Origin of the sequence: Paracoccus sediminilitoris (assembly GCF_003259195.1) — a bacterium.
Lineage (GTDB): Bacteria > Pseudomonadota > Alphaproteobacteria > Rhodobacterales > Rhodobacteraceae > Paracoccus > Paracoccus sediminilitoris.
The window spans coordinates 1-56,372 of the sequence record NZ_QJPK01000003.1; the positions used below are offsets into that span (position 1 = coordinate 1).

The window sequence follows — 56,372 nt, forward strand, 5'->3', positions numbered from 1 at the left end:
CGTAGTCGGCGTGGCCGGGGCAGTCCACGTGCGCATAGTGGCGCGACTCGGACTCGTATTCCACGTGCGCGGTCGAGATCGTGATCCCGCGGGCCTTCTCTTCGGGCGCGCCGTCGATCTGGTCATAGGCGCGAAAATCGCCGAAATACTTCGTGATCGCAGCGGTCAGCGTCGTCTTGCCGTGGTCAACGTGACCAATGGTCCCGATGTTGACGTGCGGCTTGTTCCGTTCAAACTTTGCCTTTGCCATGGAATGGCTCCTTGTTCTTCAATTCAGGTCAGGAGCGGGGCCGTAGCCCCGCTGCAAAATCAGGCGTATTTCTTCTGGATCTCGTCCGAGATGTTCTGCGGCACAGCTTCGTAGTGGCTGAACTGCATCGAGAACACCGCACGGCCCGAAGACATCGAACGCAGGTTGTTGATGTAGCCGAACATGTTGGCCAGCGGCACTGCGGCGTCGATGACGTTCGCGTTGCCGCGGCTGTCCTGTCCGCGCACCATGCCGCGACGGCTGGTCAGGTCGCCGATGATCGAACCGGTATATTCTTCCGGCGTCACGACTTCGACCTTCATGATCGGTTCCAGCAGCTTCGCACCGGCCTTGCGCAGACCTTCGCGCATCGCGGCACGGGCCGCGATCTCGAACGCCAGGACCGAGGAGTCGACGTCGTGGAACGCACCATCCGTCAGGGCGACCTTGAAGTCGATGACCGGGAAGCCTGCCAGCGGACCGGAATCCATGACCGACTTGATGCCCTTCTCGACGCCCGGGATGTATTCCTTGGGCACCGCGCCACCGACGATCTTGCTTTCGAACGAATAGCCTTCGCCCGGCTCGGTCGGGGTGATGGTCATCTTGACGCGTGCGAACTGGCCGGTACCACCGGTCTGCTTCTTGTGCGTGTAGTCGATATCGGCCGAGGTCGAGATCGTTTCGCGATAGGCCACCTGGGGGGCACCGATATTCGCCTCGACCTTGAACTCGCGCTTCATGCGGTCGACCAGGATGTCGAGGTGAAGTTCGCCCATGCCCTTCATGATCGTCTGACCCGATTCCAGATCGGTTTCGACGCGGAAGGACGGATCTTCGGCTGCCAGGCGCTGAAGGGCGATGCCCATCTTTTCCTGGTCGGCCTTCGATTTGGGCTCGACGGCGATCTCGATGACCGGCTCGGGGAAGGTCATCGTTTCCAGAACCACCGGGCTGGACGGATCACACAGCGTGTCGCCCGTGGTGGTTTCCTTCAGGCCTGCCAGCGCGATGATGTCGCCTGCGAAGGCTTCCTCGATTTCCTCGCGGTTGATCGAGTGCATCATCATCATGCGGCCGACGCGTTCGCGCTTGCCCTTGGTGGCGTTCAGCATCTGATCGCCTTTCTTCATCACGCCCGAATAGATGCGCGTGAAGGTCAGCGAGCCGACGAAGGGGTCGTTCATGATCTTGAAAGCCAGACCCGAGAAGGGCTGGGAATCATCTGCACGACGTTCGATGTTGCGCGTCTCGGTCTCATCGTCGGGCGCGAAGCCCATGTAGGCCGGGACGTCAAGCGGGGTCGGCAGGAAGTCGATGACCGAGTTCAGCAGGGGCTGGACGCCCTTGTTCTTGAACGCGGAACCGGCAGTGACCGGGAAGAAGGACAGCGACAGCGTACCTTTGCGGATCAGACCGCGCAGGGTGGCCTCGTCGGGCTCCTCGCCTTCCAGATAGGCTTCCATGGCGGCATCGTCCTGCTCGACGGCAAGCTCGATCATGTTGGCGCGCCATTCGTCGGCCAGATCCTTCAGCTCGTCACGGATCGGCTGACGAACCCAGCTTGCGCCAAGATCTTCGCCCATCCAGACCCATTCTTCCATCTTGATCAGGTCGACGATGCCTTCCAGCTTGTCCTCGGCGCCGATCGGCAACGCGATCGGGCACGGGGTGCCGCCGGTGCGGTCCTTGATCATCTTCACGCAGTTGAAGAAATCGGCGCCGATCTTGTCCATCTTGTTGACGAAAACGATCCGCGGAACCTTGTAGCGGTCGGCCTGGCGCCAGACGGTTTCCGTCTGGGGCTCGACACCGGCGTTGGCGTCCAGAAGGCAGATCGCGCCGTCCAGAACAGCCAGCGAACGCTCGACTTCGATGGTGAAGTCGACGTGGCCAGGGGTGTCGATGATGTTGAAGCGGTACTTGGTGTCGGACGTCCCTTCGGTGGTCGGGTCTTCCTGACGCTGCCAGAACGTGGTGGTCGCGGCAGACGTGATCGTGATGCCGCGCTCCTGCTCCTGCTCCATCCAGTCCATGGTCGCGGCGCCGTCATGCACTTCGCCGATCTTGTGCGACTTGCCGGTGTAGAACAGAATACGCTCGGTCGTCGTGGTCTTGCCGGCATCGATGTGGGCCATGATGCCGAAGTTGCGGTAACGCTGCAGCGGATAATCGCGTGCCATGGTCGGGATCCTTTCGCCTTACCAGCGGTAGTGGCTGAACGCTTTGTTGGCGTCGGCCATCTTGTGCGTGTCTTCGCGCTTCTTCACGGCGGTGCCGCGGCCGTTGACGGCGTCGGCCAGCTCGCCTGCAAGGCGCTCTTCCATCGTGTTTTCGTTGCGCTTGGCAGCGGCAGTGATCAGCCAGCGGATGGCCAGGGCCTCGCGGCGGATCGGGCGGACTTCGACGGGAACCTGGTAGGTGGCACCACCGACGCGGCGCGAACGCACTTCGACGGACGGCTTCACGTTGTCCAGGGCCTCGTGGAAGACTTCGATCGGTTCGCGCTTGAGGCGGGTCTCGACGCGCTCCAGCGCGTTGTAGACGATCCGTTCGGCGACCGACTTCTTGCCGTCAACCATCAGGTTGTTCATGAATTTGGTCAGCACACGATCGCCAAACTTGGCGTCGGGCAGGACATCGCGCTTTACAGCGGCGTGACGACGGGACATTGATGCCTCTCCTTATTTCGGACGCTTGGCGCCGTATTTCGAACGACGCTGACGACGGTCTTTGACGCCTTGGGTATCCAGAACACCGCGCAGGATGTGGTAACGGACACCCGGAAGGTCTTTGACGCGGCCGCCGCGGATCAGCACGACGCTGTGTTCCTGCAGGTTGTGCTTTTCGCCCGGAATATAGGAGATGACCTCGAAGCCATTCGTCAGGCGGACCTTGGCCACCTTACGCATAGCGGAGTTCGGTTTCTTCGGCGTCGTGGTATAGACGCGCGTGCAGACGCCGCGCTTCTGCGGGCAGCCCTGAAGGTGCTGCGACTTGCTGCGCTGCACTTTCGGCTGCCGCGGTTTGCGGATCAGCTGTTGGATCGTAGGCATTCGGTTCCCCGTCTTGCTCTGTCAATACTCGCAACCAAACCGGTTGCGCCTCTTCTCGACGGTAAGTTGCGCGAATCGCAAAATACCAAGCCCGCCGCGCCGGAAACCGGGTGACGGGCATGATTTCAGAGGATCGGGGCGTATTTCGGCCCGGATCGTGACCTCATATGTTCATGTGCCCAAGACGGTTTCCCGCCGGGTAGCGGGGCTATAGGCGGATTCCGCCCTCCTGTCAACATGGCCCCCCTGCCCGTCATCCGGGCGTCATCCCCCAAGGCGGGCCAGTTCGTCCATGACCTTGCGTCCGAAACCGAAACGGCGCGGGATCAGCCGGGCCAGCGGCTCGTCCTGGGGCTGCCAGGCGGTGCCCTGCCCCATCGCCCCTGAATCGCTGTCGCGATGGATCGAGCGGATGAACATCACCGGCGTGTTGACCGACACGCCCGGCATCCATTTGCCCAAGGCGGCATGGTTGAAACTGAGCGCGCTCAGCCCCGCATCGGGCCGCAGGAAGATGGTCAGCGCGACGCCCATGTTGTGACACAACCACGGCGTGATCGACACCCGCCCCTGCGCGGCCTTCACCATCAATCCGCGGCCATAATCCAGCGACAGCCGTTCCTCGACCCGCCACAGATCCTGGACGCGGGCGAAATCGGCGCGGCTGCGTTCGACGTAATCCAATGCGACGGCGTCGTCATCGTCGTGGCGGAAATGGCCGACCACATCAGCCGTACCGTCCACATGGGGGGCCACGGCTTGCAGGCAGGCCTCGCGGTGCTTGGCCATCGGCGGGACCAGCGCCAGACGCAGCTGTGGCACGCGGTCGCAAAGGGCCGCCAACCGCGTCAGATAAGGTTCGGGAAGATCGGGGCCGGCCATGATGACCAGCGTGAAGTCGGGATCGGTCTGCGCCATCCAGCCCGGCATCGCCACCTGAATGAACCACTGCCAGCGCCGCTCCAGCCGGTCGGGATCGTAAAGATAGGCCCGCCGCGATTGGTAATCCGCGTGCTCGACCTGAAAGCCGCGAAGCCCGACATAGGAAAACCGGCAGAGCCCCAGCATCTGAACCTTCATTCCCGCCCTCCGATGGTCGCCCCACAAGGGATATCCCGCGCACCGCCCCGTCGCAAGTTCGCGGCGTCGAAACGACAAGGGCCCGGCGTGATGCCGGGCCCCTGCCTTGTCATGATGCCGGCATCAATCCTCGGGATTGGTCGCAGGCGCCTCGGCGCTCGGGCTTGCCTCGGCGGCAGGCTCGGGTGCGGCCAGGGCGGCTGCGGCCTCTGCCTCGGCGCGGCGTGCCTCGATCACTTCCGAGTCACGCTCGGAGGCGATGCGCCGCACGCGGGCGGTCGCGCCACCGGTACCGGCCGGGATCAGACGGCCGACGATGACGTTTTCCTTCAAGCCGACCAGCTTGTCGCGCTTGCCCTGAACGGCAGCCTCGGTCAGCACGCGCGTCGTTTCCTGGAAGGACGCGGCCGAGATGAAGCTGCGGGTCTGCAGCGACGCCTTGGTGATGCCCAACAGGACCGGTTCGCCCGTGGCCGGACGTCCGCCGCGTGCCTCGATCTTCGCGTTCTCGGCGTCAAAATCGTCACGCTCGACATGCTCACCCTTCAGCAGCGTGGTTTCGCCGCTGTCGATGATCTCGATCTTCTGCAGCATCTGGCGAACGATCACCTCGATGTGCTTGTCGTTGATCTTCACGCCCTGCAGTCGATAGACGTCCTGCACCTCGTCGATCAGGTAGTCGGCCAAGGCCTCGATACCCATGATGCGCAGGATGTCGTGCGGCGCCGGGTTGCCGTCCATGATGTAGTCGCCACGCTGCACGAAGTCGCCTTCCTGCACCGGGATGTGCTTGCCTTTCGGCACCATGTACTCGACCGGAGCCACGCCTTCCTCGGCCGCTTCGATGCTGATGCGACGCTTGTTCTTGTAGTCCTTGCCAAAGCGCACATAGCCGTCGATTTCCGCGATGATCGCGTGATCCTTGGGACGACGGGCCTCGAACAGTTCCGCCACGCGGGGAAGACCCCCGGTGATGTCCTTGGTCCGTGCACCTTCGCGCGGGATACGCGCCACGACGTCACCGGGACGGATCTCCTGGCCGTCCTCGATCGACAGGATGGCGTCAACGGACATCGGATAGCTGACCGGGTTGCCCTGGTCGTTGCGCACCGGTTCGCCATCGGCGTCCATGATGATGATCTCGGGCTTCAGGTCGTTGCCTTTCGGCGCCGACCGCCAGTCGGTCACGATTTTCTGGGTCATGCCGGTCGCATCGTCGGTCTCGTCGCGGACCGAGATCCCCGACATCAGGTCGACGAACTTGGCCACGCCGCCCTTTTCCGCGATGATCGGCAGGGTATAGGGGTCCCATTCGAACAGCTTGGCACCGCGGATGACCCGGTCGCCTTCCTTCACGAACAGCTTCGAACCGTAGAACAGCTTGTGGCTGGCGCGTTCCTGCCCCTGCTCGTCCAGGACGATCAGCTGCATGTTGCGCGACATGACGACCTGTTCGCCATTGGCATTTTCCAGGATGCTCTCGTTGCGGAACTGGATCGTGCCCTCGTGCGAGGCCGCCTGGAAGGACTGCTGTCCACCTTGGGCAATACCGCCGATGTGGAAGGTCCGCATCGTCAGCTGGGTGCCCGGTTCGCCGATCGACTGCGCGGCGATGATGCCGACAGCCTCGCCGATGTTGACCAGCGTGCCGCGGGCCAGGTCGCGGCCATAGCAGAGCGCACAGATCCCGTCCTCGGATTCGCAGGTCAGCGCCGAACGGATGCGGATCTGCTGGACAGCCGCCTTCTCGATGGCATCGGCCTTGCGTTCGTCGACCACTTCACCCGTGCGGATGATGATCTCGTCGGTGCCCGGAACCAGCACGTCCTCGGCCACCGTCCGGCCCAGCACGCGCTCGCTCAGCGGCGAGATGACCTCACCATCGTTGATCGCGGCCGAGGCCGTGATCGAATGCTCGGTTCCGCAGTCATGTTCGCGGATGATGCAGTCCTGGGCGACGTCGACCAGACGACGGGTCAGGTAACCCGAGTTCGCCGTCTTCAACGCGGTGTCCGACAGACCCTTCCGGGCGCCGTGGGTCGAGTTGAAGTATTCAAGAACGGTCAGACCTTCCTTGAAGTTCGAGATGATCGGCGTCTCGATGATCTCGCCCGACGGCTTGGCCATCAGGCCGCGCATGCCACCCAGCTGCTTCATCTGGTTGACCGAACCACGCGCACCCGAGTGGGCCATCATGTAGACCGAGTTCGGCTCCATCTCGGCACCGTTCTCGTCGATCTTCGTTGCCGAGATCGTCGACATCATGGCTTCGGTCACGCGGTCGTTGCACTTGGACCAGGCATCGACAACCTTGTTGTACTTTTCGCCCTGGGTGATCAGGCCGTCCAGATACTGCTGTTCGAATTCCTTGACCTGCTCCTGGACTTCCTCGACGATCGTCCACTTGTTGTCGGGAACGACCATGTCATCCTTGCCGAAGCTGATGCCGGCACGGAAAGCCTCGCGGAAGCCCAGACCCATGATCTGGTCACAGAAGATCACCGATTCCTTCTGACCGCAGTAGCGGTAGACGGTGTCGATGACGACCTGCACGTCCTTCTTGCGCAGCAGACGGTTCACCAGCTCGAACGGAGCCTTGGCGTTCATCGGCAGCAGCGCGCCAAGACGCATGCGGCCCGGCGTGGTTTCGAAGCGCTGAAGAACCTCGTTGCCGTTCTCGTCGATCTGACGGATCCGGGCGGTGATCTTCGAGTGCAGATGCACTTCGCCTGCGGCCAGGGCGTGCTCGACCTCCTCGATATTGGCGAAGGACATGCCCTCGCCCTTCATGCCTTCGCGGCTCATCGAGACGTAGTAGAGGCCAAGGATCATGTCCTGCGAGGGAACGATGATCGGTGCGCCGTTGGCGGGCGACAGGACGTTGTTCGTCGACATCATCAGGACGCGCGCTTCCAGCTGCGCTTCCAGCGACAGCGGGACGTGCACGGCCATCTGGTCGCCGTCGAAGTCGGCGTTGAAGGCCGAACAGACCAGCGGGTGCAGCTGGATGGCCTTGCCTTCGATCAGGATCGGTTCAAAGGCCTGGATGCCCAGACGGTGCAGCGTGGGCGCACGGTTCAGCAGAACCGGGTGCTCGCGGATCACCTCTTCCAGGATGTCCCAGACCTCGGGACGCTCCTTCTCGACCAGCTTCTTGGCCTGCTTGACGGTGCTGGACAGACCCTTCGCTTCAAGACGCGAATAGATGAAGGGCTTGAACAGCTCCAACGCCATCTTCTTGGGCAGACCGCACTGGTGCAGCTTCAGTTCGGGGCCGGTCACGATGACCGAACGACCCGAGAAGTCGACCCGCTTGCCCAGAAGGTTCTGGCGGAAGCGGCCCTGCTTGCCTTTCAGCATGTCCGACAGCGACTTCAGCGGGCGACGATTGTTCCCGGTGATGACGCGGCCGCGACGGCCGTTGTCGAACAGCGCATCGACCGATTCCTGCAGCATGCGCTTTTCGTTGCGCACGATGATGTCGGGCGCGCGCAGTTCGATCAGCCGCTTCAGACGGTTGTTGCGGTTGATCACGCGACGATAAAGGTCGTTCAGGTCCGAAGTTGCAAAGCGGCCGCCATCCAGCGGAACCAGCGGACGCAGTTCCGGCGGAATGACCGGGATGACGGTCATGATCATCCATTCGGGGCGGTTGCCCGATTCCAGGAAGCTCTCGACGATCTTCAGGCGCTTGATGATCTTCTTGGGCTTCAGCTCGCCGGTGGCGGCCTTTAGGTCCTCGCGCAGCTGTTCAGCGGTCGCGGCCAGATCGATATTGGCCAGCATCGCGCGGATGGCTTCGGCACCGATATCGGCCTGGAAAGCATCCGCACCATAATTGTCCTGCGCGTCGAGGAATTCCTCCTCGCCCAGCAGCTGGCCATAGGTCAGGTCGGTCAGACCCGGCTCGATGACGACATAGTTCTCGAAGTAGAGAATGCGTTCCAGATCGCGCAGCGTCATGTCCAGCATCAGGCCGATGCGGCTCGGCAGCGACTTCAGGAACCAGATATGGGCGACGGGCGCTGCCAGTTCGATATGGCCCATCCGCTCGCGGCGGACCTTCTGCAGCGTGACTTCCACGCCGCATTTCTCGCAGACCAGGCCGCGATACTTCATGCGCTTGTATTTGCCGCAGAGGCATTCGTAGTCCTTGATCGGACCGAAGATGCGCGCGCAGAACAGACCATCGCGTTCCGGCTTGAACGTGCGATAGTTGATCGTCTCGGGCTTCTTCACCTCGCCGAAGGACCAGGCCAGAATTTCTTCCGGCGAGGCCAGCGAGATCTTGATCTCATCGAACTGCCGCGTGGGGGCCAGCGGGTTCAGAGGGTTGGTGGCAAGTTCCTGGTTCATTTCCAATTCCTAATGAAGGGCACGGTGGAAGGGTGAGTGGGGGCTTGCGCCCTCACTCTTCTTCTTCCGCATCCAGGAGTTCCATGTTGAGGCCCAGACCCCGGACCTCCTTGACCAGAACGTTGAACGATTCCGGCACGCCTGCTTCAAAGTTGTCCTCGCCCTTGACGATGGACTCGTAAACCTTGGTGCGGCCTGCGACGTCATCCGACTTCACGGTCAGCATTTCCTGCAAGGTATAGGCGGCGCCATAGGCCTCCAGTGCCCAGACCTCCATCTCACCAAGACGCTGGCCACCGAACTGGGCCTTACCGCCCAGGGGCTGCTGCGTGACAAGGCTGTACGGACCCGTCGAACGGGCGTGCATCTTGTCATCGACCAGGTGGTGCAGCTTCAGGATGTACTTCATCCCGACGGTGACCTTGCGGGCGAACTGTTCGCCCGTGCGGCCATCGAACACCACCGACTGCCCCGAGGTATCGAACCCGGCACGCGTCAGCGCATCGTTGATGTCGGCTTCCTTGGCACCGTCGAAGACGGGGGTGGCGATCGGAACACCGGTGCGAACCGTATCGGCGTGTTCGCGCAGCTGCTCGTCCTCCATGCCGTCGAAGGTCGAGGCATAGAGATCGTCACCGTAACCGTTCTTCATCGCGTCGCGGACCGGGGTCATGTCGCCATCGCGGCGATAGGACTCCAGCGCCTCGTCGATCTTGATGCCAAGACCGCGCGATGCCCAACCCATGTGGGTTTCCAGGATCTGACCCACGTTCATGCGCGACGGCACGCCCAGGGGGTTCATCACCAGGTCGACGGGGGTGCCGTCCGCCAGGAACGGCATGTCTTCCATGGCCACGACCTTGGACACGACGCCCTTGTTGCCGTGACGGCCGGCCATCTTGTCGCCAGCCTGCAGCTTGCGCTTCACGGCGACGAAGACCTTGACCATCTTCATCACGCCGGGGGGCAGGTCGTCACCCTGACGGACCTTCTCGACCTTGTCCTCGAAGCGGGCTTCCAGCAGCTTCTTCTGGGTGTCGTACTGGCCGTTCAGCGCCTCGACTTCCTTGGCGATGTCTTCCTCGCCCACGGCAAGCTGCCACCACTGACCACGGCTCAGCGTGCCCAGCAGTTCCTCGGTGACCTCGGTATTGGCCTTGACGCCTTTCGGCCCCTTGACGGCAACCTTACCCAGGATCAGCGACTTCAGACGCGCATAGATGTTGCGGTCCAGGATGCCCTGTTCGTCGTCGCGGTCGCGCGCCAGACGCTCGACTTCCTCGCGCTCGATCTGCAGGGCACGTTCGTCCTTGTCGACGCCGTGGCGGTTGAAGACGCGAACCTCGACGATCGTGCCATAGGCTCCGGGCGGCAGACGCAGCGAGGTATCGCGGACGTCGGACGCCTTTTCACCGAAAATGGCGCGCAGCAGCTTTTCTTCCGGCGTCATCGGGCTTTCGCCCTTGGGGGTGATCTTGCCCACCAGGATGTCGCCCGGACCGCATTCGGCGCCGATATAGACGATGCCGGCTTCATCCAGGTTGCGCAACGCTTCTTCACCCACGTTGGGGATGTCGCGGGTGATCTCTTCCGGCCCCAGCTTGGTGTCGCGGGCCGCCACTTCGTATTCGTCGATATGGATCGAGGTGAACACGTCGTCGCGGTGGATCCGCTCGGAGATCAGGATCGAGTCCTCATAGTTGTAGCCGTTCCACGGCATGAACGCGACGACCACGTTCCGACCGATGGCCAGTTCGCCCTGGTCGGTCGAGGGACCGTCCGCGATGACCTGGTTGGCCACGACCTTTTCGCCCACCTTCACCAGCGGACGCTGGTTGATGGTCGAGGACTGGTTCGAACGCTTGAACTTGCGCAGACGATAGATGTCCACGCCGGCATCGCCCGCACCCAGGTTCTCGGTCGCACGCACGACGATACGCTGCGCATCGACCTGGTCGATGACGCCGCCGCGACGCGCCATGATGGCGGCGCCGGAATCGCGGGCCACGGTCGCTTCCATGCCGGTGCCCACGAAGGGGGCCTCGGCGCGCAGAAGCGGCACGGCCTGACGCTGCATGTTCGAACCCATCAGGGCGCGGTTGGCGTCGTCGTTTTCCAGGAACGGGATCAGCGCCGCAGCAACCGAGACCAGCTGCTTGGGCGACACGTCGATCAGGTCGATGGCATCGACCGGGTTCAACATGAAGTCGCCCGACTGGCGGGTGCTGATCAGCTCGTCGACGAAGCCGCCTTCGGCATCCAGCGTCGCGTTGGCCTGGGCCACGGTGTGACGCATTTCCTCGGTCGCGGACATATAGACCACGTCGTCGGTCACCTTGCCCTCGATCACCTTGCGATAGGGGGTTTCGATGAAGCCGTACTTGTTCACCCGCGCAAAGGTCGCGAGGCTGTTGATCAGACCGATGTTCTGACCTTCTGGCGTTTCAATGGGGCACATCCGGCCATAATGGGTCGGGTGAACGTCGCGGACCTCGAAGCCTGCGCGTTCGCGCGTCAGACCGCCCGGCCCAAGGGCCGACAGGCGACGCTTGTGTGTCACTTCGGACAGCGGGTTGGTCTGGTCCATGAACTGCGACAGCTGGCTCGAGCCGAAGAATTCACGCACCGCGGCCGCTGCGGGTTTCGCGTTGATCAGGTCCTGCGGCATGACGGTATCGATCTCGACACCGGACATACGCTCGCGGATGGCACGTTCCATGCGCAGCAGGCCGACGCGATACTGGTTTTCCATCAATTCGCCGACGGAACGGACGCGACGGTTGCCCAAATGGTCGATGTCGTCGATCTCGCCCTTGCCGTCGCGCAGTTCCACCAGGCCGTGGACGCAGGCGACGATGTCCTCGTGGCGCAGCGTGCGCTGCGTGTCGGGGGCATCCAGGTCAAGACGCATGTTCATCTTGACGCGACCGACCGCGGACAGGTCGTAACGCTCGCTGTCGAAGAACAGGCTGTTGAACAGGTTCGACGCGGCCTCGACGGTGGGAGGCTCGCCCGGGCGCATGACGCGATAGATGTCCATCAGCGCCTGGTCGCGGTTCATGTTCTTGTCGGCCGCCATGGTGTTGCGGATATAGGGGCCCACATTGACATGGTCGATGTCCAGAACCGGCACGTCGTCGATGCCGTTGTCCAGCAGAACCTTCAGCAGGCCGCCGTTCAGTTCGCCGTCCTTGCTGTATTCCGCGGTGATCTCGTCGCCGGCCTCGGCATAGATGAAGCCGGTGGTGTCGTTGACGATGTCCTTGGCGACGAAACGGCCGACGATACGCTCGAACGGCACCAGCAGGTTCAGCTGCTCGCCGGTTTCCTGCAGTTTCTTGACCAGACGCGGCGTGACCTTTTCACCGGCCTTGGTGATGATCTCGCCGGTATCGGCATTGACCAGGTCGAAGGCCGGACGGGTGCCGCGCACGCGTTCGGGGAAGAAGCGGGTGACCCAGCCCTGTTCGCGACCGTCGCGACGCAGGGTATAGTTCACCGTCTCATAGAAGCTGTCCATGATCGCTTCCTGATCCATGCCCAGGGCATAGAGAAGCGTCGTCACCGGCAGCTTGCGGCGACGGTCGATGCGCGCAAAGACCAGGTCCTTGGCGTCGAATTCAAAGTCCAGCCAGCTGCCGCGATAGGGAATGATGCGGCATGCGAACAGCAGCTTGCCCGAGGAATGGGTCTTGCCGCGGTCGTGGTCGAAGAAGACGCCGGGGCTGCGGTGCATCTGGCTGACGACGACACGCTCGGTGCCGTTGACGACGAAGGTGCCGTTCTGGGTCATCAGGGGCATGTCGCCCATGAAGACGTCCTGTTCCTTGATGTCCTTGACCGATTTGGCCCCGGTATTCTCGTCGACATCGAAAACGATCAGACGCAGGGTGACCTTCAGCGGCGCGGCATAGGTCATGTCGCGTTGCTGGCACTCGTCCACGTCGTATTTGGGGTGCTCAAGCTCGTATTTCACGAATTCCAGCGTTGCGGTCTCGTTGAAGTCCTTGATCGGGAACACCGATTGGAACACGCCCTGGATCCCGTCGCCATCATTGTGGCCGGTGCCTTCGCCCGAATTCAGGAACAGGTCATAGGAGGATTTCTGAACCTCGATCAGGTTCGGCATCTCCAGAACTTCACGGATGTTGCCATAATAGCGCCGGATACGCTTTTGGCCGACATAAGCTTGCGCCATGGGGTCTTGTCACCTTTCGTCTTCGCGCGCGTTCCGGGTCGGGGCCCCCGGAATACGGCCTACGAATGCAGGGGTGAGGTTCCATTCATGCCGCCCGTCCCACCGCGCGGCTCCCGAACCTCGAACATGCCCTGAAGGAATGTCCGCCAACCGGACCGCCCTTCAAGACAGGTTCGGCAGGGACCGGGAAAACCCGGACCCTGCCTGTCTCTAACCGATCTTGCGACCGATTACTTGAGTTCGATCTTGGCGCCAGCTGCTTCCAGCTTTGCCTTGATTTCTTCGGCTTCGGCTTTCGAAGCGCCTTCCTTGACCTTGCCGCCAGCTTCGACCAGGTCCTTGGCTTCTTTCAGGCCCAGACCGGTGATGCCGCGAACCTCTTTGATCACGTTGATCTTGCTTGCGCCGGCGTCGGTCAGGACGACGTCGAATTCGGTCTTTTCTTCTGCGGCTTCGCCAGCAGCAGCAGGACCAGCCATCATGACGGCGCCACCGGCAGCCGGCTCGATGCCGTACTCATCCTTCAGGATGGTCTTCAGTTCCTGGGCTTCCAGCAGGGTCAGGCCCACGATTTCTTCGGCAAGTTTCTTCAGATCAGCCATTTTTCCGTTCTTTCCAGTTAGTGTTCCAACGTCGGGTTTCAAACCACCAGTTGGGGATAAGTTGCTTACGCAGCCTCACGCTCTTCCAAGGTCGTGAGGATGCTCGCGATGTTCGAAGCAGGCGCGCCAATGGCACCGGCGATGTTCGAACCAGGCGCACCGATGCACGATGCGATCTGAGCGATGAGCTCTTCACGCGACGGCATCGAGGCGACGGCTTTCACACCGGCCGGATCCAGGGCCGAGTCACCCATCGCACCACCCAGGATGACGAAACGTTCGTTATCCTTGGCGTACTTGTCGGCGATCCGGGCAGCAGCCACGGGATCTTCCGAATAGGTGATCACGGTCATGCCCGTCAGGTAGTCGGCGATGCTTGCGCAAGGCTTACCTTCCAGGGCGATCTTGGCGAGCTTGTTCTTGGCAACGCGAACGGAACCACCGGCTTCGCGCATGCGCGAACGGAGATCCTGCATATGTGCAACCGTCATCCCCTCGTAGTGGGCAACCACCACGACGCCAGAGCTTTCAAAGATCTGGCCGAGCTCGTCGACCACCTGTTCTTTTTGTGCTCTATCCACGGTTTCACTCCAAGTTGGGGGTTTCCCCCCGGCTCTCACTTTCCTGCGCCCGGAACCGGGCAACAGGTCGGGTCCGCATCGGGGCAAGATCGCCCGAAGGACTGGCCTTCGGAAAAATGCTTCCCCGTCTCAGGAAGGACATTAAGCAGGCGGCTGCCTGCACCCTCCGTCTCGGACAGGACGGGGCAACCTTGGCAGCCCCGCCATTCCCGGCCCAGGGGCCAGGAAACTTGTCGGATGCGCCGAAACGCACCCGGAAAACTCAGTTGGCGGCTGCCGAGGCGACATCCACCGAAACGCCCGGACCCATGGTCGAGCTGATCGAGACTTTCTGCATGTAAGTCCCTTTCGCGCCCGTGGGCTTCGCCTTGCTGACGGCGTCGACGAAGGCACGCAGGTTCTGGGCCAGCTTGTCCTCGTCGAACGAGACCTTGCCGATGCCTGCGTGAACCACGCCGGCCTTTTCAGCCTTGAACTGCACTTCGCCGCCCTTGGCAGCTTCGACGGCCGATTTGACGTCCATCGTCACCGTGCCGACCTTGGGGTTCGGCATCAGGTTGCGCGGGCCCAGGATCTTGCCCAGACGCCCGACCAGCGGCATCATGTCCGGCGTCGCGATGCAACGGTCGAAATCGATCTTGCCGGCCTGGATGGATTCCATCAGGTCTTCGGCACCCACGATCTCGGCGCCGGCTGCTTTGGCTTCGTCGGCCTTGGGGCCGCGGGCGAAGACGGCGACGCGGACGTCCTTGCCGGTGCCTGCGGGCAGCGTGACCACGCCGCGGACCATCTGGTCTGCGTGGCGGGGATCGACGCCCAGGTTCAGCGCGATCTCGACGGTTTCGTCGAATTTCGCAGAGGCGGCCGACTTGACCAGCTTGACGGCCTCTTCAACGGTCAGGTTGGACTTGCCGTCAAAGGCAGCGCGGGCTGCGACTTTCTTTTTTGAAAACTTTGCCATGACTTAGCCTTTCACCTCGATACCGATCGAACGGGCCGAGCCGACGATGATCTTCATGGCCTGATCGATGTCGTTTGCCGACAGATCAGCCATCTTGGTTTCGGCGATCTCGCGGACCTGCTTGACCGTGACGGAACCGGCATTCATGCGGCCGGGCTTTTCCGAACCGCGTGCGCGGTTGCGCTTGCCGACCGGCTTCAGACCAGCGGCGCGCTTCAGCAGGAAGGATGCCGGGGGCGTCTTGGTTTCGAAGGTGAACGACTTGTCAGCGTAATAGGTGATCACGACCGGAACGGGGGCACCCTGCTCCATTTCCTGCGTCTTGGCGTTGAACGCCTTGCAGAATTCCATGATGTTGATACCACGCTGGCCCAGTGCAGGACCGACGGGGGGCGACGGGTTCGCTTGGCCCGCCTTGATTTGCAGCTTCAGGCTGCCGACAACTTTCTTGGCCATGTGGCCTCTCCTTCATCATCATGCCCGCATGTGCAGGCCTTGACTTAGCGGTGCGGCTCACGCCTCCCGCGGCTGATCACGAGGTCTTGGAGACCTGCGTGAATTCCAGTTCGACCGGCGTGGGCCGGCCAAAGATCGACACGGTGACTTTCACGCGCGACGAGATCTCGTCCACTTCCTCGACCATCCCCGAGAAGCCCTCGAAGGGACCGTCGGTGACGCTCACCTGCTCGCCCACGTCGAAGCGGATCAGGTTGCGCGGCGCGGCGGCCTCGCCGTCGCTGGTGCGGTTCATCATCGCGTTCACTTCATCGTCCCGCATCGGCATCGGCTTGCCCTGGGCACCCAGGAAGCCGGTGACGCGGTTGATCGAATTGACCAGATGATAGGTCCGATCCATCATGTCCATGTGGACCAGAACGTAACCCGGCATGAAGCGGCGCTCGGACGTGACCTTCTTGCCGCGCCGGATCTCGATCACTTCCTCGGTCGGGACCAGCACCTCGTCGATCTGTTCTTCCAGACCCTTCTCGGCGACAGCCTGACGAATCGCCTCGGCGACTTTCTTCTCGAAGTTCGAGAGGACACTGACCGAATACCAACGCTTTGCCATGTCTCGATCGACCCCTGCTCATCTCGGGGGAATCACACGGAACCGCGCAACCCCTTGAATTCCAATTGTATCCGAAAAATTGAAATCGGCGCGCATGGAATTCCTATGCACGCCGCCTTCCGGACAGTCGTGGGCAGATACCGCCCTTGGCCGCGAATTGCAAGCCCTGATCAGCCGCTGATCAGTCGCAGCCCTTCGGTCAGACCCGTGCGAACAGCCAGATCGACCAGAAAGAAGAACAGGCTGGTGATCGAGGCGAAGATCATGACCATGATCGTCGTCGTAATGACCTCGCGGCGCGTGGGCCACGTGATCTTGGCGGCCTCGGCACGGACCTGGTTGATGAACTGGACTGGATTGGTGGCCACGACAGGCTCCTTCGCAAGTGCAGGCGCTGATGTAACGAAGCCGTCCGGTCGTGACAACCCTGCATGACGCCCATCCGGGCGGTGGCTGTCTTGAACGGAAGGACCTGGCAGGGGCAGAGGGACTCGAACCCACGACCCTCGGTTTTGGAGACCGATGCTCTACCAACTGAGCTATACCCCTGAGGTCGGGCCTGATTAGAATTTGCCCGCGTCCCCGTCAAGCAGATAACCGGCGGTTTCGTGGCCGATCACTATCGGGCCAGCCCAGATTACAAAAATTCCGGGAATTCGATCTTGGGACAGCGGTCCTGCACGACCATGATCCCTGCCCGACTGGCCTTTCTGGCGGCCGTATCGTCACGCACGCCCAGCTGGGTCCAGATCACCTTCAGGTCGGGCAGCTGCTCCAGCGCCTCGTCGACGATCCCCGCCACCGCCGAAGATTGCCGGAAGATGTCGACCATCTGCACGCCCGCATCTTTTGGGATGTCGGCCAGACTTGCATAGACCTTGCAGCCCAGGATGTTGTGACCCGCATGGCCGGGGTTGACCGGGACGATCGTCTTGCCCTTGGCCTGCAAATATCGCGCGACACCCCAGCTAGGGCGGGATTCGTTGGGCGACAGACCCACCACCGCGATCACCGAGACATTTTGCGCGACCCATTCAATATCGCGGTCTTCAACCTGCTGAACGTCCATTCCGACCTCCCTGCCCTGCACCCTGAAGTTGAGCGAGCCTCTCATAGAAAAGGCGCCCGGACCACAAAGTGGCCGAGCGCAAGTCACGGAACGAGGGACAGTGATCTGAACATGACCGTTCCGGGGCCATGTTCCATGAGGTAAATGGGCATCACCCCCAAATGGTTCCACCCGCATCACGAATTCGTGACTACACCGGCGAATCGTCAGTCGCCGCGCCAGGCGGTCCGGGCATGCTTCAGCACTGTTTCGCTATTCTGCCGAAGCTTGCGTTCTGCCGCGCCTGATCGCAGCAGATAGAGATGCCCCTTGATGATCGCAAAATGCCGGGGATCACCGCGCTGCGGCTGCCCCTCGGACAGAGAGACCGGGCAGATGCCGTCGAAATCGGGCGCAAAGCTGCGGGGATCGGATTCGAACCGGGCGCGATTTTCCTCGGACGCGAAATGCCACAGCTTGCCCTGCCACATGGTCGCGATGTCGCTGCGCCCCGGCACGGCGCGACCCGCATCGGCATAGCCGACCGGATCGAAGCCACCCAAGGCCCAGTCCTGAGCCTGGACCGGCAGGGACGACAGCATCGTCAAGGCAAGGCTGAAAACAAGGTGGCGCATGGAAACCCGGGTCCTGTCAGAGGGAGCCTCTATGTGACAGCGCCCGGGCCGATTCTCAACGCGCGTGACATAAACGTCGCAGGGTTGTGATAATCAGGCACCGCTTGCGGCGTAAAGGCCGATGGCGGCCGCATTGGACACGTTCAGCGAACCGAAATCGGCGGCAAAGGGGATGCGGGCGACGTGATCGCAGGTCTTCAGCGTCAGTTCGCGCATTCCCGGACCTTCGGCGCCCATCACCAGGCAGACGGCGCGACCCTTCAGGTCATCCATCAGCTTGGGCAGCGATTCGGTCCCGGTGCCGTCCAGACCCACCAGGATGAAGCCCATGCCCTTCAGCTGGCTCAGGGCCTCGGCCAGGTTGGGCACCCGCAGATAGGGCTGGCGCTCCAGCGCCCCGGACGCGGTTTTCGCCAAGGCACCCGTTTCAGGGGCCGAATGGCGATGCGGCGCGATGACCGCCCGCGCGCCGAACACCTCGGCCGATCGCAGGATCGCACCGATGTTGTGGGGATCCGTCACCCGGTCCAGTGCCACCAGCAGCGGCCTGCGTTCGCCCGGCGCCTCGCGCAGCGCGACCTCCGACAGGCTGCCCCATTTCAAGGGCTTCACCTCAAGCGCGGCCCCCTGATGCACGCTTTCCGCCGAAAGCGGCACGGCCTTGTCGAAGACGCGCGAATCCGTGACTTCGGGTTCCATCCCGTGCAGGTCGCCAAGCCGCGCCAGAGCGTTCTGCGTGACCACCAGCCGCAGCTTGACCCGCTCGGGATTGGCCAGCGCGTCGCGCACCGCGTGCAGACCGAACAGCCAGACGGTTTCGGCTGCGGCCGCGCGGCGGGCGCGTTCCTTGTCGATGACCCAGGTGGGCTTTTTCGAATTTCCGGTCTTCTCGGCCATTTTCAGTGTCCTTTCATGCCCACCCTCTCTGCGCGGGACGACGCAATCGCGCAAGCCCCGGAAATCTGCTTGACGCCCCCAGACGGGGAAGTTAATCACCCCCCACGCCGAAAGCGATCGGCGGGCGACGTGCTGCAAGGTGCGGCAGCGGACTGTAACTCCGCCGGGGAGACCCACGCCTGGTTCGATTCCAGGGTCGCCCACCACTTTCGATCTTCCACCCCGGAATCGAAAGTCGGTGACCGACAAGCCTGTCTGACAGGCATTCCCCGATCAAGAAAATCTTCCATGGGTTCCGCGGGCTTGTGCGATCACCCGGGCTTTTGATTCGCGGGATCTGCGGCTAACATTCGATGCAGTGGAAAAGCGGCCGGGGTCATTGTGTCAGCACGCAGGAAGAAGCAGCCGAATCTGTTGATCATCGCGCAGGCCGGGCGTCTGCAATACGAGGCGATCATCTTCCTTGCCAGCCTGCGCGCCTCGGCCCCCGGATGGACGGGTCGCGTCATTGTCGCCGAACCGCGTGCCGAAGGGGCCTGGGCCGGCCATGACACGGTGATCGCGGATGGCTGCCGCGACCTGATCACCGGTTTCGGCGCCCAGATCGTGTCCTTCACCGCGACGCATTTCGGCGCCTCCTATCCGCAGGGCAACAAGATCGAGGCCTTGCAGGTCTTGCCGGCCGGGGAGCCTTTCGTTTTCTTCGACACCGACACGCTGGTGACCGGTGCGCTGGATCAGGTCGCCTTCGATGCCCGCCGCCCCTCCGCCTCCATGCGGCGCGAAGGGACTTGGCCCCTGCCCCCGCTTTACGGTCCGGGCTATGCCGGGATCTGGAAGTCGCTCTATGAACGGTTCGGCCTGGAATTCGCTGGCACGCTGGACCTGACCCAGCCCGATGAACATTGGGAGCGGTTTCTTTATTTCAACGCCGGCTGGTTCTTCGGGGCCGATCCCGCCGAATTCGGCAGACGCTATCTGGAGTGGGCACTGGCCCTGCGCGATGATCCCAATGACGAACTGGCCTGTCAGGCGATGGACCCGTGGCTGGACCAGATCGTGCTTCCGCTGGTCATCCACAGCCTGGGGGGTGGGCGTCCGGGGCCGGAGCTGGATGGCTTGGACGGGGGCATCACCAACCATTACCGCAAGCTGCCGCTGCTTTACGCGCAGTTCGATCACCACGCTATCGACGTCCTTGAGGACGCCGTCGCCCCCAAGCCGATCAAGCGCGTGCTGCGGGATTGGGAACCGGCCCGCAAGCTGGTCTATCAGCAAAAGGGGCGGACCAAGGTCCAGCCCATCTTTGCCGACCGACCCCATCCGGTGAAGGAAAAGGTGATTCGCAACCAGCTGAAAAGCCGCGGCTGGTGGCTGATCTGATCGTCCCGCCGCCGGGTTGCCCCGGCGGCGGGACGATCACTGGCCGGCGCCCTCGGACGATCGCGCCCAGATATTGACGTCGCCCTTGGCCGACAGCGTGTCGATCCTGGCGATCTCATCCTCGGAAAAACTTGTGTTGCCAAGCGCACCCACGCAATCGCGCACCTGTTCGGGCCGCGAAGCGCCGATCAACGCGCTGGTCACGCGCCCGCCGCGCAGCACCCAGGCCACGGCCATCTGCGCCAGCGACTGACCGCGCGCCTGCGCGATGTCGTTCAGCCCGTTCAGCCGGGTGATCATGTCGTCGCTCAGCCAGTCCGGCGACAAGGACTTGCCCTGCGCCGCGCGGCTGTCTTGCGGAATGCCGTTCAGGTATTTGCCCGTCAACATCCCTTGCGCCAGAGGCGTGAAGACGATGCTGCCGATGCCCATATCGTCCAGCGTGTCCAGCAACCCGTCGTTTTCGACCCACCGGTTCAGCATGTTGTAGCTGGGCTGGTGGATCACGCAGGGCGTGCCCAGATCCTTCAGGATCGCCGCCGCTTCCCGGGTCCGCGCGCTGTTATAGCTGCTGATGCCGACATAGAGCGCCCTGCCCGACCGCACGATGTGATCCAGCGCGCTCATGGTTTCCTCCAGGGGCGTGTCAGGATCGAAGCGGTGCGAATAGAAGATGTCGACGTAATCCAGCCCCATCCGCTTCAGCGACTGATCGCAGCTGGCGATCAGGTATTTCCGGCTGCCCATCTCGCCATAGGGACCGGGCCACATGTCATAGCCGGCCTTGCTGCTGACGATCAGCTGATCGCGATATCCGGCGAAATCCTGGCGCAGAATGTCGCCGAAGGCCTCTTCGGCGCTGCTTGGGGGCGGGCCGTAATTGTTGGCCAGGTCGAAATGGGTGATCCCCAGGTCAAAGGCCGTGCGGCAGATGTCGCGCTTGGTCTGATGGGGCGTGTCATGGCCGAAATTGTGCCACAGCCCAAGGCTGATCGCGGGCAGCTTCAACCCGGAGCGACCGCAGCGGCGATACTCCATCGCTTCATAGCGGTCGGCCGCGGGCTGCCAGCGGTTCTCAGTGACCATGGGACAGCACCTCGTCGCAGCGGGCGCAGACGCCGGGGTGCGAATGCTTGCCGACATCGGGCAGGATCTTCCAGCAGCGCTGGCATTTCTCGCCCTCGGCGGTTTCGAAGACGACGCCGATGCCCGGAACCTCGGACAGGCGGAAGGCTTCGGACGGCACCGGGTCGCGGGTCAGCGACAGATCCGAGGTGATGCAGATATCCGCGAACGCCACCGATTGCAGCGCCGCCAGCGTGTCCGCATCCTCGACATGGATGACCGGGGCTGCTTCCAGGCTGGCGCCGATGGTCTTGTCGCTGCGCTTGACCTCCAGCGCAGCGGTGACGACGCGGCGGGCGCGGCGGACCTTGTCCCACTTGGCGGCCAAGGGCTCGTTCAGCCAGTCGGCGGGCGTGACGGCAAAATCATGCAGGTGGATGCTGTCATCGTCCGAAGGGAAGCGCGACAGCCAGACATCCTCCATCGTGAAGGGCAGGATCGGCGCCAGCCAGGTCACCAGGCGATGATATAGCAGGTCCAGAACCGTCCGCGCCGCGCGACGGCGCGGGCTGTCGGCTGCATCGCAATAGAGCGCGTCCTTGCGGATGTCGAAATAGAAAGCCGACATTTCCAGCGTGCAGAACTGGAACAGCGTCTGGAAGACACCCTGGAAGTCGAACTGGTCATAGCCGCTGCGGACCTGATGATCCAGCTGCGCCAGACGGTGCAGGACCCATTGCTCCAGCTCGGGCATCTGCGCGGGTTCGACGCGTTCGGATTCGTCGAATTCCGACAGCGCCCCCAACAGGAAGCGCAGCGTGTTGCGCAACCGGCGATAGCTGTCGGCCGTGCCCTTCAGGATCTCCGGCCCGATCCGCTGGTCGGCGGTGTAATCGGCCTGCGCCACCCACAGGCGCAGGATATCGGCGCCATATTGTTCGATCACCTTGGCAGGTACGATGGTGTTGCCAAGCGATTTGGACATCTTCATGCCCTTTTCGTCCAGCGTGAAGCCATGCGTGACCACGTTGCGATAGGGCGCGCGGCCCTTGGTGGCCGATGCCTGCAACAGCGAGGACTGGAACCAGCCGCGATGCTGATCGGTGCCCTCCATATAGACATCCGCAATGCCATCCGGCACGCCGTCCTGGCGGTCGCGCAGCACGAAGGCATGGGTCGATCCGCTGTCGAACCACACGTCCAGCACGTCCATGACCTGATCGTAATCGTCGGGATCGGCGATGCCCTCAAGCATCTGCGCCTTGAAGCCGTCGCGGTACCAGACGTCGGCACCCTCTGCCTCGAAGGCGGCGATGATGCGGTCGTTCAGACGCGCGTCGCGCAGCAGGAAATCGTCCGCCGTCGGCTGGACGCCTTTTTTCATGAAGCAGGTCAGCGGCACGCCCCAGGCACGCTGGCGCGACAGCACCCAATCCGGACGGTTCGAGACCATGGAATGGATGCGGTTGCGCCCCGATTGCGGCCACCATTTCACCAGCTTGTCGATGCTGGTCAGGGCGCGGGCGCGGATGCTGTCGCCATGCTGGCCCATGCCGTCGTTCAGCGGCTTGTCGATGGCGGCGAACCATTGCGCGGTGTTGCGATAGATCAGCGGCGCCTTGGACCGCCAGCTGTGGGGATAGCTGTGCTTGACCTTGCCCTTGGCCAGCAGCGCGCCTGCCCAGGCCAGCTGCTTGATGACGCTGACATTGGCGGGGCCGTCCTTGCCGTCGGGCGCGATGATCGCCTGTCCGCCAAAGATCGGCAGATCGGCGCGATAGCTGCCGTCGGGTTCGACGTTATAGGTCATCGGCAGCTTGAAGCGCAGGCCCAGCTGATAGTCGTCATCGCCGTGGCTGGGCGCGGTATGGACAAAGCCCGTGCCCGCGTCATCGGTCACGTGATCGCCCGGCAGCAGCGGCACGTCGTAGTCCCATTCGCCCTGCCCGCCTTCGACGCCGCGCAGTGGGTGGGCCAGCATGACCCCCTCCAGATCGGCGGCGGAAACGTCGGCCACCCGGGTCCAGTCCTGAACCTTGGCCGAGGCCATCACGCCCTCGGCCAGCGCATCGGCCAGAACCAGCATCTCACCCGTCGCGGCGGTGGCATTCTCGGCGACCTCACCGACCTTATAGAGGCCATAGGCGATGTCGGGATTAAAGGCGACGGCGCGGTTCTGCGGGATCGTCCAGGGCGTCGTGGTCCAGATGACCACCGAGGCGCCCTGCAGCGCATCGCCCACAGGCTTGAACCGCACCCAGATCGTGTGGCTGGTGTGGTCGTGATATTCGACCTCGGCCTCGGCCAGCGCGGTCTTTTCCACGGGCGACCACATCACGGGCTTGGACCCCTGATAGAGCGACCCGTTCATCAACAGCTTCATGAATTCGCCGGCGATGACGGCCTCGGCGTGGTAATCCATGGTCAGATAGGGGTCGTCCCACTTGCCGGTGATGCCGAGACGCTTGAATTCGTCGCGCTGGATCGACACCCAGTCATCGGCGAAACGGCGGCATTCCTGGCGGAACTCGACCACGTCGACGGCGTCCTTGTCGCGGCCCTCGTTGCGGTATTTTTCCTCGATCTTCCATTCGATGGGCAGACCGTGGCAATCCCAGCCCGGAACATAGCGCGCATCGCGGCCCATCATCTGATGGCTGCGCACGATGATGTCCTTGATGGTCTTGTTCAGCGCGTGGCCGATATGCAGGTGGCCGTTGGCATAGGGGGGGCCGTCATGCAGCACGAAGGGCGCACGACCTTCCGCCCGTTCGCGCAGCCGGTCATAGATGCCGATGCGGGCCCAACGGTCCAGCCATTCGGGTTCGCGCTGCGGCAGACCGGCCCGCATGGGGAAATCGGTCTGGGGCAGAAAGACGGTATCGCGGTAATCAGGGGTATCGGCGCTGTTTTCGGCGGCCATCGGGGCGTTCCTTTGAAAGATGTTCGGACAAGGCTGACCCGGCAGCGTGAAGGGTCACGCCACCGGGCTGCTAATTCGAGATCCGAACGCCGGAAATTCCATGGCACCCTCTATAGGAAGCGCGGCAAGGCGCTGCAAGCGGGGAACCTTGGCCGTGGCGGTCGCGCCTCCCGCAGGCTAAGCTGAGCCCATTCACCCACGAGCGTCCCATGCATCCCGCCCCCCTGCGATCCCGCCTGTCCCGTCGCGACGCGCAGCTGCGCCGCTTCGTGGCGCGCCGCTATGGCATTCGCGGAACGCTGGCGCTGCACCGCCACGCCTTCGGCGCCGATCTGCTGCGCGCGCCGGTGAACGTGATGCTGGCCCCCGTGGCGCTGATCGCACAGATCACGGCGGCACTGCTAAGGCGTCTTGGGGCCGTGCGGGCGGGCGCGCGGATCGGCGGCTGGCGGATCTTTCTGGCCTCGGACATGTCGCGCCACATCCACTGCGACCTGATCACCCTGATCGCCGATCTGCAGGCCCAGGGCCTAGGCCCCGATGCCCCGCCCGCGCTGATCGACCGCGCCCTGCGGACCCATGTCGAAACCCGCAATGCCGTGGCCGAGATCACGACATCGCTGATCGTGCTGCTGTCGGGGTTCCTGCTGTTCCAGCGCGCGACACCGGGGCTGATTTCGCTGGCGGGTCCCTTGGCGCAGATGCGGGCGCATGAGGCCGCCCTGCGCGACTTCGCCTTGGGCGAAACGCTTGGTGCCGCTTGGTATTGGGCCTTTCCGATGGAACTGTCGCCGCTTTACGTCGTGGCGACCGGGGTCGGGCTGGCGCTGATCGGGTCGGTCGTGACCACATTCGCAGGCATCATCGCCGATCCAGTGCAGACCTGGACCGGCATCCACCGCCGTCGTCTGTCCCGCCTGATGGCCCGGATCGAGGCGCAGGCCGACAGCGCCGCCCCCGCCCCCGAACAGCTGATGGCACGGATGGGCGATCTGGCCGACACGCTGTCGGTGATCTGGCGGTCCTGGCGCGGCTGAGGCGCGGGGTCAGCCGCGCCCGCGATAGGTCGGCACGCCCTGATCAGGCAGCCACAGCCCCTGCGGCACCGCCCCCGTCTGCCAGAAGACGTCGATTGGCATGCCACCCCGCGGATACCAGTACCCGCCAATGCGCAGCCATTGCGGGTCCAGCAGTTCGGCGATGCGCTTGCCGATGCCGACGGTGCAATCCTCGTGGAAGGCGCCGTGGTTGCGGAAGCTGCCCAGGAACAGCTTCAGCGATTTTGATTCGACCAGCCAATCGCCGGGGACGTAATCGATGACCAGATGCGCGAAATCCGGCTGGCCGGTGATCGGGCAGAGGCTGGTGAATTCGGGCTGGGTGAAGCGCACCGTGTAAAGCGTACCGGGCTGCGGGTTCGGGACCCGCTCCAGCACGGCCTCCTCGGGGCTTTGCGGCAACGTGGTATTCGCGCCAAGCTGGGTCAGCGCGTCGGTGTAATGGCTCATGTCGATGGCTCCTGTTTTGACCGGGTGGGCTGCGACCGGAGCGGACCCGATACCAGCCCCGCGCTCCCGCGCCAAGAGGGTCCTAGCCGCGCGTCCGAGGGGGACGGGGCTTATAGACCGGCAGCTGCCATCCCCGGTGCAGGCTGCCCGCGCGCAGCACCCAGACCACGACCGAACAGGCGACCAGCGCCTGCCCCTGCGGCAGGCCGGCCCACAGCATCGCAACGGCCGTGACCGCCCCGCCGAATGCCGCGGTCAGGTACAGCTGGCCCTGTTTCAGGACCAGCGGCACCTCGTTTCCGACCACGTCGCGCATCAGACCGCCGAAGGTGCCGGTCACGACGCCCATGATGATGATGATGACAGGCCCGAAGCCGCCCTCGATGGCCACACCCACGCCCGCAGCCACCGCCACGGCCAGCGCGACGCTGTCCAGCCAGATCAGCCATTTGTAGCGGCTCTCGAAGAGATGCGCCGTCCAGAAGACGACCAGCGCCGCCACTGCCGCGATGACGACATAGGCAGGCTGTGCCACCCAGAAGACCATGTCGCGCCCCAGGATCAGGTCGCGCAGCGTGCCGCCGCCCACGGCGGTCAGCGCCGCCATGAAAATGAAGCCCACCGGGTCCAGCTGGGCGCGGCTGGCCACCAGCGCGCCGGTGATCGCGAAGATCAGGACCGACCCGTAATCCAGCATGGCGACGAAGGCCTCGGGCGTCATTTGAAGGGGGCCATGCCACCGCGGGCCAATTCATCGGCGCGTTCGTTTTCGGCGTGACCGGCGTGGCCCTTGATCCAGCGCCATTCGACCTTGTGGGTCTTCTGCGCCTCGTCCAGACGCTGCCACAATTCGACATTCTTGACGGGCTTGCGGTCGGCGGTCTTCCAGCCGTTGCGCTTCCAGCCGTGGATCCACTGGGTGACGCCGTTCTTCACATAGGCGCTGTCGGTGACGATCACGATCTGGCTGGGACGGGTCAGGGTCTCCAACGCGCTGATGGCGGCCATCAGCTCCATCCGGTTGTTGGTGGTGGCGGCCTCGCCGCCGGCCAGTTCGCGTTCCTTGATGACGGTTTCGCCGTCCATGGCACGCATCAGCACGCCCCAGCCACCGGGGCCGGGATTGCCGCTGCAGGCGCCATCGGTCCATGCGAACAGGTCAGGCATCCAGCACCCCCGGCATGGCCGCGATCCGGTCCAGCCAGCGACATACTGCGGGGAAGCGGTCCATGTCGAAACCGCCCCGCGATCCGGCGGTGCAGGTGTAACCATAAAGGCAGATGTCGGCCAAGCTGACCATATCGCCCGCCAGCCAGTCGTGATGGGCCAGACGGTCCTCCATCACCTGCAGCAGGGCGTGGCCACGGTCCAGCAGGTCGGCCAGACGTTCGGGCGTCGCATCGGCCACACGGTGGGGATAGCTGACCAAGGCCTGTCGCACGGCGATGACGGGTTCGTGGTTGTATTGTTCCCAGAACATCCAGCCCAGCATCTGCGCGCGGGTCACGGCATCGGCGGGGACAAAGGCGCTGTCCTCGCCCAGATACCACAGGATGGCGTTCGATTCGGCCAGCAACTGCCCATCATCTAGCACCAGCGCCGGCACCTTGCCATAAGGCAGCACCCCATCCGCCTTGGCCTGCGCCAGCGCCGCCGATCCATAGTCGCAATCGATGATCTGGACGGGCTTGCCGGTCAGGGCCAGCAGGATCCGGACCTTCAGGCTGTTGCCCGAAGAGGGCATGGAATAAAGCTGCATCTGATCCTCGTGTGGCCTTTGGGGCGCGTCAGGCGGGTTCGCGCAAGACGCGCGGCACCTTGAATTCCACGTTCTCGACCGCAGTCTCGACCACTTCCAGCGTCACGTCGAAACGCGCGCGGAAGGCATCGACGACCTCGTTGACCAGCACCTCGGGGGCGCTGGCACCGGCGGTGACGCCCACGGCCCGCGCACCGTCGATGGCGCGCCAGTCGATCTGATCGGCCCGCATCACCAGCTGGGAATAGGCGCATCCCTCGGCGCGCCCGACCTCGACCAGCCGCTTGGAGTTGCTGGAGTTTTCCGCCCCGATCACCAGCAGCGCATCGATCTTGGGCGCGACCGCCTTGACCGCCGCCTGGCGGTTGGTGGTGGCATAGCAGATGTCTTCCTTGGCCGGGCCCACGATGGCGGGGAACCGTGCCTTCAGCGCCGCGACGATGGCGGCGGTGTCATCGACCGACAGGGTGGTCTGGGTGATGAAGGCCAGCCGGTCGGCATCGCGCGGCGCGATGGTCCCCACATCGGCCTCGGTCTCGACCAAGATCACCTCGCCCTCGGGCAGCTGACCCATGGTGCCCAGCACCTCGGGGTGGCCGGCATGGCCGATCATCACCATCTGCAGGCCGTCGGCATGGTGACGCTCGGCCTCGACATGGACCTTGCTGACCAGCGGGCAGGTCGCGTCGACATAGACCATCTGGCGGCGCTGCGCCTCGGCGGGGACGGATTTCGGGACGCCATGGGCGGAAAAGATCACCGGCCGGTCGGTCGGGCAATCGTCCAGCTCCTCGACGAAGACGGCGCCCTTGGCCTTCAGCGAATCGACCACGAACTTGTTGTGCACGATCTCGTGCCGGACAAAGACCGGGGCGCCCCATTTCTGCAGCGCCATTTCAACGATCTTGATGGCCCGGTCCACGCCCGCGCAGAAACCGCGCGGCGCAGCCAGGTAAAGGGTCAACGGGGGCTTTTGATGTTCCATGCCCATCAGGTAGCGCGCGGCAGGCGCTTCGTCCAGCACCCGCGCGGTCACATCTGCCATGCGTCAGCGCGCCACCGCCAGCAGGCCGCCCACATCCATATGGGTTTCCAGGTGATCGGCCAGATCGTCCAGCGCCTGATCGACGCCCGCCTCGTATCCCGGTGCCGAGGTCGCGCCCAACCGCGCCAGAAAGGCCGCCCGGAACCCGTCATCGGAAAACAGCCCGTGCAGATAGCTGCCCATCACCCGCCCATCCGCGCTGATCGCGCCGTCGGGGTCGGGCATCATCCCGAAGGGACGCGCGCAATCGGGACCGGTGGTGCGCCCCATGTGGATTTCGTATCCCCGGACCGGCTGACCAAGCGCCTGACCGGCGACCTGCACCACGCGCTTGTCCGGCGCCATCACGGTCCGCACGTCCAGCAGACCCAACCCCGGCACCTGCCCCGCCGTGCCGTCGGCCCCTGCCGGATCGTCGATCACCTGCCCCAGCATCTGGAAGCCACCGCAGATGCCCAGCACATGCCCAGCCCGCCGCAGATGCGCGGCCAGGTCGATATCCCAGCTCTGCGCACGCAGGAAGGCCAGGTCGCCAATGGTGGATTTCGTACCCGGAATGACCACCAGGTCGGCATCGCCCGGAATGGCCCGCCCCGGTCCCAGCATGGTCAGCCGCACGCCCGGTTCGGCGGCCAGCGGGTCCAGATCGTCGAAATTGGCGATCCGCGACAGGGTCAGGCAGACGACGTGCAGCCCCTGCCCGCCACCGGCGCGCAGATCGACCGCATCCTCGGCCGGCAGGCGGTGGGCGCCCGCGAACCACGGGATGACGCCAAAGCCGGGCCAGCCGGTGCGGTCCGCGATCATCGCGTAACCATCATCGAACAGACGCGGATCACCGCGGAACTTGTTGATCAGGAAACCGCGCACCATCGCCGCGTCCTCCGCATCGATAACCGCCTGCGTTCCCACGATCTGGGCGATGACACCGCCCCGGTCGATATCGCCCGCCAGCACGACGGGCACCCCTGCAGCGCGGGCAAAGCCCATGTTGGCGATGTCGCGGGGACGCAGGTTCACCTCGGCGGGGCTGCCCGCGCCTTCGACGATCACCAGGTCATGGGCGGCACTCAGGCGGCGAAAGCTGTCCAACACGCCCTCCAGCAGGCGCGGCTTCAGGGCCGCATAATCGCGGGCCAGCGCCCGTGCGATGGGGCGTCCGTGCAACAGGACCTGCGCCCCGGTATCGGTTTCGGGCTTCAGCAGCACGGGGTTCATGTCGGTCACAGGCTCCAGCCCGCAGGCACGGGCATGCAGCGCCTGCGCGCGCCCGATCTCGCCCCCATCGGCGGTCACGGCGGCATTGTTGGACATGTTCTGCGGCTTGAAGGGGGCGACGGACAGGCCCCGCCGCCGTGCCGCCCGGCACAACCCCGCGACCAGCAACGACTTTCCGACATTCGAGCCGGTGCCCTGAATCATCACCGCAACCATGGGACACTCTTGCTTGCCATCATCCCCTGAGGTGACTAGATAGGCCCGTCCGCAAATGAAAGGCCGAAAGCCGTGGAAAACGTCATTCTGACCGTCCATCTGATCCTGGCAGTCCTGTTGGCCGGGGTTGTCCTGCTGCAACGTTCCGAAGGGGGCGGGCTGGGCATGGGCGGTGGCGGCGGTGGCGGCGTCATGACCGGACGCCAGGCTGCGAACGCGATGACGCGCCTGACCTGGATCTTTGGCGTGGCCCTGTTCTGCACCTCGATCGCGCTGACCATCCTTGCGGCACGCCAGGCCACGAACGGGTCGATCATGGACCAGTTCGGCGGCGCGGAAAGCCAGGAACAGTCCGAGGGCAACCTGCCCACGCTGCCGGCATACACCCCGCCACCCGCGACCAGCGGCAATCCGCTGACGCCCCCGGCACCCGAAACCGAAGCGCCGGCAAGCCAAGCCCCCGCGACGGCAGCCCCCGAAGTGGAAGCGCCAGCCGCCGCCCCGACCGAGGCACCGGCAGAACCCGCCGCAGAAGCGCCTGCCGCAGCGCCCGCCGAGGCACCTGCTGCGGAACCGGCGCCTGTGGCACCGCCGGCGGCCGAAGCAGAAGCCGAGCCAGCGACCGACGACCAGCCCGCCAACTGAGGCTGTCACGACAATCCATGGGCGGGGTCACCTGCCCGACACCAACTTGCGGTCCGTTGCGACCACGGGGCGAATCAGTTATTCCTCTGATCCCGTGATGCTGGTCGACGAACGGCCCGCAGCCGATCCGAACTTGCACATCACGGGGGCCATCCATGGCGCGTTACATCTTCATCACCGGCGGCGTGGTTTCGTCCCTTGGCAAGGGTCTGGCCTCGGCGGCGTTGGGCGCCCTGCTGCAGGCCCGCGGCTTCACGGTCCGCCTGCGCAAGCTGGACCCCTATCTCAACGTCGATCCCGGCACGATGTCGCCCTTCGAACATGGCGAGGTCTTCGTGACCGATGACGGTGCGGAAACCGATCTGGACCTGGGCCATTACGAACGGTTCACCGGCGTCAGCGCACGCCGCACCGACAGCGTCAGTTCCGGCCGGATCTATTCCAACGTGCTGGAAAAGGAACGCCGCGGCGAATATCTGGGCAAGACCATCCAAGTCATCCCGCACGTCACCAATGAAATCAAGGACTTCCTGGCGGTCGGCGCCGATGAGGTCGATTTCATGCTGTGCGAGATCGGCGGCACCGTCGGCGATATCGAGGGCCTGCCCTTCTTCGAGGCCATCCGCCAGTTCATCCATGAACGCCCCCGCGGCGAATGCATCCTGATGCACCTGACGCTGCTGCCCTATCTGGCCGCATCCGGCGAGTTGAAGACCAAGCCGACCCAGCACAGCGTCAAGGAACTGCAATCCATCGGCCTGGCCCCCGACGTGCTGGTCTGCCGGTCCGAACACCCGATCCCGGAAAAGGAACGTGCCAAGATCGCGCTGTTCTGCAACGTGCGTCCCGACGCCGTCATCCCGGCCTACGACCTGAAATCCATCTACGAGGCGCCCCTGGCCTATCACCGCGCGGGGCTTGACCGCGCCGTGCTGGACGCCTTCCAGATCAGCCCCGCGCCCCGTCCCGACCTGACCCGTTGGGAAGACGTCATGGACCGCCTGGACCATGCCGAGGGCGAGGTCCGCGTCGCCATCGTCGGCAAATACACGCAGCTTGAAGACGCCTATAAATCCATCGCCGAGGCGCTGACCCATGGCGGGATGGCCAACCGTGTCCGGGTCAAGGCGAACTGGGTGGACAGCGAAAAGCTGGAAGGCGACGGCGCGCATCTGCTGGACGGCTATCACGGCATCATCGTGCCGGGCGGCTTTGGCGAACGCGGCACCGAAGGGATGCTGGCCGCGGCCCGCTATGCCCGTGAAAAGAAGGTTCCCTATCTGGGGATCTGCCTTGGGATGCAGATGGCCGTGATCGAGGCCGCGCGCAACCTGGCCGACATGCCAGACGCAGGCTCCGAGGAATTCGACCACGAGGCCGGCAAGACCCGCTTCACGCCCGTCGTTTATCACCTCAAGGAATGGGTGCAGGGCAATTACACCGTCCAGCGCAAGATCGGCGACGACAAGGGCGGCACCATGCGCCTTGGTGCCTATACCGCCATCCTGAACGAAGGCTCGCGCATCTCGTCGATCTATGGCGGTGCCACGCAGATTGAGGATCGCCACCGGCACCGCTATGAGGTCGATGCCACCTATCGCGAACAGCTGGAAAAGGTCGGGCTGGTCTTTTCGGGCATGTCGCCCGACGGCAAGCTGCCCGAGGTCGTGGAATATCCCGACCATCCGTGGTTCATCGGCGTGCAGTCCCACCCCGAGCTGAAATCCAAGCCCTTCGAACCCGCGCCCCTGTTCGCAGGTTTTGTCCGCGCCGCGATGGAGGAAGGGCGGCTGGTCTGAGCACCGCCCCCGACGATCAGGCAGGGCTGGCAACGGCCCTGTCGCTGACGGCGCGACGCTTCGTCCACGAACGTCAGCGCCCCTATGCGGGCAGCCCCTTCGCCCGCTTCTTTCGCCAGGATGTCGCCCGCATGGGCCGCGATCTGGTCGCCCCCCGCCCCGAACCTCTGATGGTCCGTGCCAGCGTCGGCGCACAGGGCTGGGCCAGCATCCCATGGCTGGCCTTCTTTGCGCCCCATGTGACGCGCAGCATGCGTCAGGGGCTCTATGTCGTCTTTCTGATCAACGCCCATGACGAACGGGTCATCCTGTCGCTGCAACACGGCGCAGGTGCCGCCCTGACGCAACTGGGCCCCGATCAGGCCAACCGCCATCTGCGCCATATGGCGTCGGCGACGCGACGCGCCGTGACGGTCCAGCATGATTTCGACGAAGGCCCCATCGATCTGGGGTCCACTGCCGCGCTGCCGCTCGCCTATCAGGCGGGCTGCGCCCTGTCGCGCAGCTGGGCGGCGGATGACCTGACCAACGACGCCCTGTCGACCGACTTGACACTGATGCTGGACATATATCGCGGGCTGGTGCCGCCCGCCTGACCGGACATGCCTGCGCCTGAACGCAAAAGGCCGCCCCGGAAGGGCGGCCTTTTCGCTGTCAAGCCACTTGGATCAAGTGGTGCCGGTGAAGGGACTCGAACCCCCGACCCCATCATTACGAATGATGTGCTCTACCAGCTGAGCTACACCGGCATCAGACTGTGAGGCGGCGGATAGCACTTTCCCACGGCAGGGGGAAGAGGCCCCAGGGCTTTTTTTGCATCCGCCGCCCGACATCTCACTTGGACGGTTTCGACCAATCCTCCTCGTCGGCAGGCTGGGCGTCAGGGCGGACCATTTCCGGCTCTGCCTCGGGCTCGGAGGGGCTTGCAGCGGCAGCCTTCGGCGGGTCCGTCCGGATCTTTTCGGGGTCCGCGTCAGGCGCCGGCTTCGGCTCCGGAACAAGTGCCGGTTCCGGCGTGGTCACGGTGGCCGATGGCTCTGCGTCCAGATAATCGCTCTCGCGCGGCACCATGCCAGGGGCGATGTCAGGCTGCCGCTTTTCACGGGGCTTCGGGACACTGACCTCCGGCTCGGCCGGGCCGGGCGGGTGCGGCTGCACGGGTGCGGACAGGTCGGGGACCTCGTCCTCCGGATCGACATCCGCATGCTCGTCGCGCGGCGATCCAACCAGCAGCGGCAGCATCTCGGCGCCCGTGGGCGAGGTGCTGGCCGTACTGCGCGCGCCCTCCGGCTCGCGCCAGGTCAGCGTATCGAAACCGCCGCAATTGTCACAGACAGGGGCCCAGTCATGCATCACGTTGTGGCAGGTGTCGCAGACCCATTGCGGGCCGCGCGACGCGGTCAGCGCCCGCGTCAGCCAGCCGCGCACGACGCTGTCATCGGCGCCCTCGCCCCGTTCGATGGCGGCCATGATCGACAGCGTGCGGACGGTCGGATGCTTTTCGGCCAGATCGCCAAGCGCGCGGCGGGCACCGGGGAAGTCTTCGGCCGCCAGCAGCAATTCGGCCTTCAGCAGACGCGTTTCCTCGTGGTCCGGGTTCTTGCGCATCAGCGCGTCGAAGCGGCGCAGACGGGCCGAAGGCGATTCGTCCGGTACGATTTCGGCATAGGTCTTCGCCAAGTCGGGATGCGGACGCACCGACCATGTCTTTTCCAGAATGCGCGAGGCATTGCGGAAATCTTTCTGAGAGGTATAGGTCCGCGCCGCCAGAACCGCTGCCGGGATCAGGTCGGGCGATGCCTTGGCCGCCGAGATCGCCGCTTCGCGCGCGCTGATCGAATTGCCTTCGGCCAAAACGTCGCTGGCCTGCTGCAATGCCAGCACGGCATCGCGGCGCAGCGCCACGTCCTTGGGCAGATCGCCCTGGTTACGCTTGTCCTTCAGGGTCTGGCGCGCGCCCTTCCAGTCATGTTCGCGGGTCTGCAGCTCCAGCAGCGTGTCCTGAGTCTCCTTGTGGCGCGGTTTCAACGCATAGGCCTTTTGCGCCAGCAGCAGCGCCTTGTGGGTGTCGCCTTGGGCCAGTTTCTGCCGCATCAGGCCGCGGATACCCACGAAGCGGGTTCGGTCATCCTCCAGCAGCTGCTTGTAGACCGCCTCCGCACGGCGCGAATCGCCTGCGGTTTCAGCGGCCTGTGCGGCCAGCAGGTTCGTCATATGGGGCTGGTCCAGGTATTTGGCAGCCCTTGCCGCCTTGTCCTGCGCCAGCTTTCCCTCGCCCGAGGCGACAGCCAGCATGCCTTCGGTGAAGGCGGCATAGCCCTTGCGCTGTCGCGAGCGGGCGAAATAGCGGTTCACCGCCGTTTCGTCACCCGCCAGAAAACGTAGCGTGGCCAGCAGCAGGCCCAGCAATTTGAAGACCAACCAGGCCAGCACCATCAGCACGATCAGCGCGACGACCGCCTTTACCGGCGTCAGGGCGATCTCGGTGCCACCATATTGGATGCGCAGCATCTGCCCGATTTCCGACAGGTGCATCGCGCCCAGCGCAAGCGCCAGGACCACGGCAAAGAAGAACAGGATTTTCAGCAGGGACAACAGCATCTTGCGGACCTCAATTCTGGCCGGAGGACAGATCGGTCAGGGCCGTCTGTGCCTGCGTATAGGCGTTTGCGCGGGCCAGCCAGTCGGCCATCGCCGGGGCGTTTCGGCCCGCTTCGGGCAGGGCATCGATCTCGCTCAGCGCCGGGGCGATGCGACCGGCCTCGACCTCGGCATTGGCCCGCGACAGGACGGCGTCGGGGTCGTCGCCCTCGCGTGCCTCGATCGAACGGGCACCGGTCTGAGCGCGCAGGAAATTCGTCAGCATGTTGCCCTGCCCGTTGGCGCTGCTGTCGCGCAGCGATGCGCGCAGGGCGGCCCGGGCGGCCTCGGCGAAATCGGCCTGCAGGCTGGTCAGGCTGGGAACCTCAGCAGCCAACGCCTCGGGGGTTTCCAAACCGGCGCTTTCCAGCGTGCTGCGCGCGTCTTCCGGCGTCACGCCGCGATCAAGCGCGGCCTGCAGCGATGCGATGGCCGCGACCGCTTCGGCGCGGCGGGTGCTTTCCTCGGCGGCCTGCTGCAACTCTTCGGCCTCGGCACGGGCTGCTTCCAGACGGGCCTCGGCATCAGCAGCGGCGGATTCGATCTGCTGCTGCAGGGCACCGGCGGCTTCGGGGTCGAAACTGCCCGAACTGGCCAGCTGTTCCAGCCGCGACTGCTGTTCATCCAAGCGTTGCGTCAGGGCCTGCAGCTGATCCGAAAGCTCCTGTCCGCCCGACTGGTCGGTAGGCGCGGGGCGGTCTTCAAGCTCGGTCAGGCGCGCTTCCAGATCATCCGGAACGCCGGCCGGCGCGGGCATGGCGGCCAGTTCTTCGGCCACTGCGCTGCGTGCGGCCTGTTGCGCCAAGGCCGCGACGTCACCCTGATCGGCAGGAACCGCCTGTCCCGCAGGCTGCCATTCCGGGGGCAGATGCGGCAGGGCATAGATCGTGGCCGCAGCGCCCAGACCGGCGGCCACGACACCGCCGAGGGCGACCGGCCAGAAGCCGGTCTTCTTGACGGGTCGGGCAGAAGCCGCAGCAGGTTGGGACGGGGAGGACGGAGGCGTGCTGGCCGTGGTCTTCGAACCAGTGCGGTCAATGACCGGTTCGGGATCACCTGATTTGGTCGCGCTCGACGTTGGGACACCGGTCGTCGTCGTATCGGTGGCCTTGGCGCCCGTACCGGCTGCACCGGCCTTGGCGGCATCCGGCTTGGCCGCAGCTGCGGGCAGTCCACCCTTGGCATCACCCACAAGGGTCGATTCCGCCGGGCTGATCATGCCGGGCTGTCCGGCCTGGGCGGGCTTGCCTGCTTCGATCTGGCTGTTCGGCAGCGTTCCCGATGCGGCGGGCTGCTTTTTCGATGCGGCATCTGCCGGTTTCGGGCTTGCAGTGCTGGTGGCCGGTTGCTTGGTCTTTGTCTTGTCTGGCTGTTTCACGTCTTGTCCCCGTCTGGTGCCATGCCGGCATGGCCGCCTGTAAGCGCATGATACGCAGCCTAAACAGCGATGGCTCCGCGCTCAACCCGCCGTATTCAGCTTTGTTCCGCCTCCGGCAACCGCAGAATGGCATCCCGCATCGCATGGGCATCCGGCCTTTCGGCCACGATCGCATGCCGCGCGGGGCCGTACCAGTTCCGCAATGCCGCTTCGCTGATGGCAACGACCGTGATGGCGGCCCGCGCATCTGCAACCTGGGCCGACAGCACGGTGGCGGTTCTTGGTGAAAAGATGGGCAAGATAACAGGCCCCGGGGCCGCCAGCAGCGCCTTGGCCTTGGCGGACAGACCAACCGGCTGCTGGTCATAGACCACCACACCCGGCACGGGCAGCATCTTGGCCAGATGCCGGCCATGCGCGTGGATCAGTGGAACAGGGGCCCGGGCGATCAGCGGCAGCAGGCTGTCGGCGGTGCCCGTGCCCTCGGTCACGTCGAACCCCGCTGCCCGGGCCTCGCGCGCGGTATGCGCCCCTACGCAAAGGGCCGGTCGCCCGCGTCCTGACCCCGCCCAGGGCACCGCATGGGCGGATGTGAAGACCAGCCCCTGCGCCTCCCCAAGGATCGACGCGTCATGGTCGACCGGGACGATCCGCAGGACCGGAGAGATCACGCAGCGCCAGCCTCGCATCAGCGCGGCGAAACGCTTGGCCCCCGGCTGGGGGCGGGTCAGCAGAAGCGTGGGTCGCGGGTCCGCTGGCATTGGCATATCCTTGCACCGGTGCTAGGGCGTTCAGGGGTAAGCCTCCGCATCCTTCAGGACAAGAGCATGGATGATCTGATCTTTCTGGGCATCGAAAGCAGTTGCGACGACACGGCCGCCGCCGTCGTCACCGGCGACCGCCGCATCCTGTCCAGCGTCGTCAGCAGCCAGACCGATCTGCATGCCGATTTCGGCGGCGTCGTCCCTGAAATCGCCGCCCGCGCCCATGCCGAGCGTCTGGACCTGGCCGTCGAACAGGCGCTGGAGCAGGCGGGGCTGACCCTTTCGGACCTGTCGGGGATCGCCGTGACGGCGGGGCCGGGGCTGATCGGCGGCGTGATGTCGGGCGTCATGTGCGCCAAGGGGCTGGCCGCCGGTTCGGGGCTGCCGCTGGTGGGGGTGAACCATCTGGCGGGACATGCCCTGACGCCGCGGCTGACGGATGGCATCGATTTTCCCTATCTGATGCTGCTGGTGTCGGGCGGACATTGCCAGTTCCTGCGCGTGGACGGGCCGGATGATTTCACGCGAATGGGTGGCACGATCGACGATGCCCCGGGCGAGGCGTTCGACAAGATCGCCAAGCTGCTGGCCCTGCCGCAGCCCGGCGGCCCCGCCGTCCAGGCCGAGGCCGCAATGGGTGATGCGAAACGCATCACCCTGCCCCGCCCGCTGCTGGATCGGCCCGGCTGCGACATGTCGTTTTCGGGGCTCAAGACTGCCGTCCTGCGTCAGCGCGATGCCCTGATCGCGGATCATGGCGGGCTGCGGCAGGCCGATCGGCGCGATCTCTGCGCCGCCTTCCAATCCGCCGTGTCGGATGTGCTGGCCGAGAAATCGCGCCGTGCCCTGACCGACAGCCCGGTGCCCGTGCTGGCCGTCGCGGGCGGCGTGGCCGCCAACACCCAGATCCGCGCCGCCCTGGAACAGGTCGCAGCCGAGGCCAGAGCCCGCTTTCTGGCTCCGCCGCTGGCGCTCTGCACCGATAACGGCGCGATGATCGCCTGGGCCGGGATCGAACGGTTCCGCCAGGGCCATCGCGACGACATGACGCTGGCCGCCCGCCCCCGCTGGCCCCTGGACCGGCATGCGCAACCCATGCTGGGCAGCGGCAAGAAGGGGGCCAAGGCATGAGCGTTTCGGTCCTGGGCGCAGGTGCCTTCGGCACCGCATTGGCCGTGGCGCTGACCGCGAACGGACTCGTGACCCTCTGGGGTCGCCGCATCGACTGGACGGGCGAAAACCCGCGGCTGCCCGGCGTCGCCATGCCGGACCGCCTGACGGTCACCCAAGACCTGGACGCGGCGCTGCGGGCCGACCTGATCCTGCTGGCCCTGCCCGCGCAGGCGCTTGGCGGGTTCCTGTCGCAGCATGGCGCCAAGCTGCAGGGCAAGCGCCTGGTCAGCACGGCCAAGGGCATCGACCTGGAACGCCTGACCGGCCCCTCGGTCATGATCACCGAATCCTGCTCCGATGCGGTGGTCGCCGTGCTGACCGGTCCGTCCTTTGCCGCCGACATCGCGCGGGGCCTGCCCACCGCGCTGACGCTGGCCTGCACCGACGACGATGCGGGCCGCGCCATGCAGCAGGCGCTGTCCACGCCCGTCCTGCGCCTTTACAGCAGCACCGATGTGACCGGCGCCGAATTGGGCGGCGCGCTGAAGAACGTCATGGCCATCGCGGCGGGCACGGTCATCGGCGCGGGCCTGGGCGACAGCGCCCGCGCCGCCATCATCACCCGCGGCTTCGCCGAGATGACGCGTCTGGCTACTCATCTGGGCGCCCGCCCCGAAACGCTGACCGGCCTGTCGGGCCTGGGCGATCTGACGCTGACCTGCACATCGGCGGGGTCGCGCAACTTCCGCTTTGGCGCGGCCCTGGGGGCGGGCGACGAATTCGACCCCGCCACTACAGTCGAAGGTGCGGCCACGGCCCGCGCCCTTGTTCGTCTGGCCGCGCGCGACGATCTGGACCTACCCATCGCCACCATGGTCGCCCGCCTTGCCGAAGGCGCGGTTTCGGTTGAAAAGGCGATGGACCACCTGTTGAGCCGCCCCCTGAAGGAGGAATGATGCCCCTGTTCGCCGTGATCTGCCGGGACAAGCCCGGTGCCCTCGATATCCGCATGGCCACCCGCGATGCCCATCTGGCCCATATCCGCGACAGCGGCATCGTCACATATGCCGGTCCCTTCCTGCAGGACGGCCAGATGTGCGGTTCGCTGGTCGTGCTGGACACTACCGACCTGGCCGCCGCGCAGGCCTGGGCCGATGCCGATCCCTATAAGGCGGCCAATCTGTTCGCCTCGGTCGAGGTGATCGAATGGAAGAAGGTGGTCGGCTGATGGCCTATTGGCTTTTCAAATCCGAACCCGACGTCTTTGGCTGGGACGACCTGGTCGCCAAGGGCGAGGAGGGCGAGGAATGGGACGGTGTCCGCAACTATCAGGCGCGCAACATGATGCGGTCGATGGCGGTGGGCGATCTGGGCCTGTTCTATCATTCCAATGTCGGCAAGGAGGCCGTCGGCATCTGCCAGGTCATCGCCACTGCCCATCCCGACAGCACCGCGGCCGATCCCAAATGGGAATGCGTCGACATCAAGGCGGTGCGCAAGCTGCCCCGCGCCGTCAGCCTGGAGGAAGCCAAGGCCGAACCGCGCCTTGCCGAGATGGTGCTGGTCAACAACACCCGCCTCTCCGTCCAGCCCGTGTCTGAGGCCGAATGGTCCGTCATCATGGAACTCTCCGGCGATCAGGGCTGATCCTTCCTGTATTCCCCCCTCCAACCATCAGAGGTCAACATGACACAACGTCTGCATTTCGTCTTTGGCGGCGAGCTGGTCGACCCGCAGGGCACCCAGTTCCGCAACCCTGACCAGATCCACATGGTCGGCATCTTCCCCGACTACAAATCCGCCTTCGCCGCCTGGAAGGCCGAGGCGCAGCGCACCGTCGACAGTGCCCATACCCGCTATTTCATCGCGCATCTTCACCGCCTGCGCGACGAGGAACGCGAAGTCAGCCCGACCGAGGAACTGGGCAACTGATGCCAGGGGCGGGGCTGGGCCGACTTGCGCTGTGGTGGCATCTGCGCACCCGGCACGGGCTTGACCCCGCCCTGCCCGTCATCCCGGCCGGCCAGACGCCGGGGCTGGTACTGCATGTGTCCCCGGACGCCATCCGCGCCGAGGCGCAGATCCTGCGCCGCCTGTCCCAAGCCGATCCCGGCCTGCGCATCATCCGCATTCCCGGCCCCGATGGCGACGATGTGGGCCTTGATGCCCAAGGGGCGGCCCAGGTGCTGGACCGTGCCCATGCGGCGGCGGTGCTGCTAATCGGATCCTCCCTGCCGCCGGCGCTGATCGCCGCCGCCAATGTCCGCCACCTGCCGGTGATCCTGGCCGAATGCCGCCTGCAGCCGCGCGACCTGGGCTGGGCCATGCCTGCCGCCATGCGCCGCCAGTTGTTGTCGCGGATGGATGCGATCATGCTGACCGACGGCGCCAGCCTGCAGATCGCGCACCGCATCTCGCTGGACCGGTCGCGCATCGCCATGACGGGCCCGGTGTCGGAAATCCGCGAGCCGCTGCATTGTTCGGAGACCGAGCGCGTCTCGATGGCCCAGCAGATGAACGGCCGCCACGCCTGGTTCGCCGCCAGCCTGCCCCGCCCCGAAGAAGCCGCCGTTCTGGCCGCCCATCAGGCGGCCTTGCGCCATTCCCACCGTGCGCTGCTGATCCTTGCCCCCCGCGACAGCGCCCGCATCGACGATCTGGCGCTGGATATCGAGGCCGCCGGAATGACTGTCGCCCGCCGGTCCGAGGACGAAGACCTGACCGACGAGGTTCAGGTCCTTCTGACCGACGGCCCGACCGAGATGGGGCTGTGGTACCGCCTTGCCCCCGTCAGCTTCATGGGCGGCACCCTGTCGGGCGAAGACACCGCCATGCGCCATCCGTTCGAACCCGCCGCCCTTGGATCGGCTATCGTGCACGGGCCGCAGGCGGGTCCCTTTGCCACCGAATGGCAGCAGCTGGACGGTGCGAACGCCGCCCGCCATGTCCGCACCCCCGAGGATCTGGCCGTCACCATCACCGAACTGACCCAACCCGAGATGATTGCCACCCTGGCCAGCAATGCCTGGACCGTCAGCACCGGCGGCGCCGATGTCGCCGTGACCATCGCCCGCGCCGTCCAGACCGCCCTGTCCCGATCCGAAAGGACCGCCCCATGAAAAAGGCCCCCGCCTTCTGGTTCATCCGCCCGCCCACGACCAAGGCCCGGCTGCTGGCGCCCCTCGGGGCGGCCTATGCGGCGGCGACGGCGCGGCGGCTGGCAAAGGGTTCGCGTACGCGGGTCGGCGTGCCGGTCATCTGCGTGGGCAACCTGAACGCGGGCGGCACCGGCAAGACGCCGACCGTGATCCACCTGCAGATGCTGCTGGCGGCGCGGGGCATTGCGGCGCATGTCGTCTCGCGCGGTTATGGCGGCAGCGCCAAGGGACCGCTGCGGGTGATCGAATCGACCCATGACGCCGCGCTGACCGGGGATGAGCCGCTGCTGATGGCGGCCTTCGGGCCGGTCTGGGTCAGCGACGACCGGCTGGCGGGGGCGCGTGCGGCGGTCGCGGCGGGCGCGCAGGCGATCATTCTGGATGACGGTTTTCAGGACCCGTCGCTGGCCCATGACCTTCGGCTGGTGGTGGTCGACGCCGCCAAGGGTTTCGGCAACGGGCTGTGCCTGCCCGCGGGTCCCTTGCGCGAACCGGTGGCGAGCGGCTTGGCCCGCGCCGATCTGCTGCTGTCGATCGGGCCGGACGTGGCGCAGGCAGGCTTTGCCACGCCCGAAGGCGCGCCCCCGCATCTGCGCGGCCAACTGGCGCCCTTACAGACCGGCATCAACTGGCAGGGACACCGCGTCCTGGCCTTTGCGGGTATCGGCCATCCGGAAAAATTTTTCGCCACCCTGCGCGATCTGGGCGCCGTCCTGATCCGGTCCGAACCGCTGGAGGATCATCAGCCCTTCACCCAGGCCCTGCTGACGCGGCTGGAAACGGAATCGCGCATGATGGGCGCGCAGCTGGTCACCACCGAAAAGGACGCCGCCCGCCTGCCGCGATCCTTCCGCATGAAGGTGATGGCCCTGCCCGTGCGCCTGTCGCTGGCCGATCCCGCGCCGCTGGACCGGGCGCTGGACGGGTTGTTCCCGCCCCAGGTTTGAAATCCGGCGCAGGATGCCGATATAGAACCTTTGGATCTCGCCCCGAAAGGATACCCATGTCGCGCAATGCCCAAGCCCGGCTCAGCTTCTATCTGCTGGTGATGCTGACGCTCTATGCCTCGGTCGTGGGGGTGGGGTAACGTCATGGCGGAACGTTTCGGCGGGCGCTTTTCGCCCGGGGATCTGCTGCGCAACAACCTGCCCGGCGGACCCGCGCTGCCCCCCACTCCGCGCCACCCCCACGAGGGGCGGCCGAAATGGATCACGCTGGCCGCGACGCCCTTCCTGCTGGGCGCCTTCTTCCAGGGCGCCACGGGGCTGGTCACCGATCTGGCGGCCTTCGGGCTGATCGCCAGCGGCATGTGGATGACCCGCGAAGGGCTGGTGGCCCAGGCCGCCTACGAGGCCCGCCGCGTCGCCCGCCGCCCCGCCATCCCGCGCAAGCTGTTCGGCGGCATCTTGGGCGGCGTCGGCTTGGGGATCGGCGCGGTCGAACCGGGCCTGTGGGGCCAGGCGGCGCTGGTCGGCGGCGCAGGTCTGGTGCTGCACCAGATCGGTTTCGGTATGGACCCGATGCGCGACAAGGGCCGCGAGGGCATCGACAGCTTTCAGCAGGACCGCGCCCAACGCATGATCGATGAAGGCGAGGGCTATCTCTCCCAGATGACCGACGCCATCGCCCGGGCGGGGGACCGCCGGCTGACGGCGCGGGTGGACATGTTCGCGGCGACCGTGCGGCACCTGTTCGACCGGGTGCGCGACAATCCGGGCGGGCTGGCCTCGGCCCGGCGATACTTGGGCGTCTATCTGATGGGTGCGCGGGATGCGACGATCCGCTTTGCCGATCTTTACGCCCAGACGCGGGACAGATCAGCGCGGGCAATGTATCTGGCGTTTCTGGATGATCTGGAAAAAGATTTCATCGCAAGGTCGGATCGGCTGCTGGATGGTGATCGCGACGCGCTGGATATCGAGATGTCGGTCCTGCGCGACCGCTTGGCCCGCGAGGGGCTGACAGGGGCCGCAACCGCCGCCCCGCCCGAAGACCCCCCGGCCCTCCAAAGCCAAGAGGCCCGGACCATGGACGAATTGCTGACGATGCCCCAGAAAGAACCGCGCCGCTGATGCCCCGTTTCGCACTGAAGATCGAATATGACGGCGCGCCCTTTGCCGGATGGCAGGCGCAGGCCGACCAGCCCACCGTGCAGGGTGCCATCGAGGGCGCCTTGGCCAAGCTGGACGCGGGCTTTGCGGCAGGCGCCCGCATCGCCGCCGCCGGGCGCACCGATGCGGGGGTCCATGCGACGGGCCAGGTCGCCCATGCCGACCTGCTGCGGGATTGGGACCCGTTCCGCCTGTCCGAGGCGCTGAATTGGCATCTGAAGCCGGCCCCCGTCGTGGTGCTGGCCGCAGCGCGGGTGGATGACGAATTCCACGCGCGGTTCTCGGCCCGCGAAAGGCGTTATACCTTCCGGCTGGTCAGCCGTCGCGCGCCGGTGACCCATGACCACGGCAATGTCTGGCAGGTGCTGTCGCCCTTGGACGCCGAGGCGATGCGGCAGGGTGCGGCGCATCTGATCGGGCATCATGATTTCACGACCTTCCGGTCATCGATCTGCCAGGCGAAAAGCCCGGTCAAATCCATCGACCGAATCATGATCGAGGAGATCCCCGTACCGCATGGCATGGAATACCGCTTTCACCTGCGGGCCCGGTCCTTCCTGCACAATCAGGTCAGGTCCATCGTCGGCACGCTGGAACGGGTGGGCGCAGGTTCGTGGCATCCCGATCGCGTGGCCGAGGCCTTGGCGGCCTGCAACCGCGCGGCCTGCGGGCCGGTCTGCCCCCCGCATGGGCTGTACCTGTCGGGGGTGGGTTACCCGCGTGACCCTTTCGGTGCAGCGTCGGACATGCGCGGCGACGGACCGACGGGCAGATAGGACTTGCCGCGCCGGCGGCGGCGCGGACGTTCATCCTTGCGAAGGATGACGATCTTGAGCGTGCTCCACAGGATCCACAGGTCCAGCCGCAGCGAACGGTGGCGCTGATAGATCAGGTCGATCTTCAGCTTGGCGGGCAGGCAACGGCGGTAATAGGCGGCCTCGGTCGCGCGGGCGGATTTGCAGCGGGCCAAAATGCGGTCTTCGTGACGGTGATAGATCAGCGTGGCAAGACCCGTGACGCCCGGACGGCTGTGCAGCACCTGGGCATAGACGGCCGGAAAACGTTCCACATATTCGCGCAGCGGCGGGCGGGGTCCGACAAAGCTCATGTCGCCCAACAGGATGTTGAAGAGTTGCGGCAGTTCGTCGATGCGCGACCGGCGCAGGAATCGCCCCATCGGCGTGATGCGCCAGGATTTATGCGCGCCGGTGGCACCGAAATCGCCCTCCTCGCACAGCATGGTGCGGAACTTCCACTGGGTGAAGGGGCGGTCGGGCGTCTTCATTCGATGGGCGGCATAGAATATCGGGCGGCCCTGCAGAATCAGCAGAATGATTGCGACGACCAGCATGACGACCGACAAAGGCACCAGCAGAAGCAGCGCAAAGCAGATGTCGAACATCCGCTTGGAAACAGGCATCGGGTTTACGCCAGGCGCAGACGCCTCGCCGATGAACCACGCCATCTTGGGGGCAGTCAGCACATTCAGCTGCGCCGCGTCGGCCTTGTCCCAGTCATGGTGGATCGTCACGATACCGTCCGCTTCCAATGTTGCATGCAAAGAACCCTAGTTCGGCTAGCACAGCTTGCATACGATGAAAACGGGTCGGGCGGTTTCCCGCGCAATCACTTGCGCCAGCATGGCAGTTCGGCCACTGTTCGGGGAAATTGACAGGACACATCCGGGAAGATGCGTAAATTTCTTGTCCTTCTGGACGACAGCAAGGAATGCCTGAACGCCATGCGATTTGCGGCGATGCGGGCTTCGAACACCGGCGGCGCGGTCGTCATCATGTCGGTGGTGAACACCGATGACATCCAGCACGGCTTCGGCGTGGCCGACCTGATGCGGGCCGAGGCGCGCGAGCGGATCGAGGCGCATTTCGAGGTTTTCGCCAAGTGGATGCGCAGTCGCGCCAAGATCGAGCCGGAACTGGTCATCCGCGAGGGCGACCCGGCCGAGGAGCTGCTGGCCCAGATCGCCGAGGACGGCCAGATCGGTGTCGTCGTCCTGGGCCTCAACAGCGACAAGAGCGGCCAGAACCCCGTTCTGTCGCGAATGCTGCGTGATGCGATGACGCTGCCCTGCGCCATCACGCTGGTGCCGGGCGACCTGTCCAAGGAAAGGCTGGAGGCGATCACCTGATCGCGGCCCGCCCCGCGCCGCCAACTTGCCCCTGAGTTGACCCCCGTGACTTGACCCAAGGGTCGCCCATCGCCATATCAGCGTCAAAGGAGCTGCCCCATGTTCATCCAGACCGAGACCACCCCGAACCCAGCCACGCTGAAATTCCTGCCCGGCGAAACGGTGCTTGGCAGTGGCACGGCCGATTTCCCCTCGCCCGACACGGGCACAAGCTCGCCCTTGGCGCGCCGCATCTTTGCGGTCGAAGGGGTCACGGGCGTTTTCCTGGGGCGGGACTTCGTCACCGTCACCAAGGCGGACGACCAGCCGTGGGATCACCTGAAGCCCTCGGTCCTGGGTGCCATCATGGAGCATTTCCAGTCCGGCGCCCCCGCCATCGAGGGCGATGCGCCCCAAAGCGCCGGCCACGCCGCCCATGACGGCCCGGACAATGAAATTGTCGGCCAGATCAAGGAACTGCTGGACACCCGCGTCCGCCCCGCTGTGGCGCAGGATGGCGGCGACATCACCTTCCACGGCTTTGACCGCGGCATCGTCTACCTGCACATGCAGGGAGCCTGTGCGGGTTGCCCGTCGTCGACGCTGACGCTGAAGATGGGTATCGAGAACCTGTTGCGCCATTACATCCCCGAGGTGATCGAGGTTCGCCCCGTTGCCTGATCGACTGACCCTTGGGTTCGACACATCGGCCGCGCATTGCGCGGCCGCTTTGTTGCGTGGCGACGAGGTTCTGGCAGAGCGGCAGGAGGAGATGACCAAGGGGCAGGCCGAACGGCTGATGCCGCTGCTGGAGGAGATGCTGGCCGAGGCTGGCGTCGGCTGGCACGACCTGTCGGTCATCGGCGTGGGCATCGGCCCCGGCAACTTCACCGGCATCCGCATCGCGGTGGCTGCGGCGCGGGGACTGGCGCTGGCGCTGAAGATCCCCGCCATCGGTATCAGTGCCACCGAGGCCGCGGCCCATGGGCTGCCCCGCCCCTGCCGCATCCAGATCCCGACGCGCGGCGATCAGGTCATCTGGCAGGATTTCACCGCGGAGGATCGGGACGGGGGCCGGCCGCAGCAAGCAGCGACCGGCGCGCTGCCACCCGGCCCCGCGCCGGCTGCGCCGGCGGTCCCGACCGCCGTGGCCATCGCCCAGCTGGCGGCGGCGCGCGCGGACACCCCCGCCCCGCGCCCCGCGCCGATCTATCTGCGCCCTGCTGATGCGGCCCCCGGCCGTGACGCCCCACCCCTCATCCTGCCATGACGACCGCCGACCGCTTGGCGGCGCTGCATGCGCGTTGCTTCACCGCCCCCCGCCCTTGGAGCGCCGCCGAATTTACGGGCCTTCTGAGCAGCCGCGGCTGCTTCCTGCTGGATGATGACCACGGCTTCCTGCTGGGCCGCGCCATCGCCGGAGAGGCCGAATTGCTGACGCTGGCCGTCGATCCGGACGCACGGCGCATGGGCACGGGACGTCGGCTGGTTGCCCGTTTTGCCAGCACCGCGCAAGCGATGGACGCAAGTGACGCCTTTCTGGAGGTCGCATCAGACAACCTTGCGGCACGGGCGCTCTATTCCGGCACGGGCTGGGTGGAAGCCGGGATCAGACCGCATTATTACGGCCCCCAAACGGATGCCATCGTGATGCGCCTGACGCTGCGTGCCGCCCAGAAAGGCGGTTGACCGGCACAGACCGATGCGCCCTAATCGCGCAATCAACCGGGCTGTCTGAATCGCCCGCGAAAACAGGATGAGGTTACGAATGTCTCTGATCAAATCGCTTCTGGCGGGCTCGGCCCTGACGGCATTGACGACGGGCGTGGCGTTTGCCGAACCGGCCCTGATCTTCGATCTGGGTGGCAAGTTCGACAAATCCTTCAACGAGGCCGCCTTCCACGGCGCTCAGCGTTGGGTCGAGGAAACCGGCGGCACCTATCGCGAGCTGGAGATGCAGTCCGAGGCACAGCGCGAGCAGGCCCTGCGCCGTCTGGCCGAGGTCGGAGCCAACCCCATCGTCATGACCGGCTTTGCCTTCGGTGACGTGCTGACGCAGATCGCGGGCGATTATCCCGACACGAAATTCGCCATCATCGACATGGTCGTCGATGCGCCGAACGTCCAGTCCGTGGTCTTTGCCGAGGAACAGGGCAGCTATCTGGCCGGCGTCATGGCGGGCATGAAGTCGGAAACCGGCACCGTGGGCTTCATCGGCGGCATGGACATCCCGCTGATCCACAAGTTTGAATGCGGCTTTGCGCAGGGCTTCAAGGCGACCCAGCCCGAAGGCAAGGTCGTCATCAACTATACCGGCACCACGCCTGCCGCCTGGAACGACCCCGTCAAGGGCGGCGAGTTGGCCCGCGCGCAGAAATCCCAAGGCGCGGACGTGATCTATGCGGCCGCTGGCGGCACCGGCATCGGCGTGCTGCAGGCCGCAGCCGATGAAGGCATCCTGTCGATCGGCGTGGACAGCAACCAGAACCACCTGCATCCGGGCCAAGTGCTGACCTCGATGGTCAAGCGCGTGGACAATGCGGTCTATGACGCCTTCACCGCCGGCACCGACCTGGAACCCGGCGTCAAGGTCATGGACCTGGCTGCGGGCGGCGTCGATGTCGCGGTGGACGATGCCAACAAGGACTTGGTGGACGCCGAAATGCAGGCCGCCGTCGACGAGGCCAAGGCCGGCATCGCCTCGGGCGAGATCAAGGTCCACGACTATATGACCGACAACAGCTGCCCGGCATCCTGATGACCGCCGCAAGCGACATGATGGGGGGGCGGTCGGCCACGACCGCCCCCGCTGCTATCGAGCTGCGCGGCATCTCGAAGGCATTCGGGCCCGTCCAGGCAAACCGTAACATCAACCTGTCCGTCCCCAAGGGCACGATCCACGGCATCATCGGCGAAAACGGCGCCGGCAAATCGACGCTGATGTCGATCCTCTATGGTTTCTACAAGCCCGACAGCGGGCAGGTGCTGGTCAACGGCCAGCCTATCACCATCGCCGACAGCCAGACCGCGATCCGCGCGGGCATCGGCATGGTCTTCCAGCATTTCAAGCTGGTGCAGAATTTCACGGTGCTGGAAAACATCATTCTGGGCGTCGAGGATGGTGCGTTGCTGCGCCCCTCGCTGTCCAAGGCGCGCGGCGTGCTGAAGCAGCTGGCCACCGAATACCAGCTGAACGTCGACCCCGACGAGACGATCGAGAACCTGTCGGTCGGCCACCAGCAGCGGGTCGAGATCCTGAAGGCGTTGTACCGTCAGGCCGACATTCTGATCCTGGACGAACCCACGGGCGTGCTGACCCCTGCCGAGGCCGACCACCTGTTCCGCATCCTGGAAGGGCTGCGCGACGAGGGCAAGACCATCATCCTGATCACCCACAAGCTGCGCGAGATCATGGACATCACCGACAATGTCAGCGTGATGCGCCGCGGAGAGATGGTCGCGTCGGTCAAAACGGCCGAAACGAGCCCGGAGCACCTAGCCGAGCTGATGGTCGGCCGCAAGGTGCTGCTGAACGTCGAAAAGACCCCCGCCACCCCCAAGGCCCCCATCCTTGAGGTCCGCAACCTGACGATGACCGATATCGAAGGCGTCGAGCGCCTGCGCGGCATCGACCTGAATATCCGCGCCGGTGAGATCCTAGGGCTGGCGGGCGTCAGTGGCAACGGCCAGACGACCCTGCTAGAGATCCTGGGCGGCTATCCCCCCAAGGGCAGCAAGGTCGGCGGAGAGATCCGCATGAACGGCGCCCCCCTGCCCATCGGCGGACGCGGCTGCGACGCCGCGCAGCGCCGCCGGTCGGGCATCGGCCACATCCCCGAGGATCGTCAGGTCGAAGGGTTGATCATGGATTTTGCGGCCTGGGAAAACGTCGCCTTTGGCTGGCAGGACGCGCCCGAATTCACCAAGGGCATGCTGATGGACAATGCCGCCATCCGCGCCGACGCTGCCGCCAAGATGGAGCGTTTCGACGTCCGCCCGCGCAACCCGAACCTGGCGGCGCGCAATTTTTCCGGCGGCAACCAGCAAAAGATCGTCGTCGCCCGGGAAATCGAACGCAACCCCGACCTGCTGCTGATCGGCCAGCCGACGCGCGGCGTCGATATCGGCGCGATCGAGTTCATCCACAAGCAGATCGTGGCGCTGCGCGACGCAGGCAAGGCGATCCTGCTGGTCAGCGTCGAGCTGGACGAGATCCTGGCCCTTTCTGACCGCATCGCCGTCATGTTCGACGGCCGCATCATGGGCGAACGCCTGCCCGGAAACACCACCACGGGCGAACTGGGCCTGCTGATGGCGGGCGTCACCGATACCGACCATACCCCCGAAAACGCGGGCATCCCCCCAGGGACCGCCCATGTCGACGACCTGCCGCAGGAGCCCGTCTGATGGAGAAGATGCCGAAATGGGCTGACGTGATCCTGACGCCGCTGATCTCGCTGATCCTGGCCATGGCGATATCGGCGCTGGTGATCCTGGCCATCGGGGAAAGCCCCGTCATGGCGATGAAGACCATGGTCGAAGGGGCGCTCGGCTCCAGCTATGGCTGGGGGTTCACGCTCTATTACGCGACGAACTTCATCTTTACCGGGCTGGCGGTGATGGTCGCCTATCATGCCAGCCTGTTCAATATCGGCGGCGAGGGCCAAGCCGCGATGGGTGGCCTGGGCGTCGCGCTGGTACTGCTGTACCTGCCGCTGCCGCATTGGGCCATCGCCCTGCCGGTCGCCATGATCGGGGCTGCAGCCTTCGGCGCGGCATGGGCCTTCATTCCCGCCTATCTTCAGGCGAAACGCGGCAGCCATATCGTCATCACCACGATCATGTTCAACTTCATCGCCGCCGCCGCGCTGAACTATGTGCTGGTCAACAAGTTGCGCCCGGTGGGCAGCATGGACCCCGCATCTGCGCGCTTCCCCGAATCTACCAACATCCCCGCCCTGACCGACATCGCGGCGGGACTGGGGCTGGAATGGGGCAAGAACACCCCTGTCAACATCACCTTCCTGGTGGCCATCGTCGCCTGCCTGCTGATCTGGCTGCTGATCTGGCGCACCAGATTGGGATACGAGATCCGCGTGCTGGGCAAATCAGAACCGGGCGCCGTCTATGCGGGTATCAGCCCGGTGCGCATCACGGTCATCGCGATGCTGATCTCGGGCGGTCTGGCGGGTCTGATGGCCATCAACAACGTCATGGGCGAATCCGAACGGCTGGTCCTGAACGCGGTCGAGGGGGCGGGCTTCATCGGTATCGCCGTCGCCCTGATGGGCCGCAACCACCCCTTCGGCGTCTTCCTGGCCGCGCTGCTTTTTGGCTTCCTCTATCAGGGCGGGGGCGAACTGGCGCTGTGGACCAGCATTCCGCGTGAGCTGATCGTGGTCATCCAGGCCCTGGTCATCCTGTTCACCGGCGCGCTGGACAACATGGTCCGCATGCCACTGGAACGCATCTTCCTGTCCATGCGACGCACGACCGGAGGCGCGAAATGAAATTCAAGGACTCACTGATCGCGCTGATCGTGCTGGGCATCTGCCTGGTCTGGGCCGTCATCGACGGGGGCGCGGCATCCCAGGGGATCGGCAGCGCGCTGCGCCTGATGACGCCGCTGCTGCTGGCCTGCCTTGCCGGGCTTTATTCCGAACGCGCCGGTGTCTTCGACATCGGGCTGGAGGGCAAGATGCTGATGGCGGCCTTCACCGCCGCATCCGTCGCCTATCTGACCGGCAGTGCCTGGCTGGGCCTGCTGGCGGGCATCGGCGGGTCGCTGGCCCTGTCGCTGGTCCACGGGCTGGCCTCGATCACCTTCCGAGGCAACCAGCTGATCGCGGGCGTGGCGATCAACTTCCTGGCTTCGGGGCTGACGGTGCTGGTGGGGCAGAACGCCTTTGGCCTGGGCGGGCGCACGCCCGCGCTGACCGGGGCGGGGCGTTTCCAGCCGATCACCCTGCCCTTTGCCGACGCGCTGCGCGACGTGCCGGTGGTCGGGCCGATCTATTCGGGGCTGATCTCGGGGAACACGATCCTGGTCTATGTGGCGCTGCTGCTGGTGCCGGTCACGTGGTGGGTGCTGTTCCGCACGCGCTTCGGCCTGCGCCTGCGCGCGGTTGGGGAAAACCCCGCATCCGTCGATACGGCGGGCGTTTCGGTGACGCGGCTGCGCTATGCCGCTGTCGCCATCTGCGGCATCCTCTGCGGGATCGCGGGCGCCTATCTGGCGACGGGCCTGTCGGCGGGTTTCGTCAAGGAAATGACCGCCGGTCGCGGCTTCATCGCCCTTGCGGCGTTGATCTTCGCCAAGTGGCGTCCATGGCAGGCGCTGTTCGCGACCTTCCTCTTCGGTCTGCTCGAGGCGATCGCCAACCTTTATCCGAACTTGGACCTGGGCTTCATCACGATCCCGTCGATGTTCATGAACGCTTTGCCCTACATCCTGACCGTGATCATCCTGGCCGGTTTCGTCGGCCGTGCCATCCCGCCCCGCGCCGGAGGAGAACCCTATGTCAAAGAGCGCTGAGCTGGCCGACCTGATCCGCGACCGCGCCGGCCCCCAGGCGCCGGAATACGGGTTGATCCTGGGGTCGGGCCTTGGGCATCTGATCGACATGGTGGATGGCGTGACGATCCCCTATGACGACTTGCCGGGGTTTCCCCATGCGGGCGTGTCGGGCCATGTCCCCCGGCTGGTCATCGGCCAGCTGGAGGGGCGGCGCGTCGCCATCTTCGGCGGTCGGTCGCATTACTACGAATCGGGTCGCGCCGATGCCATGCGCCTGCCGCTGGAGGTTCTACGCGACCTGGGCTGCGACAAGCTGATCCTGACCAACGCCGCGGGGTCGTTGCGCGCCGACATCCAGCCCGGTGGGCTGATGATGCTGAACGATCACATCGCCTTTGCCGGTACGAACCCGCTGATCGGGGAAAAGACCGATGCGCGTTTCGTGCCGCTGACGGACGCGCATGACGTCGCCCTGCGTCAGGCGCTTTCGGATGCCGCCAAGGCCCAAGGCGTCGACCTGCCCCAAGGCGTCTATTGCTGGTTTTCCGGCCCCAGCTTCGAAACCCCCGCCGAAATCAGGGCCGCACGCGTGCTGGGGGCCGATGCCGTCGGCATGTCCACCGTCCCCGAGATCATCCTGGGGCGGTTTCTGGGCCTGCGTTGCGCCGCCATCTCGGTCATCACGAATATGGGGGCGGGGCTGTCGGACGAATCGATCAGCCACGATCACACCAAGGCCATGGCGCCGCTTGGGGCGGCCAAGCTGGAAAAGCTGCTGCGGCATTTCCTGCGCCACGCCGAAACCTGACAGGGCGCGCCGCCGACCCCGATCCGGCGGCACCCCGTCAGCCCGGCATCCGGGCCAAGGCGTCTTCAACCGCCCCGGTGGCGGCCTCCAGATCAGTCAGGTCGGCCAAGCTGACCGCATGCCCCGTGCCGTCGTCGTGACGCGCACGGTGCTTGTCATAGCGGGGGTCGTAATGGTCACGCAGCAGACCTTCGGACAGGGCCTGCCATTGCCGGGCCCGCAGCAGCCCGCGCCAGGTCTCGATCCGTTCGGCGGGATGCAGCGGCGTCAGCAGGTCCAGGATATGCGCCACGCGGTCCGGATCCTCGACCATGTCGTCATAGCTGTGGGCGGTGAAGGCCGCGCGGGCCTCGACCGGCACTTGCATCTGCAGGCGGGGCGCGGCGCAGATGGCCTGCCACATGGCCTTGGGGACCGTGATCGCGCCGATGCGGCTGCTTTCGGCCTCGACCAGGACGGGGCGCGCGGGGTCCAGTGATTCCAGCGCGATGGCCAGCCTGCCCTCGAACATCTTCTGGCTGGGCTGGCCGCCGGGCATGGCGCCGAACAGGCTACCCCGATGGTTGGCCATGCCTTCCAGGTCGATGACCTGATGGCCGCGGGCCGCCAAGCGGTTCAGGATTTCGGTCTTGGCACTGCCGGTATTGCCGTCCAGCACGATGACGCGCGAAGGGATCGGCCCGTTCTGCACGCGGTCGACCACCAGGCGACGCCACGACTTGTAGCCGCCTTCGACCCGGCTGACGCGCCAGCCGATCTGGCCCAGGATGGTCGCGAAGCTGCCCGAACGCTGCCCGCCCCGCCAGCAATAGACCAAGGGCCGCCAGCCGCCCGGCTTATCGGCCAGCGCCCCCGCGATGTGGCGCGCGGCATTGGCCGACACCAGCGCCGCGCCGATCTTGCGCGCATCAAAGGGCGAAACCTGCTTGTAGATCGTGCCCACGCGTTCGCGTTCGGCATCGTCCAGCACCGGCAGGTTGATGGCGCCGGGCAGGTGATCCTCGGCGAATTCGGCGGGCGCGCGCACGTCGATGATGTCATCGAACCCCTCAAGCGAGGGGCCCGCGACCCTGTCCAGCATCAGCGTCAAGTTCAGAAGACGTAGACGGGCGTGCCGACCGGCACCTGGTTGAACAGGCTGATCACGGCTTCGTTGCGCATCCGCAGGCAGCCGTTCGACACGGCCGAGCCGATCGAGCCGGGCTGCGTCGTGCCGTGGATGCGGATGGCCGTATCCTGGCCCTGCGCGTTGTAAAGATACAGCGCGCGTGCCCCAAGCGGGTTCTGGGGGCCGCCCGGCATGCCGTCCTCGTATTTCTTGTAAGCAGCGGGGTTGCGTTCGATCATGTCCTGAGTCGGACGCCAGCTGGGCCATTCGACCTTGCGGCCGATGGTGGCCTTGCCCTTCCAGACCAGCTCGTCCTTGCCGACGGCCACGCCATAGCGGATCGCCCGACCCGGCGCGATGACGTGATAGAGGAAGAAGTCCTTGCTGACGACGACGATGCTGCCGACCTCGAAATCGTCGCGGATGGCGACTTCGGTGGGAATATAGGGATCGGTCGCGGGCTTGGTCGCGACGGGGGCCTTGGGTGCGGCCTGAGCCATCACCAGCGACGGCGCGGCGATCAGCGGCAGGGCCAGCGAAATCAACTGACGGCGGTTCATGGCGGTATTCCTCGTCCGGTGGTTTTGGTCTGAATACAGGCAAAACACCTGTTGCCGCAACTGATGACCGCATCACGGGTCAGGGATGGCTTGATCATGCGGCTTAAACTTCACACATGAAGGTGGTGGGTTGACCCCCGGACCGCAACCCCGCATCCCCGATGCATCAGCCGAAAGCGACCGCCGACATGACAGCCCTTCTGGACCTGCCCGTGCCGGGCATGAACTGCGCATCCTGCGCGGGCCGCATCGAGCGCGCCCTGTCGGCCCTGCCCGGCATCAGCGATCTTTCGGTCAATCCCGCCACCCGGCACGCCCGGATGCAGACCCATGACCTTCCCCTGGCCCGGATCACCGAAGCGCTGGACAGGGCCGGCTATCCCGCCCAGCTGACCACCACCCGCCTGCAGGTCCAGGGCATGAGCTGCGCGTCCTGCCAAGGACGCGTCCAGCGCGGGCTGGAGCAGGCCCCGCAGGTCGCCTCGGCACAGGTGAACCTGGCCACCGGGCAGGCGCAGGTGGTCCATGCCCCGAACCTGGAACCCCGTGCCGTGGCGCGGCTGGTCAGCGAACTGGGCTATTCCGCGTCGGTCATCACCGATGGGACGCAGAAACCCGCCATCCCCGACGAAGCCGCCACCCTGCGCCGCGATTTCCTGATCGCGCTGGCGCTGACGCTGCCGCTGTTCATCGTCGAAATGGGCGGCCATCTTGTACCCGCCTTTCACGGCTGGCTGCACGGCATGGTGCCCATGCAGGCGCTGTGGATCGGGCAGATGCTGCTGGCGCTGGCGGTGCTGGCGGTTCCGGGGCGGCGGTTCTTCAGGACCGGGTTCAGGGCCCTGTTGCGCGCTGCCCCCGAAATGAACAGCCTGGTCGCCTTGGGTTCGGGGGCGGCGTTTCTGTATTCGGCTGTGGTCACGCTAGCTCCTGCGCTGGTGCCCGCCCCATCGCGACACGTCTATTTTGAAGCCGCCGCCGTCATCGTCACCCTGATCCTGATGGGCCGCTGGCTGGAGGCGCGTGCCAAGGGCCAAGCCGGCGCCGCCATTCGACAGCTGATGGACCTGGCCCCCGACACCGCCACCCTGCTGCGCGACGGCAGGCAGATCGTCCTGCCCATCGACCAGGTCCAGGTAGGGGACCTGCTGCTGCTGTCGCCGGGCCAGCGCGTTCCCTTGGACGGCGTGATCACCGAAGGGGCGGGTCGCATCGACGAATCGATGCTGACGGGCGAACCGGCCCCCGTCGCCAAGATCACGGGCGACACGGTGACCGGCGGCACCGTGAACGGCAGCGCCGCCATGACCATGCGCGTGACCGCCACGGGGGGCGACACCGTCCTGTCGCGCATCGTCACGTTGGTCGAAGGGGCCCAGAACGCCCGCCTGCCCGTGCAGGCGCTGGTCGACAAGGTGACGCGGGTTTTCGTGCCCTGCATCATCGCGCTGTCGGTCCTGACGCTGATCCTGTGGCTGATCTTTGGTCCGGGACTGGCGCAGGCGGTCGTGGCGGCGGTAGCGGTGTTGATCATCGCCTGCCCCTGCGCGATGGGGCTGGCAGTGCCGATGTCGATCCTGGTGGGGACGGGCCGCGGGGCACAGCTGGGCGTGCTGTTCCGCCAGGGTGACGCGCTGCAAAAGCTGGCAACGGCCCGGATCGTCGGCTTTGACAAGACCGGCACCCTGACCATGGGCCATCCGGCGCTGACCGGAACCTGGACCGCCGGGATCGATGCCGACCAAGCCCTGCGCCTGACCGCCGCCGCCGAGGCCCGGTCCGAACATCCCTTGGCA

At 65.3% G+C, this 56,372-nt stretch carries 54 protein-coding genes and 3 tRNA genes (1 of these 57 running past the window's edge); 25 read left to right on the forward strand and 32 right to left on the reverse strand.

Going from position 1 to position 56,372, the window contains the following annotated elements; translation table 11 throughout:
• From DKT70_RS05635 to rlmB, 17 genes are all read right to left on the reverse strand, one after another.
• On the reverse strand, positions 1 to 250 hold a 250-nt coding region (locus DKT70_RS05635; RefSeq protein ID WP_233490438.1), incomplete at its 3' end, for a GTP-binding protein.
• Between the two features lie 59 nt (positions 251 to 309).
• The gene (gene fusA, locus DKT70_RS05640; protein WP_111558239.1) at positions 310 to 2,433 is read right to left on the reverse strand and encodes an elongation factor G; all 2,124 of its coding nucleotides are present in this window, start codon (positions 2,431 to 2,433) and stop codon (positions 310 to 312) included.
• An 18-nt stretch (positions 2,434 to 2,451) separates the two neighbouring features.
• Positions 2,452 to 2,922, reverse strand: a complete 471-nt coding sequence (gene rpsG / locus DKT70_RS05645) for a 30S ribosomal protein S7 (protein WP_072295953.1) — start codon at positions 2,920 to 2,922, stop codon at positions 2,452 to 2,454.
• Between the two features lie 12 nt (positions 2,923 to 2,934).
• Positions 2,935 to 3,306 (reverse strand): 30S ribosomal protein S12, encoded by a 372-nt coding sequence (gene rpsL / locus DKT70_RS05650; RefSeq protein ID WP_022705687.1) that lies wholly within the window; start codon positions 3,304 to 3,306, stop codon positions 2,935 to 2,937.
• 264 nt (positions 3,307 to 3,570) lie between these two features.
• Positions 3,571 to 4,386, reverse strand: a complete 816-nt coding sequence (locus DKT70_RS05655; RefSeq protein ID WP_111558240.1) for a glycosyltransferase — start codon at positions 4,384 to 4,386, stop codon at positions 3,571 to 3,573.
• 123 nt (positions 4,387 to 4,509) lie between these two features.
• Positions 4,510 to 8,742 (reverse strand): DNA-directed RNA polymerase subunit beta', encoded by a 4,233-nt coding sequence (gene rpoC, locus DKT70_RS05660; RefSeq protein WP_111558241.1) that lies wholly within the window; start codon positions 8,740 to 8,742, stop codon positions 4,510 to 4,512.
• Between the two features lie 52 nt (positions 8,743 to 8,794).
• Positions 8,795 to 12,940: a DNA-directed RNA polymerase subunit beta gene (gene rpoB, locus DKT70_RS05665; RefSeq protein ID WP_111558242.1), complete on the reverse strand. Its 4,146-nt coding sequence runs from the start codon at positions 12,938 to 12,940 to the stop codon at positions 8,795 to 8,797.
• A gap of 230 nt (positions 12,941 to 13,170) precedes the next feature.
• Entirely contained in the window at positions 13,171 to 13,542 is a 372-nt protein-coding gene (rplL, locus tag DKT70_RS05670) for a 50S ribosomal protein L7/L12 (protein ID WP_072295950.1), read from the reverse strand.
• 65 nt (positions 13,543 to 13,607) lie between these two features.
• Positions 13,608 to 14,123: a 50S ribosomal protein L10 gene (rplJ, locus tag DKT70_RS05675; protein ID WP_072296000.1), complete on the reverse strand. Its 516-nt coding sequence runs from the start codon at positions 14,121 to 14,123 to the stop codon at positions 13,608 to 13,610.
• A gap of 262 nt (positions 14,124 to 14,385) precedes the next feature.
• Positions 14,386 to 15,084 (reverse strand): 50S ribosomal protein L1, encoded by a 699-nt coding sequence (rplA, locus tag DKT70_RS05680; RefSeq protein ID WP_072295949.1) that lies wholly within the window; start codon positions 15,082 to 15,084, stop codon positions 14,386 to 14,388.
• 3 nt (positions 15,085 to 15,087) lie between these two features.
• A complete protein-coding gene (gene rplK, locus DKT70_RS05685; protein WP_111558243.1) occupies positions 15,088 to 15,540 on the reverse strand; it encodes a 50S ribosomal protein L11 in 453 nt (150 codons plus the stop codon).
• 76 nt (positions 15,541 to 15,616) lie between these two features.
• Positions 15,617 to 16,153 (reverse strand): transcription termination/antitermination protein NusG, encoded by a 537-nt coding sequence (gene nusG / locus DKT70_RS05690; protein ID WP_111558244.1) that lies wholly within the window; start codon positions 16,151 to 16,153, stop codon positions 15,617 to 15,619.
• Positions 16,154 to 16,323: 170 nt separating this feature from the next.
• The gene (gene secE, locus DKT70_RS05695) at positions 16,324 to 16,521 is read right to left on the reverse strand and encodes a preprotein translocase subunit SecE (RefSeq protein ID WP_072295946.1); all 198 of its coding nucleotides are present in this window, start codon (positions 16,519 to 16,521) and stop codon (positions 16,324 to 16,326) included.
• A 105-nt stretch (positions 16,522 to 16,626) separates the two neighbouring features.
• Positions 16,627 to 16,702, reverse strand: a tRNA-Trp gene (locus DKT70_RS05700).
• Between the two features lie 88 nt (positions 16,703 to 16,790).
• Positions 16,791 to 17,222 (reverse strand): CoA-binding protein, encoded by a 432-nt coding sequence (locus DKT70_RS05705; protein ID WP_111558245.1) that lies wholly within the window; start codon positions 17,220 to 17,222, stop codon positions 16,791 to 16,793.
• Positions 17,223 to 17,428: 206 nt separating this feature from the next.
• Positions 17,429 to 17,836 (reverse strand): YHS domain-containing (seleno)protein, encoded by a 408-nt coding sequence (locus tag DKT70_RS05710; protein WP_111558246.1) that lies wholly within the window; start codon positions 17,834 to 17,836, stop codon positions 17,429 to 17,431.
• A gap of 93 nt (positions 17,837 to 17,929) precedes the next feature.
• Entirely contained in the window at positions 17,930 to 18,733 is an 804-nt protein-coding gene (gene rlmB, locus DKT70_RS05715; protein WP_111558247.1) for a 23S rRNA (guanosine(2251)-2'-O)-methyltransferase RlmB, read from the reverse strand.
• Between the two features lie 122 nt (positions 18,734 to 18,855).
• Here rlmB and DKT70_RS05720 point away from each other — a divergent pair.
• Positions 18,856 to 18,939: transfer RNA gene (locus DKT70_RS05720), tRNA-Tyr, on the forward strand.
• 208 nt (positions 18,940 to 19,147) lie between these two features.
• A complete protein-coding gene (locus tag DKT70_RS05725) occupies positions 19,148 to 20,116 on the forward strand; it encodes a hypothetical protein (protein ID WP_325048031.1) in 969 nt (322 codons plus the stop codon).
• Positions 20,117 to 20,152: 36 nt separating this feature from the next.
• Here DKT70_RS05725 and mgrA read toward each other — a convergent pair whose 3' ends face one another.
• Together mgrA and ileS are read right to left on the reverse strand one after the other, a co-directional pair.
• Positions 20,153 to 21,202, reverse strand: coding sequence for an L-glyceraldehyde 3-phosphate reductase (gene mgrA / locus DKT70_RS05730; RefSeq protein WP_111558249.1), 1,050 nt, complete (start codon positions 21,200 to 21,202; stop codon positions 20,153 to 20,155).
• Positions 21,192 to 24,104, reverse strand: a complete 2,913-nt coding sequence (gene ileS, locus DKT70_RS05735; RefSeq protein WP_111558250.1) for an isoleucine--tRNA ligase — start codon at positions 24,102 to 24,104, stop codon at positions 21,192 to 21,194. Before ileS ends, mgrA begins: the two co-directional genes overlap by 11 nt.
• 209 nt (positions 24,105 to 24,313) lie before the next feature.
• Here ileS and DKT70_RS05740 point away from each other — a divergent pair, with 209 nt between their 5' ends.
• On the forward strand, positions 24,314 to 25,141 hold the full coding sequence (locus DKT70_RS05740; protein WP_111558251.1) for a DUF6635 family protein: 828 nt from the start codon (positions 24,314 to 24,316) through the stop codon (positions 25,139 to 25,141).
• Between the two features lie 9 nt (positions 25,142 to 25,150).
• On the opposite strand, the gene queF is transcribed toward DKT70_RS05740, so the two are convergent.
• From queF to DKT70_RS05770, 6 genes are all read right to left on the reverse strand, one after another.
• Positions 25,151 to 25,612, reverse strand: a complete 462-nt coding sequence (gene queF, locus DKT70_RS05745; protein ID WP_111558252.1) for a preQ(1) synthase — start codon at positions 25,610 to 25,612, stop codon at positions 25,151 to 25,153.
• Positions 25,613 to 25,694: 82 nt separating this feature from the next.
• A complete protein-coding gene (locus DKT70_RS05750; protein WP_111558253.1) occupies positions 25,695 to 26,333 on the reverse strand; it encodes a trimeric intracellular cation channel family protein in 639 nt (212 codons plus the stop codon).
• Positions 26,330 to 26,779, reverse strand: coding sequence for a ribonuclease HI (gene rnhA, locus DKT70_RS05755; protein WP_111558254.1), 450 nt, complete (start codon positions 26,777 to 26,779; stop codon positions 26,330 to 26,332). Before rnhA ends, DKT70_RS05750 begins: the two co-directional genes overlap by 4 nt.
• Complete coding sequence (locus DKT70_RS05760; protein ID WP_111558255.1) at positions 26,772 to 27,371, reverse strand: glutathione S-transferase family protein; 600 nt, start codon at positions 27,369 to 27,371, stop codon at positions 26,772 to 26,774. The genes rnhA and DKT70_RS05760 overlap by 8 nt, the downstream gene beginning before the upstream one ends.
• Before the next feature lie 28 nt (positions 27,372 to 27,399).
• A complete protein-coding gene (gene ispH, locus DKT70_RS05765) occupies positions 27,400 to 28,356 on the reverse strand; it encodes a 4-hydroxy-3-methylbut-2-enyl diphosphate reductase (protein WP_111558365.1) in 957 nt (318 codons plus the stop codon).
• Between the two features lie 63 nt (positions 28,357 to 28,419).
• Positions 28,420 to 29,850: a cobyric acid synthase gene (locus DKT70_RS05770; protein ID WP_111558256.1), complete on the reverse strand. Its 1,431-nt coding sequence runs from the start codon at positions 29,848 to 29,850 to the stop codon at positions 28,420 to 28,422.
• A gap of 72 nt (positions 29,851 to 29,922) precedes the next feature.
• Between DKT70_RS05770 and secG the strand changes: the two genes are divergently transcribed.
• The 3 genes from secG (at position 29,923) to DKT70_RS05785 (ending at position 32,890) form a co-directional block, all read left to right on the forward strand.
• Entirely contained in the window at positions 29,923 to 30,495 is a 573-nt protein-coding gene (gene secG / locus DKT70_RS05775; protein WP_111558257.1) for a preprotein translocase subunit SecG, read from the forward strand.
• Between the two features lie 155 nt (positions 30,496 to 30,650).
• The gene (locus DKT70_RS05780; RefSeq protein WP_111558258.1) at positions 30,651 to 32,294 is read left to right on the forward strand and encodes a CTP synthase; all 1,644 of its coding nucleotides are present in this window, start codon (positions 30,651 to 30,653) and stop codon (positions 32,292 to 32,294) included.
• On the forward strand, positions 32,183 to 32,890 hold the full coding sequence (locus DKT70_RS05785; protein WP_111558366.1) for an MrcB family domain-containing protein: 708 nt from the start codon (positions 32,183 to 32,185) through the stop codon (positions 32,888 to 32,890). The genes DKT70_RS05780 and DKT70_RS05785 overlap by 112 nt, the downstream gene beginning before the upstream one ends.
• Positions 32,891 to 32,967: 77 nt before the next feature.
• On the opposite strand, the gene DKT70_RS05790 is transcribed toward DKT70_RS05785, so the two are convergent.
• The 4 genes from DKT70_RS05790 to DKT70_RS05805 form a co-directional block, all read right to left on the reverse strand.
• A tRNA-Thr gene (locus tag DKT70_RS05790) sits at positions 32,968 to 33,043 on the reverse strand.
• Between the two features lie 85 nt (positions 33,044 to 33,128).
• Positions 33,129 to 34,895, reverse strand: coding sequence for a heme biosynthesis HemY N-terminal domain-containing protein (locus DKT70_RS05795; protein WP_111558259.1), 1,767 nt, complete (start codon positions 34,893 to 34,895; stop codon positions 33,129 to 33,131).
• A gap of 10 nt (positions 34,896 to 34,905) precedes the next feature.
• On the reverse strand, positions 34,906 to 36,312 hold the full coding sequence (locus tag DKT70_RS05800) for a COG4223 family protein (protein WP_111558260.1): 1,407 nt from the start codon (positions 36,310 to 36,312) through the stop codon (positions 34,906 to 34,908).
• Between the two features lie 95 nt (positions 36,313 to 36,407).
• On the reverse strand, positions 36,408 to 37,073 hold the full coding sequence (locus tag DKT70_RS05805) for a uroporphyrinogen-III synthase (RefSeq protein WP_111558261.1): 666 nt from the start codon (positions 37,071 to 37,073) through the stop codon (positions 36,408 to 36,410).
• Between the two features lie 66 nt (positions 37,074 to 37,139).
• Between DKT70_RS05805 and tsaD the strand changes: the two genes are divergently transcribed.
• The 9 genes from tsaD (at position 37,140) to truA (ending at position 44,234) form a co-directional block, all read left to right on the forward strand.
• Positions 37,140 to 38,207 (forward strand): tRNA (adenosine(37)-N6)-threonylcarbamoyltransferase complex transferase subunit TsaD, encoded by a 1,068-nt coding sequence (gene tsaD / locus DKT70_RS05810; RefSeq protein WP_111558262.1) that lies wholly within the window; start codon positions 37,140 to 37,142, stop codon positions 38,205 to 38,207.
• On the forward strand, positions 38,204 to 39,145 hold the full coding sequence (locus DKT70_RS05815) for an NAD(P)H-dependent glycerol-3-phosphate dehydrogenase (RefSeq protein WP_111558263.1): 942 nt from the start codon (positions 38,204 to 38,206) through the stop codon (positions 39,143 to 39,145). Before tsaD ends, DKT70_RS05815 begins: the two co-directional genes overlap by 4 nt.
• Complete coding sequence (locus DKT70_RS05820; RefSeq protein WP_407672192.1) at positions 39,142 to 39,417, forward strand: YciI family protein; 276 nt, start codon at positions 39,142 to 39,144, stop codon at positions 39,415 to 39,417. Before DKT70_RS05815 ends, DKT70_RS05820 begins: the two co-directional genes overlap by 4 nt.
• Positions 39,417 to 39,836 (forward strand): EVE domain-containing protein, encoded by a 420-nt coding sequence (locus DKT70_RS05825; protein ID WP_111558265.1) that lies wholly within the window; start codon positions 39,417 to 39,419, stop codon positions 39,834 to 39,836. Before DKT70_RS05820 ends, DKT70_RS05825 begins: the two co-directional genes overlap by 1 nt.
• Before the next feature lie 39 nt (positions 39,837 to 39,875).
• Positions 39,876 to 40,121, forward strand: coding sequence for a DUF4170 domain-containing protein (locus DKT70_RS05830; RefSeq protein ID WP_111558266.1), 246 nt, complete (start codon positions 39,876 to 39,878; stop codon positions 40,119 to 40,121).
• On the forward strand, positions 40,121 to 41,308 hold the full coding sequence (locus DKT70_RS05835) for a 3-deoxy-D-manno-octulosonic acid transferase (protein WP_111558267.1): 1,188 nt from the start codon (positions 40,121 to 40,123) through the stop codon (positions 41,306 to 41,308). The genes DKT70_RS05830 and DKT70_RS05835 overlap by 1 nt, the downstream gene beginning before the upstream one ends.
• Positions 41,305 to 42,294 (forward strand): tetraacyldisaccharide 4'-kinase, encoded by a 990-nt coding sequence (gene lpxK / locus DKT70_RS05840; RefSeq protein ID WP_111558268.1) that lies wholly within the window; start codon positions 41,305 to 41,307, stop codon positions 42,292 to 42,294. Before DKT70_RS05835 ends, lpxK begins: the two co-directional genes overlap by 4 nt.
• Before the next feature lie 144 nt (positions 42,295 to 42,438).
• Positions 42,439 to 43,419, forward strand: coding sequence for a 5-bromo-4-chloroindolyl phosphate hydrolysis family protein (locus tag DKT70_RS05845; protein ID WP_111558269.1), 981 nt, complete (start codon positions 42,439 to 42,441; stop codon positions 43,417 to 43,419).
• Positions 43,419 to 44,234 (forward strand): tRNA pseudouridine(38-40) synthase TruA, encoded by an 816-nt coding sequence (truA, locus tag DKT70_RS05850; protein WP_111558270.1) that lies wholly within the window; start codon positions 43,419 to 43,421, stop codon positions 44,232 to 44,234. Before DKT70_RS05845 ends, truA begins: the two co-directional genes overlap by 1 nt.
• On the opposite strand, the gene DKT70_RS05855 is transcribed toward truA, so the two are convergent.
• Complete coding sequence (locus DKT70_RS05855) at positions 44,171 to 44,989, reverse strand: sugar transferase (RefSeq protein ID WP_111558367.1); 819 nt, start codon at positions 44,987 to 44,989, stop codon at positions 44,171 to 44,173. The two genes, truA and DKT70_RS05855, sit on opposite strands and share 64 nt — an antisense overlap.
• 159 nt (positions 44,990 to 45,148) lie before the next feature.
• On the opposite strand from DKT70_RS05855, the gene DKT70_RS05860 reads away from it, so the two are divergent.
• The 9 genes from DKT70_RS05860 to DKT70_RS05900 all read left to right on the forward strand — a co-directional run bounded on the left by DKT70_RS05860 (position 45,149) and on the right by DKT70_RS05900 (position 52,908).
• Entirely contained in the window at positions 45,149 to 45,604 is a 456-nt protein-coding gene (locus DKT70_RS05860) for a universal stress protein (protein ID WP_072295919.1), read from the forward strand.
• A 99-nt stretch (positions 45,605 to 45,703) separates the two neighbouring features.
• Positions 45,704 to 46,264 carry a NifU family protein gene (locus DKT70_RS05865; protein WP_111558271.1) on the forward strand — a complete coding sequence of 187 codons (561 nt, stop codon included), beginning with the start codon at positions 45,704 to 45,706 and terminating at the stop codon, positions 46,262 to 46,264.
• Positions 46,257 to 46,853: a tRNA (adenosine(37)-N6)-threonylcarbamoyltransferase complex dimerization subunit type 1 TsaB gene (tsaB, locus tag DKT70_RS05870; RefSeq protein WP_111558272.1), complete on the forward strand. Its 597-nt coding sequence runs from the start codon at positions 46,257 to 46,259 to the stop codon at positions 46,851 to 46,853. The genes DKT70_RS05865 and tsaB overlap by 8 nt, the downstream gene beginning before the upstream one ends.
• Positions 46,850 to 47,272, forward strand: coding sequence for a GNAT family N-acetyltransferase (locus DKT70_RS05875; RefSeq protein WP_111558273.1), 423 nt, complete (start codon positions 46,850 to 46,852; stop codon positions 47,270 to 47,272). The genes tsaB and DKT70_RS05875 overlap by 4 nt, the downstream gene beginning before the upstream one ends.
• Before the next feature lie 79 nt (positions 47,273 to 47,351).
• Complete coding sequence (locus DKT70_RS05880) at positions 47,352 to 48,341, forward strand: BMP family lipoprotein (RefSeq protein WP_111558274.1); 990 nt, start codon at positions 47,352 to 47,354, stop codon at positions 48,339 to 48,341.
• Positions 48,341 to 49,990: an ABC transporter ATP-binding protein gene (locus DKT70_RS05885; RefSeq protein WP_111558275.1), complete on the forward strand. Its 1,650-nt coding sequence runs from the start codon at positions 48,341 to 48,343 to the stop codon at positions 49,988 to 49,990. The genes DKT70_RS05880 and DKT70_RS05885 overlap by 1 nt, the downstream gene beginning before the upstream one ends.
• Positions 49,990 to 51,093, forward strand: a complete 1,104-nt coding sequence (locus DKT70_RS05890) for an ABC transporter permease (RefSeq protein WP_111558276.1) — start codon at positions 49,990 to 49,992, stop codon at positions 51,091 to 51,093. Before DKT70_RS05885 ends, DKT70_RS05890 begins: the two co-directional genes overlap by 1 nt.
• Positions 51,090 to 52,118 carry an ABC transporter permease gene (locus tag DKT70_RS05895; protein ID WP_111558277.1) on the forward strand — a complete coding sequence of 343 codons (1,029 nt, stop codon included), beginning with the start codon at positions 51,090 to 51,092 and terminating at the stop codon, positions 52,116 to 52,118. Before DKT70_RS05890 ends, DKT70_RS05895 begins: the two co-directional genes overlap by 4 nt.
• Positions 52,102 to 52,908 (forward strand): purine-nucleoside phosphorylase, encoded by an 807-nt coding sequence (locus DKT70_RS05900; protein ID WP_111558278.1) that lies wholly within the window; start codon positions 52,102 to 52,104, stop codon positions 52,906 to 52,908. Before DKT70_RS05895 ends, DKT70_RS05900 begins: the two co-directional genes overlap by 17 nt.
• Positions 52,909 to 52,945: 37 nt before the next feature.
• On the opposite strand, the gene mnmH is transcribed toward DKT70_RS05900, so the two are convergent.
• Together mnmH and DKT70_RS05910 are read right to left on the reverse strand one after the other, a co-directional pair.
• Positions 52,946 to 53,989: a tRNA 2-selenouridine(34) synthase MnmH gene (mnmH, locus tag DKT70_RS05905; RefSeq protein WP_111558368.1), complete on the reverse strand. Its 1,044-nt coding sequence runs from the start codon at positions 53,987 to 53,989 to the stop codon at positions 52,946 to 52,948.
• 11 nt (positions 53,990 to 54,000) lie between these two features.
• A complete protein-coding gene (locus DKT70_RS05910; RefSeq protein ID WP_111558279.1) occupies positions 54,001 to 54,576 on the reverse strand; it encodes a L,D-transpeptidase in 576 nt (191 codons plus the stop codon).
• 188 nt (positions 54,577 to 54,764) lie between these two features.
• On the opposite strand from DKT70_RS05910, the gene DKT70_RS05915 reads away from it, so the two are divergent.
• A protein-coding gene (locus tag DKT70_RS05915) for a heavy metal translocating P-type ATPase (RefSeq protein ID WP_111558369.1) crosses the window boundary here: on the forward strand, positions 54,765 to 56,372 show its 5' portion. It continues 795 nt past the right edge of the window; the window shows 1,608 of its 2,403 coding nt (coding positions 1–1,608); it begins with the start codon at positions 54,765 to 54,767; its stop codon lies off the right edge, out of view.

What these genes read in the sequence shown, in the direction of transcription:
- truA (WP_111558270.1), top strand. Translation starts at nt 43,419, where the DNA reads ATGCCCCGTTTCGCACTGAAGATCGAATATGACGGCGCGCCCTTTGCC.
- rpsG (WP_072295953.1), bottom strand. Translation starts at nt 2,922, where the DNA reads ATGTCCCGTCGTCACGCCGCTGTAAAGCGCGATGTCCTGCCCGACGCC.
- DKT70_RS05910 (WP_111558279.1), bottom strand. Translation starts at nt 54,576, where the DNA reads ATGAACCGCCGTCAGTTGATTTCGCTGGCCCTGCCGCTGATCGCCGCG.
- rpoB (WP_111558242.1), bottom strand. Translation starts at nt 12,940, where the DNA reads ATGGCGCAAGCTTATGTCGGCCAAAAGCGTATCCGGCGCTATTATGGC.
- ileS (WP_111558250.1), bottom strand. Translation starts at nt 24,104, where the DNA reads ATGGCCGCCGAAAACAGCGCCGATACCCCTGATTACCGCGATACCGTC.
- rpsL (WP_022705687.1), bottom strand. Translation starts at nt 3,306, where the DNA reads ATGCCTACGATCCAACAGCTGATCCGCAAACCGCGGCAGCCGAAAGTG.
- DKT70_RS05795 (WP_111558259.1), bottom strand. Translation starts at nt 34,895, where the DNA reads ATGCTGTTGTCCCTGCTGAAAATCCTGTTCTTCTTTGCCGTGGTCCTG.
- DKT70_RS05860 (WP_072295919.1), top strand. Translation starts at nt 45,149, where the DNA reads ATGCGTAAATTTCTTGTCCTTCTGGACGACAGCAAGGAATGCCTGAAC.
- rplA (WP_072295949.1), bottom strand. Translation starts at nt 15,084, where the DNA reads ATGGCAAAGTTTTCAAAAAAGAAAGTCGCAGCCCGCGCTGCCTTTGAC.
- ispH (WP_111558365.1), bottom strand. Translation starts at nt 28,356, where the DNA reads ATGGAACATCAAAAGCCCCCGTTGACCCTTTACCTGGCTGCGCCGCGC.
- DKT70_RS05750 (WP_111558253.1), bottom strand. Translation starts at nt 26,333, where the DNA reads ATGACGCCCGAGGCCTTCGTCGCCATGCTGGATTACGGGTCGGTCCTG.
- DKT70_RS05710 (WP_111558246.1), bottom strand. Translation starts at nt 17,836, where the DNA reads ATGCGCCACCTTGTTTTCAGCCTTGCCTTGACGATGCTGTCGTCCCTG.
- DKT70_RS05740 (WP_111558251.1), top strand. Translation starts at nt 24,314, where the DNA reads ATGCATCCCGCCCCCCTGCGATCCCGCCTGTCCCGTCGCGACGCGCAG.
- DKT70_RS05835 (WP_111558267.1), top strand. Translation starts at nt 40,121, where the DNA reads ATGCCAGGGGCGGGGCTGGGCCGACTTGCGCTGTGGTGGCATCTGCGC.
- rpoC (WP_111558241.1), bottom strand. Translation starts at nt 8,742, where the DNA reads ATGAACCAGGAACTTGCCACCAACCCTCTGAACCCGCTGGCCCCCACG.
- DKT70_RS05780 (WP_111558258.1), top strand. Translation starts at nt 30,651, where the DNA reads ATGGCGCGTTACATCTTCATCACCGGCGGCGTGGTTTCGTCCCTTGGC.
- DKT70_RS05880 (WP_111558274.1), top strand. Translation starts at nt 47,352, where the DNA reads ATGTCTCTGATCAAATCGCTTCTGGCGGGCTCGGCCCTGACGGCATTG.
- DKT70_RS05655 (WP_111558240.1), bottom strand. Translation starts at nt 4,386, where the DNA reads ATGAAGGTTCAGATGCTGGGGCTCTGCCGGTTTTCCTATGTCGGGCTT.
- mgrA (WP_111558249.1), bottom strand. Translation starts at nt 21,202, where the DNA reads ATGGTCACTGAGAACCGCTGGCAGCCCGCGGCCGACCGCTATGAAGCG.
- nusG (WP_111558244.1), bottom strand. Translation starts at nt 16,153, where the DNA reads ATGGCAAAGCGTTGGTATTCGGTCAGTGTCCTCTCGAACTTCGAGAAG.
- DKT70_RS05890 (WP_111558276.1), top strand. Translation starts at nt 49,990, where the DNA reads ATGGAGAAGATGCCGAAATGGGCTGACGTGATCCTGACGCCGCTGATC.
- DKT70_RS05815 (WP_111558263.1), top strand. Translation starts at nt 38,204, where the DNA reads ATGAGCGTTTCGGTCCTGGGCGCAGGTGCCTTCGGCACCGCATTGGCC.
- queF (WP_111558252.1), bottom strand. Translation starts at nt 25,612, where the DNA reads ATGAGCCATTACACCGACGCGCTGACCCAGCTTGGCGCGAATACCACG.
- DKT70_RS05865 (WP_111558271.1), top strand. Translation starts at nt 45,704, where the DNA reads ATGTTCATCCAGACCGAGACCACCCCGAACCCAGCCACGCTGAAATTC.
- DKT70_RS05895 (WP_111558277.1), top strand. Translation starts at nt 51,090, where the DNA reads ATGAAATTCAAGGACTCACTGATCGCGCTGATCGTGCTGGGCATCTGC.
- tsaD (WP_111558262.1), top strand. Translation starts at nt 37,140, where the DNA reads ATGGATGATCTGATCTTTCTGGGCATCGAAAGCAGTTGCGACGACACG.
- DKT70_RS05825 (WP_111558265.1), top strand. Translation starts at nt 39,417, where the DNA reads ATGGCCTATTGGCTTTTCAAATCCGAACCCGACGTCTTTGGCTGGGAC.
- DKT70_RS05845 (WP_111558269.1), top strand. Translation starts at nt 42,439, where the DNA reads ATGGCGGAACGTTTCGGCGGGCGCTTTTCGCCCGGGGATCTGCTGCGC.
- DKT70_RS05760 (WP_111558255.1), bottom strand. Translation starts at nt 27,371, where the DNA reads ATGCAGCTTTATTCCATGCCCTCTTCGGGCAACAGCCTGAAGGTCCGG.
- DKT70_RS05805 (WP_111558261.1), bottom strand. Translation starts at nt 37,073, where the DNA reads ATGCCAGCGGACCCGCGACCCACGCTTCTGCTGACCCGCCCCCAGCCG.
- DKT70_RS05900 (WP_111558278.1), top strand. Translation starts at nt 52,102, where the DNA reads ATGTCAAAGAGCGCTGAGCTGGCCGACCTGATCCGCGACCGCGCCGGC.
- DKT70_RS05705 (WP_111558245.1), bottom strand. Translation starts at nt 17,222, where the DNA reads ATGGACGTTCAGCAGGTTGAAGACCGCGATATTGAATGGGTCGCGCAA.
- rnhA (WP_111558254.1), bottom strand. Translation starts at nt 26,779, where the DNA reads ATGCCTGACCTGTTCGCATGGACCGATGGCGCCTGCAGCGGCAATCCC.
- rplK (WP_111558243.1), bottom strand. Translation starts at nt 15,540, where the DNA reads ATGGCCAAGAAAGTTGTCGGCAGCCTGAAGCTGCAAATCAAGGCGGGC.
- DKT70_RS05885 (WP_111558275.1), top strand. Translation starts at nt 48,341, where the DNA reads ATGACCGCCGCAAGCGACATGATGGGGGGGCGGTCGGCCACGACCGCC.
- lpxK (WP_111558268.1), top strand. Translation starts at nt 41,305, where the DNA reads ATGAAAAAGGCCCCCGCCTTCTGGTTCATCCGCCCGCCCACGACCAAG.
- rlmB (WP_111558247.1), bottom strand. Translation starts at nt 18,733, where the DNA reads ATGGCCGAGAAGACCGGAAATTCGAAAAAGCCCACCTGGGTCATCGAC.
- fusA (WP_111558239.1), bottom strand. Translation starts at nt 2,433, where the DNA reads ATGGCACGCGATTATCCGCTGCAGCGTTACCGCAACTTCGGCATCATG.
- DKT70_RS05820 (WP_407672192.1), top strand. Translation starts at nt 39,142, where the DNA reads ATGATGCCCCTGTTCGCCGTGATCTGCCGGGACAAGCCCGGTGCCCTC.
- DKT70_RS05830 (WP_111558266.1), top strand. Translation starts at nt 39,876, where the DNA reads ATGACACAACGTCTGCATTTCGTCTTTGGCGGCGAGCTGGTCGACCCG.
- mnmH (WP_111558368.1), bottom strand. Translation starts at nt 53,989, where the DNA reads ATGCTGGACAGGGTCGCGGGCCCCTCGCTTGAGGGGTTCGATGACATC.
- rplL (WP_072295950.1), bottom strand. Translation starts at nt 13,542, where the DNA reads ATGGCTGATCTGAAGAAACTTGCCGAAGAAATCGTGGGCCTGACCCTG.
- DKT70_RS05875 (WP_111558273.1), top strand. Translation starts at nt 46,850, where the DNA reads ATGACGACCGCCGACCGCTTGGCGGCGCTGCATGCGCGTTGCTTCACC.
- DKT70_RS05770 (WP_111558256.1), bottom strand. Translation starts at nt 29,850, where the DNA reads ATGGTTGCGGTGATGATTCAGGGCACCGGCTCGAATGTCGGAAAGTCG.